49 protein-coding genes, 1 tRNA gene and 1 pseudogene (2 of these 51 cut by a window edge) are annotated in these 57,671 nt (G+C 63.5%); 33 read left to right on the top strand and 18 right to left on the bottom strand.

The features are described from left to right. Together C404_RS43890 and C404_RS43885 are read right to left on the bottom strand one after the other, a co-directional pair. On the bottom strand, positions 1–417 hold the 5' portion of the coding sequence (locus C404_RS43890; RefSeq protein WP_021195162.1) for a hypothetical protein. It extends 186 nt beyond the left edge of the window; only the first 417 of its 603 coding nucleotides appear in the window; the start codon lies at positions 415–417; its stop codon lies beyond the left edge, outside the window. Between the two features lie 90 nt (positions 418–507). Further along, positions 508–1,299, bottom strand: coding sequence for an IclR family transcriptional regulator (locus C404_RS43885; protein WP_021195161.1), 792 nt, complete (start codon positions 1,297–1,299; stop codon positions 508–510). A 323-nt stretch (positions 1,300–1,622) separates the two neighbouring features. Between C404_RS43885 and C404_RS43880 the strand changes: the two genes are divergently transcribed. The 10 genes from C404_RS43880 (at position 1,623) to C404_RS43835 (ending at position 10,242) form a co-directional block, all read left to right on the top strand. Continuing rightward, positions 1,623–2,312, top strand: a complete 690-nt coding sequence (locus C404_RS43880) for a 3-oxoacid CoA-transferase subunit A (protein WP_031329435.1) — start codon at positions 1,623–1,625, stop codon at positions 2,310–2,312. After that, positions 2,309–2,971, top strand: a complete 663-nt coding sequence (locus C404_RS43875) for a CoA transferase subunit B (RefSeq protein ID WP_021195159.1) — start codon at positions 2,309–2,311, stop codon at positions 2,969–2,971. The genes C404_RS43880 and C404_RS43875 overlap by 4 nt, the downstream gene beginning before the upstream one ends. A gap of 27 nt (positions 2,972–2,998) precedes the next feature. Beyond that, on the top strand, positions 2,999–4,201 hold the full coding sequence (gene pcaF, locus C404_RS43870) for a 3-oxoadipyl-CoA thiolase (protein WP_021195158.1): 1,203 nt from the start codon (positions 2,999–3,001) through the stop codon (positions 4,199–4,201). 7 nt (positions 4,202–4,208) lie between these two features. Further along, positions 4,209–5,570 (top strand): 3-carboxy-cis,cis-muconate cycloisomerase, encoded by a 1,362-nt coding sequence (locus C404_RS43865; RefSeq protein ID WP_021195157.1) that lies wholly within the window; start codon positions 4,209–4,211, stop codon positions 5,568–5,570. Between the two features lie 22 nt (positions 5,571–5,592). Next, positions 5,593–6,405 (top strand): 3-oxoadipate enol-lactonase, encoded by an 813-nt coding sequence (gene pcaD / locus C404_RS43860; RefSeq protein ID WP_031329434.1) that lies wholly within the window; start codon positions 5,593–5,595, stop codon positions 6,403–6,405. Then, complete coding sequence (pcaC, locus tag C404_RS43855; RefSeq protein ID WP_021195155.1) at positions 6,398–6,793, top strand: 4-carboxymuconolactone decarboxylase; 396 nt, start codon at positions 6,398–6,400, stop codon at positions 6,791–6,793. Before pcaD ends, pcaC begins: the two co-directional genes overlap by 8 nt. Positions 6,794–6,877: 84 nt before the next feature. Next, positions 6,878–7,747 (top strand): branched-chain amino acid ABC transporter permease, encoded by an 870-nt coding sequence (locus tag C404_RS43850; RefSeq protein ID WP_021195154.1) that lies wholly within the window; start codon positions 6,878–6,880, stop codon positions 7,745–7,747. Continuing rightward, complete coding sequence (locus tag C404_RS43845; protein ID WP_021195153.1) at positions 7,744–8,778, top strand: branched-chain amino acid ABC transporter permease; 1,035 nt, start codon at positions 7,744–7,746, stop codon at positions 8,776–8,778. The genes C404_RS43850 and C404_RS43845 overlap by 4 nt, the downstream gene beginning before the upstream one ends. Further along, complete coding sequence (locus C404_RS43840; protein WP_021195152.1) at positions 8,775–9,548, top strand: ABC transporter ATP-binding protein; 774 nt, start codon at positions 8,775–8,777, stop codon at positions 9,546–9,548. The genes C404_RS43845 and C404_RS43840 overlap by 4 nt, the downstream gene beginning before the upstream one ends. Continuing rightward, a complete protein-coding gene (locus C404_RS43835) occupies positions 9,541–10,242 on the top strand; it encodes an ABC transporter ATP-binding protein (RefSeq protein ID WP_021195151.1) in 702 nt (233 codons plus the stop codon). Before C404_RS43840 ends, C404_RS43835 begins: the two co-directional genes overlap by 8 nt. Positions 10,243–10,262: 20 nt before the next feature. Here C404_RS43835 and C404_RS43830 read toward each other — a convergent pair whose 3' ends face one another. Continuing rightward, a complete protein-coding gene (locus C404_RS43830; protein ID WP_021195150.1) occupies positions 10,263–11,432 on the bottom strand; it encodes an ABC transporter substrate-binding protein in 1,170 nt (389 codons plus the stop codon). Positions 11,433–11,572: 140 nt separating this feature from the next. After that, a complete protein-coding gene (locus C404_RS43825; RefSeq protein WP_021195149.1) occupies positions 11,573–12,550 on the bottom strand; it encodes a LysR family transcriptional regulator in 978 nt (325 codons plus the stop codon). A 119-nt stretch (positions 12,551–12,669) separates the two neighbouring features. On the opposite strand from C404_RS43825, the gene pobA reads away from it, so the two are divergent. Beyond that, entirely contained in the window at positions 12,670–13,911 is a 1,242-nt protein-coding gene (gene pobA / locus C404_RS43820) for a 4-hydroxybenzoate 3-monooxygenase (RefSeq protein ID WP_021195148.1), read from the top strand. Here pobA and C404_RS43815 read toward each other — a convergent pair. Then, a complete protein-coding gene (locus C404_RS43815) occupies positions 13,889–14,998 on the bottom strand; it encodes an endo alpha-1,4 polygalactosaminidase (RefSeq protein ID WP_031329432.1) in 1,110 nt (369 codons plus the stop codon). The genes pobA and C404_RS43815 overlap by 23 nt on opposite strands. Before the next feature lie 299 nt (positions 14,999–15,297). Here C404_RS43815 and C404_RS43810 point away from each other — a divergent pair, with 299 nt between their 5' ends. The 3 genes from C404_RS43810 to C404_RS43800 all read left to right on the top strand — a co-directional run bounded on the left by C404_RS43810 (position 15,298) and on the right by C404_RS43800 (position 17,636). After that, positions 15,298–15,591, top strand: coding sequence for a hypothetical protein (locus C404_RS43810; RefSeq protein WP_031329431.1), 294 nt, complete (start codon positions 15,298–15,300; stop codon positions 15,589–15,591). Between the two features lie 361 nt (positions 15,592–15,952). Then, complete coding sequence (infA, locus tag C404_RS43805) at positions 15,953–16,171, top strand: translation initiation factor IF-1 (protein WP_004631109.1); 219 nt, start codon at positions 15,953–15,955, stop codon at positions 16,169–16,171. 469 nt (positions 16,172–16,640) lie between these two features. Then, entirely contained in the window at positions 16,641–17,636 is a 996-nt protein-coding gene (locus tag C404_RS43800) for a hypothetical protein (RefSeq protein ID WP_021195145.1), read from the top strand. Between the two features lie 129 nt (positions 17,637–17,765). Here the strand turns inward: C404_RS43800 and galU are convergent, their stop codons facing one another. Together galU and C404_RS43790 are read right to left on the bottom strand one after the other, a co-directional pair. Then, positions 17,766–18,638 (bottom strand): UTP--glucose-1-phosphate uridylyltransferase GalU, encoded by an 873-nt coding sequence (gene galU, locus C404_RS43795; RefSeq protein ID WP_021195144.1) that lies wholly within the window; start codon positions 18,636–18,638, stop codon positions 17,766–17,768. A 39-nt stretch (positions 18,639–18,677) separates the two neighbouring features. Further along, positions 18,678–21,554 (bottom strand): valine--tRNA ligase, encoded by a 2,877-nt coding sequence (locus C404_RS43790; protein ID WP_021195143.1) that lies wholly within the window; start codon positions 21,552–21,554, stop codon positions 18,678–18,680. 154 nt (positions 21,555–21,708) lie between these two features. Between C404_RS43790 and C404_RS43785 the strand changes: the two genes are divergently transcribed. Then, complete coding sequence (locus C404_RS43785; protein WP_021195142.1) at positions 21,709–24,075, top strand: UvrD-helicase domain-containing protein; 2,367 nt, start codon at positions 21,709–21,711, stop codon at positions 24,073–24,075. 24 nt (positions 24,076–24,099) lie between these two features. On the opposite strand, the gene C404_RS43780 is transcribed toward C404_RS43785, so the two are convergent. The 4 genes from C404_RS43780 to C404_RS43765 all read right to left on the bottom strand — a co-directional run bounded on the left by C404_RS43780 (position 24,100) and on the right by C404_RS43765 (position 27,417). Beyond that, the gene (locus C404_RS43780) at positions 24,100–24,900 is read right to left on the bottom strand and encodes a BPSS1780 family membrane protein (protein ID WP_021195141.1); all 801 of its coding nucleotides are present in this window, start codon (positions 24,898–24,900) and stop codon (positions 24,100–24,102) included. Further along, positions 24,891–25,895: a homoserine kinase gene (locus C404_RS43775; protein ID WP_021195140.1), complete on the bottom strand. Its 1,005-nt coding sequence runs from the start codon at positions 25,893–25,895 to the stop codon at positions 24,891–24,893. The genes C404_RS43780 and C404_RS43775 overlap by 10 nt, the downstream gene beginning before the upstream one ends. A gap of 83 nt (positions 25,896–25,978) precedes the next feature. Next, positions 25,979–26,413 carry a hypothetical protein gene (locus C404_RS43770; RefSeq protein ID WP_031329430.1) on the bottom strand — a complete coding sequence of 145 codons (435 nt, stop codon included), beginning with the start codon at positions 26,411–26,413 and terminating at the stop codon, positions 25,979–25,981. Between the two features lie 95 nt (positions 26,414–26,508). Continuing rightward, complete coding sequence (locus C404_RS43765) at positions 26,509–27,417, bottom strand: TIGR00730 family Rossman fold protein (RefSeq protein ID WP_021195138.1); 909 nt, start codon at positions 27,415–27,417, stop codon at positions 26,509–26,511. Between the two features lie 4 nt (positions 27,418–27,421). Between C404_RS43765 and polA the strand changes: the two genes are divergently transcribed. From polA to C404_RS43745, 4 genes are all read left to right on the top strand, one after another. Next, a complete protein-coding gene (polA, locus tag C404_RS43760; RefSeq protein WP_031329429.1) occupies positions 27,422–30,238 on the top strand; it encodes a DNA polymerase I in 2,817 nt (938 codons plus the stop codon). Positions 30,239–30,433: 195 nt separating this feature from the next. After that, a complete protein-coding gene (locus C404_RS43755; protein ID WP_021195136.1) occupies positions 30,434–31,759 on the top strand; it encodes an NAD(P)/FAD-dependent oxidoreductase in 1,326 nt (441 codons plus the stop codon). 85 nt (positions 31,760–31,844) lie between these two features. Further along, positions 31,845–32,735 carry a dienelactone hydrolase family protein gene (locus C404_RS43750; RefSeq protein WP_021195135.1) on the top strand — a complete coding sequence of 297 codons (891 nt, stop codon included), beginning with the start codon at positions 31,845–31,847 and terminating at the stop codon, positions 32,733–32,735. A 166-nt stretch (positions 32,736–32,901) separates the two neighbouring features. After that, positions 32,902–33,708, top strand: coding sequence for a ZIP family metal transporter (locus C404_RS43745; RefSeq protein WP_021195134.1), 807 nt, complete (start codon positions 32,902–32,904; stop codon positions 33,706–33,708). A gap of 69 nt (positions 33,709–33,777) precedes the next feature. Here the strand turns inward: C404_RS43745 and C404_RS43740 are convergent, their stop codons facing one another. The 3 genes from C404_RS43740 to C404_RS43730 form a co-directional block, all read right to left on the bottom strand. Further along, positions 33,778–34,665 carry a sulfurtransferase gene (locus C404_RS43740; protein ID WP_021195133.1) on the bottom strand — a complete coding sequence of 296 codons (888 nt, stop codon included), beginning with the start codon at positions 34,663–34,665 and terminating at the stop codon, positions 33,778–33,780. Positions 34,666–34,694: 29 nt separating this feature from the next. Continuing rightward, positions 34,695–35,609: a DMT family transporter gene (locus C404_RS43735; RefSeq protein ID WP_169341596.1), complete on the bottom strand. Its 915-nt coding sequence runs from the start codon at positions 35,607–35,609 to the stop codon at positions 34,695–34,697. Between the two features lie 188 nt (positions 35,610–35,797). After that, on the bottom strand, positions 35,798–36,895 hold the full coding sequence (locus C404_RS43730; protein ID WP_021195131.1) for an aromatic ring-hydroxylating oxygenase subunit alpha: 1,098 nt from the start codon (positions 36,893–36,895) through the stop codon (positions 35,798–35,800). 423 nt (positions 36,896–37,318) lie between these two features. Here C404_RS43730 and C404_RS0129995 point away from each other — a divergent pair, with 423 nt between their 5' ends. The 4 genes from C404_RS0129995 (at position 37,319) to folE2 (ending at position 41,544) form a co-directional block, all read left to right on the top strand. After that, positions 37,319–37,606, top strand: coding sequence for an exodeoxyribonuclease VII small subunit (locus C404_RS0129995; RefSeq protein ID WP_031329428.1), 288 nt, complete (start codon positions 37,319–37,321; stop codon positions 37,604–37,606). Then, a complete protein-coding gene (locus C404_RS43725) occupies positions 37,603–38,517 on the top strand; it encodes a polyprenyl synthetase family protein (protein WP_021195129.1) in 915 nt (304 codons plus the stop codon). Before C404_RS0129995 ends, C404_RS43725 begins: the two co-directional genes overlap by 4 nt. A gap of 66 nt (positions 38,518–38,583) precedes the next feature. Further along, complete coding sequence (dxs, locus tag C404_RS43720) at positions 38,584–40,494, top strand: 1-deoxy-D-xylulose-5-phosphate synthase (protein ID WP_021195128.1); 1,911 nt, start codon at positions 38,584–38,586, stop codon at positions 40,492–40,494. A 243-nt stretch (positions 40,495–40,737) separates the two neighbouring features. Next, positions 40,738–41,544, top strand: a complete 807-nt coding sequence (gene folE2 / locus C404_RS43715; RefSeq protein ID WP_021195127.1) for a GTP cyclohydrolase FolE2 — start codon at positions 40,738–40,740, stop codon at positions 41,542–41,544. A 45-nt stretch (positions 41,545–41,589) separates the two neighbouring features. Here the strand turns inward: folE2 and tsaD are convergent, their stop codons facing one another. Continuing rightward, positions 41,590–42,633 carry a tRNA (adenosine(37)-N6)-threonylcarbamoyltransferase complex transferase subunit TsaD gene (gene tsaD / locus C404_RS43710; RefSeq protein ID WP_021195126.1) on the bottom strand — a complete coding sequence of 348 codons (1,044 nt, stop codon included), beginning with the start codon at positions 42,631–42,633 and terminating at the stop codon, positions 41,590–41,592. Between the two features lie 94 nt (positions 42,634–42,727). Between tsaD and C404_RS43705 the strand changes: the two genes are divergently transcribed. The 3 genes from C404_RS43705 (at position 42,728) to dnaG (ending at position 46,368) form a co-directional block, all read left to right on the top strand. Further along, a complete protein-coding gene (locus tag C404_RS43705) occupies positions 42,728–43,957 on the top strand; it encodes an NAD(P)/FAD-dependent oxidoreductase (RefSeq protein WP_031329427.1) in 1,230 nt (409 codons plus the stop codon). A 121-nt stretch (positions 43,958–44,078) separates the two neighbouring features. Then, complete coding sequence (locus C404_RS43700) at positions 44,079–44,528, top strand: GatB/YqeY domain-containing protein (RefSeq protein WP_021195124.1); 450 nt, start codon at positions 44,079–44,081, stop codon at positions 44,526–44,528. Between the two features lie 40 nt (positions 44,529–44,568). Next, positions 44,569–46,368: a DNA primase gene (gene dnaG / locus C404_RS43695; RefSeq protein WP_021195123.1), complete on the top strand. Its 1,800-nt coding sequence runs from the start codon at positions 44,569–44,571 to the stop codon at positions 46,366–46,368. 92 nt (positions 46,369–46,460) lie between these two features. Here dnaG and C404_RS60285 read toward each other — a convergent pair whose 3' ends face one another. Next, positions 46,461–46,607, bottom strand: a complete 147-nt coding sequence (locus C404_RS60285; protein ID WP_156667244.1) for a hypothetical protein — start codon at positions 46,605–46,607, stop codon at positions 46,461–46,463. A 79-nt stretch (positions 46,608–46,686) separates the two neighbouring features. On the opposite strand from C404_RS60285, the gene rpoD reads away from it, so the two are divergent. From rpoD to C404_RS43660, 7 genes and pseudogenes are all read left to right on the top strand, one after another. After that, positions 46,687–49,173: an RNA polymerase sigma factor RpoD gene (gene rpoD, locus C404_RS43690; RefSeq protein ID WP_021195122.1), complete on the top strand. Its 2,487-nt coding sequence runs from the start codon at positions 46,687–46,689 to the stop codon at positions 49,171–49,173. A gap of 133 nt (positions 49,174–49,306) precedes the next feature. Further along, positions 49,307–49,385, top strand: a tRNA-Ile gene (locus C404_RS43685). Positions 49,386–50,091: 706 nt separating this feature from the next. Continuing rightward, positions 50,092–51,687: a DUF2957 domain-containing protein gene (locus C404_RS43680; RefSeq protein WP_037011702.1), complete on the top strand. Its 1,596-nt coding sequence runs from the start codon at positions 50,092–50,094 to the stop codon at positions 51,685–51,687. Positions 51,688–51,772: 85 nt separating this feature from the next. Then, positions 51,773–53,032 (top strand): DUF2957 domain-containing protein, encoded by a 1,260-nt coding sequence (locus C404_RS43675; protein ID WP_031329424.1) that lies wholly within the window; start codon positions 51,773–51,775, stop codon positions 53,030–53,032. Between the two features lie 87 nt (positions 53,033–53,119). Beyond that, a complete protein-coding gene (locus tag C404_RS43670; protein ID WP_021195119.1) occupies positions 53,120–53,944 on the top strand; it encodes an OmpW/AlkL family protein in 825 nt (274 codons plus the stop codon). 112 nt (positions 53,945–54,056) lie between these two features. After that, positions 54,057–54,548, top strand: coding sequence for a hypothetical protein (locus tag C404_RS60280; RefSeq protein ID WP_021195118.1), 492 nt, complete (start codon positions 54,057–54,059; stop codon positions 54,546–54,548). Between the two features lie 279 nt (positions 54,549–54,827). Further along, positions 54,828–55,604: pseudogene (locus tag C404_RS43660) on the top strand (MBL fold metallo-hydrolase); the annotation flags it as partial. A 294-nt stretch (positions 55,605–55,898) separates the two neighbouring features. Here the strand turns inward: C404_RS43660 and C404_RS43655 are convergent. Both C404_RS43655 and C404_RS43650 read right to left on the bottom strand, forming a co-directional pair. Continuing rightward, positions 55,899–57,176, bottom strand: a complete 1,278-nt coding sequence (locus C404_RS43655) for a branched-chain amino acid ABC transporter substrate-binding protein (protein ID WP_021195116.1) — start codon at positions 57,174–57,176, stop codon at positions 55,899–55,901. Positions 57,177–57,214: 38 nt separating this feature from the next. Then, positions 57,215–57,671, bottom strand: the final stretch of a protein-coding gene (locus C404_RS43650; RefSeq protein WP_021195115.1) for a carboxyl transferase domain-containing protein. 2,861 nt of this gene lie beyond the right edge of the window; 457 of the gene's 3,318 nt are visible here — the last part of the coding sequence; the start codon falls outside the window, past its right edge; it ends in the stop codon at positions 57,215–57,217.

Here is a 57,671-nt window from a genome sequence, read left to right as displayed (position 1 = left end):
GGCTGCGTAGTTGGTCAGCGTGATGAGGAAGACGAGATTCTTCTTCTGCGCCAGCGTGCATTGCACAAGCGCGGTCTCCCGGTCGAGCGGGATGGGGGTGAAACGGTTGATTTCCGTGCAAGCCTGGGTGAGCGCCCGATCGGTATTGCGGGCGGGGCCGGTGAGGGCAGGCACGCCGGCTGCAGCGGTGCTGCGGCCGGTGGCGGCACCGACCAGCATGCGTGCCAGCGGAGTCAACTCCTGCAGGGCAGAAGCTCCGGCCGAGGACTGCGATTGTGCCCACAGGGGGCTGGCCAGCAACGGCAGGGCAATCGCCAGGGCGCGCGCAGCGCTTGCCCGACCACTCGTCTGACGGCAACGCAGGCGGCCTTTCACATCCAGACCGATCCGAATGGCGGCGTGTTGAGTCACAGACATCCTCTTTGCCCACGAAGCCACAATTTTATTGAAAAAAACGCCGGGATGCGAGGCGCCTAATGCACCCAATCGCACGCAACTTGCTTGCGATCAGGTCCGCACACGCACCATGGCCGAGATGCGCTCGGCCGCTGCCTGCAATGGTTCGAGAAACTGCTTGGTCATCTGCTTGGCTGACGTACGGTTGGCCTGCCCGCTGATGTTCATGGCGGCGATGATATCGCCCGCCCGATTGCGGATCGGCGCTGACAACGAGATCAGCCCTTCCTCCAACTCCTGGTCAACCAGCGCCCAGCCCTGCTGGCGCACGCCGGCAATGACCGCCTTCAAGGCATCGACTTCGGTGACGGTGCGCTGCGTGCGCGCGCGGCGGTCGGATTCGCGCAGCACGATGTCGAGCCGATCTTCCGACAGGCCGGACAGCAGCACGCGCCCCATCGACGTGCAGAAGGCCGGCAGGCGGCTGCCGACCGCCAGGTTCAACGCGATGATCTTCTGCGTGGGCACGCGCAGCACGTAGACGATTTCCGTGCCATCGAGCACCGAGGCGGAGCAGCTCTCATGCACCGTCTGCACCAGCTCTTCCATCACCGGCTCGGCGAGGTTCCAGAACGGCATCGAGGTGAGATAGGCGAAACCCAGGTCGAGAATCTTGGGCGTGAGCCGGAACAGGCGCCCTTCAAAGCTGACGTAGCCCAGGCTCACCAGCGTCAGCAGGATGCGGCGGGCGCCTGCGCGCGTGAGGCCGGTTGCTTCGGCAACTTCGGAGAGCGTCTGCTCGGGCCGCTCCGCATTGAAGGCGCGGATGACGGACAACCCGCGTGCGAAGGATTGCACGTAGGAATCGCTGGGTTTTTCGGCAGGAAGTTCGGCGGCGGACATGCAGAGAAGCGAAAGCGGAGTACTGACCTCAAGACTACTGATATTCCACAAGTTTCGCCACTCGAACGCCTGATCGCTATGCGTACGCCTTGACACGGCCGGGAGCCCGGGCGTAGATTAGTTCTTGGATCGAACGTGAGTTCGTATATCGAACAAAAGGAAGCGTGGGCCGGACAGCAAAGGCCTGTGTCGATCCAGTCATCAATCAGGAGACTCGCAGGCCGCGCCTTTGCGGCCCGGCCATTTGCGTGACTTGTGGCCCCGCGATGCTCCGAGCGGCGCCAGGCGATCAACATGCGTGGTGCCCCTGCCGGAGAATGCACGTGATCAACAAGATTTGTCCGTCTGTGGAGGCCGCGCTGGCCGATATCCCTGACGGTGCCACCATCATGATTGGCGGGTTCGGTACCGCTGGCATGCCCTCTGAGCTCATCGACGGGCTCATTGCCCACGGCGCGCGTGACCTCACCATCATCAACAACAACGCCGGCAACGGCGAGACGGGCCTTGCCGCGCTGCTCAAGGCACGCCGTGTGCGCAAGATCATCTGCTCGTTCCCGCGCCAGGCCGATTCCTACGTGTTCGACGCGCTTTACCGCGCCGGCGAGATCGAGCTGGAACTGGTGCCGCAAGGCAATCTGGCCGAGCGCATCCGCGCCGCGGGTGCCGGCATTGGCGGGTTCTTCTGCCCGACCGCGTACGGCACGCAATTGGCCGAAGGCAAGGAAACGCGCATCATCGACGGCAAACCGTACGTATTCGAGCTGCCGCTGACCGCCGACTACGCGCTCATCAAGGCCCTGCGGGCGGACCGCTGGGGCAACCTCGTCTACCGCAAGACCGCGCGCAACTTCGGCCCCGTGATGGCCATGGCGGCCAAATGCACCATTGCGCAAGTCAGCGAGACAGTGGAGCTGGGCGCGTTGGACCCGGAGCACATCGTCACGCCCGGCATTTTCGTCAAGCGTGTCGTCCAACTCGGCAGCGCTGCACAAGCCAAGGAGGCCGCATGAGCGCCGAAGCAACCACCCAATTCAAGCGCTGGACGCGCGACCAGATCGCCACCCGCGTGGCGCGCGATATTCCCGATGGCTCCATCGTCAACCTCGGTATCGGCCTGCCGACGCTGGTGGCCAACCAGTTGCCTGCCGATCGCGAGATCATCCTGCACACCGAAAACGGCTTGCTCGGCATGGGCCCGGCACCCGCACCCGGTGATGAGGATGAAGACCTCATCAATGCGGGTAAGCAGCCTGTCACCATCAAGCCAGGCGCGTCGTTCTTCCATCACGCCGATTCGTTTGCCATGATGCGAGGCGGCCATCTCGACTATTGCGTGCTCGGCGGCTTCCAGGTGTCGGCCACGGGTGATCTGGCCAACTGGCACACCGGTGCACCGGATGCGATTCCGGCCGTGGGTGGGGCAATGGATCTGGCCATCGGAGCCAAGCGGGTCTTTGTGATGATGGAGCACCAGACCAAGCAGGGCGACAGCAAGATCGTGCAGGCGTGCACGTACCCGCTGACGGGCGTCGGCTGTGTCGATACCATCTACACCGACCTTGCCGTGATCGACATCACGCCCGAGGGGCTGGTGGTGCGCGAGATGGCCGACGGCCTCGATTTCGATACGCTGCAGACGCTGACGGCCGCGCCGCTGCGTCGTTCATAACGCTTACATTGCTGGAGACAAACCATCATGACGCAAGCCTTTATCTGCGACGCCATTCGCACCCCCATCGGCCGCTACGGCGGCAGCCTGTCCGCCGTGCGCGCGGACGACCTGGGCGCGGTGCCCCTCAAGGCGCTGATGGCGCGCAATCCGCAGGTCGACTGGTCGGCCATCGACGACGTGATCTTCGGCTGCGCCAACCAGGCTGGTGAAGACAACCGCAATGTGGCGCGCATGTCGTCGCTGCTGGCCGGGTTGCCTGAGGGCGTGCCGGGTTCGACCATCAACCGGTTGTGTGGCTCAGGCATGGATGCCACCGGCACCGCCGCGCGCGCCATCCGTGCCGGTGAAACGTCGCTGATGATCGCCGGCGGTGTGGAGAGCATGAGCCGCGCGCCGTTCGTGATGGGCAAGGCCGCCAGCGCCTTCTCGCGCGACGCCGCCATCTATGACACGACGATCGGCTGGCGCTTCATCAACCCGCTGATGAAGGCGCAGTACGGCGTCGACTCGATGCCCGAAACCGCCGAGAACGTCGCCACCGACTACAACGTCAACCGCGAAGACCAGGACCGCTTTGCGCTGCGCAGCCAAGCCAACGCAGCGCGTGCGCAGGAAGACGGCACGCTCGCGCAGGAAATCACCGCGGTGACGATTCCGCAGAAGAAGGGCGATGCCATTGTCGTGAGCCGCGACGAGCATCCGCGCGCAACCACCATGGAAGCGCTGGCCAAGCTCAAGGGCGTGGTGCGCCCGGACGGCACCGTCACCGCCGGCAATGCCTCGGGTGTGAACGACGGCGCCTGCGCGTTGCTGCTCGCCAATGAGGAATCGGCAAAACGCTTTGGCCTGACGCCGCGTGCGCGCATTGTCGGCATGGCTACCGCTGGCGTGCCGCCGCGCGTGATGGGGATCGGCCCGGCGCCGGCCTCGCAGAAGCTGCTCAAGCAACTGGGCCTGACGATCGACCAGATGGACGTGATCGAGCTGAACGAGGCGTTTGCCGCGCAAGGCTTGGCGGTGACGCGCCAGCTCGGCTTGCGGGATGACGACCCGCGCGTCAACCCGAACGGCGGCGCCATCGCGCTGGGTCACCCGCTCGGCATGAGCGGTGCGCGCCTGGTGACGACGGCGATGTATCAACTGCATCGCACTGGCGGCCGTTATGCGCTGTGCACGATGTGCATTGGCGTAGGCCAGGGCATTGCGCTGGTGATCGAACGCGTTTGATGCGGCCATGACCAGCGGATTGCTCGATCGCGCCTTCTCCACGCCGGCCATGCTGGCGGTGTGGTCCGATACGGCCACCGTGCGTGCGATGCTCGACGTAGAGGCGGCGCTTGCGCAGGCCGAAGGTGCGGTCGGCGTGATTCCGGCGGAAGCCGTCGCGCCGATTCGCGCGGTATGCGCCAAAGCGACGCTCGATCTGGAGGCACTTGGCGATGCGGCTGCCAGTGCGGGCAATCTGGCCATTCCACTGGTCAAGCAACTAACTGCCGCCGTCGCGCTGCACGACGAACACGCTGCACGCTACGTGCATTGGGGCGCCACCAGCCAGGACATCATCGACACCGGCCTGATGCTGCAATGGAAGCAATCGGCCGCGTTGATCGAGGCGGATTTGCAGAAGCTGGCCGATGCGCTGGCCGCGTTGGCGCAGCGCCATCGCAACACGCCGATGGTGGCGCGCACATGGCTGCAGCAGGCCCTGCCGACAACGTTCGGCCGCAAGGTCGCAGGTTGGTTGGAGGCGGTGCACCGCGCGCAGGATCGCTTTGTCGCGCTGCGTGCGCATGTGCCGGCGCTGCAGTTTGGTGGTGCCGCAGGCACGCTCGCCAGCCTGGGTGAGCACGGCCGTGCGGTGGCGCAGGCGCTGGCGCATGAACTTGATCTGCCGCTGCCCACGCTGTCGTGGCATGGCGAGCAGGATCGTGTGGCCGACATCGGTACGACGCTCGCGCTGCTGACTGGCACGCTGGGACATTTCGCGCGTGATCTCTCGCTGATGATGCAGACCGAGGTGGGCGAAGTTGCCGAGCCATCGGGCGCCGGGAAGGGTGGCTCCTCCACTATGCCGCACAAGCGCAACCCGGTTGGCTGTGCGACGGTGCTGGCTGCGGCCACGCGCATGCCCGGACTGGCGAGCACGCTGTTGTCTGCGCTGCCGCAGGAGCACGAACGCGCGCTCGGCGGTTGGCAGGCGCAGTGGGCAACGCTGCGCGAGATGGCGTGCCTGACTGCTGGTGCACTCGATCGCATGCGCGAGGTCATCGAAGGCCTGCACGTCGATGTGGCACGCATGCGCGCCAATCTCGATCTCACGCACGGGCTGATCCTCGGTGAAGCCGTGATGCTGGCCCTCGGCGCAGACCTTGGCCGCCTACAAGCGCACCACGTGGTGGAAGCCGCCAGCCGCAAGGCCGTACAAGACAACCGAACGCTGCGCGACACGCTGGCCCAAGACGCTGACGTCCTGCGCATCTGGGGCAGCGCCACGCCGCAACGGCTCGACGCGCTGCTCGATCCCACACACTACCTTGGCGACGCGGGCGCCGCTGTCGATCGCGTGCTGGCCGAGCACGCTCGCCGCCACCCCTGAACAAGACATCTACGGAGACGCCATGCCCTGGCTCGAACACGACAACGTCCGCCTGTATCACGAATTTGACGACCCCCACGATACGAGCAAGCCGGTGCTGGTGCTGTCCAACTCGCTGGGCACCAACCTCGGCATGTGGGCGCCGCAGCTCGATGCATTGCGCAAGCATTTCCGTGTGCTGCGCTATGACCAACGGGGCCACGGCCAGACAAGCGTGCCGGAAGCGCCGTTCGGCGTGGCGCAGCTTGGCGGCGATGTGCTCGCGCTACTGGATCACTACGACATCGATCTCGCGCTGTTCTGCGGCCTGTCGATGGGCGGGTTGACCGGTCTGTGGCTGGCCGCGTATCACGGCGAGCGCTTCCCGCGCATGGTGGTGAGCAACACCGCGGCGCTGATCGGCACGCAGCAAAGCTGGAACACGCGCATCGCCCAGGTGGAGCAAGGCGGCATGGCCAGCGTGACCGAAACGGTGCTGGAGCGCTGGTTCACGCAGGGCTATCGCGACGCCGCGCCGGGCCGCGTCGACATCGTCAAGGCGATGCTGTTGTCCACGCCCGACGCTGGCTACAACGGCAACTGCGGTGCGATCCGCGATGCGGACCTGCGTGCGCAACTGCCGAACATTCGCGTGCCGATGCTGGTGATTGGCGGTACGCACGATATTTCCACGCCCGCCGCGCAGACCAAGCTCATTGCCGATGGCGTGCCGGGCGCGCAGTATGTGGAGCTTTCCGCCGGCCACCTCGCCAACTGGGAGCAGGCTGACGGCTATACCGAAGCACTGGTCAGCTTCCTCACAACGGGCGTTGCACACGAGGCTGCCCATGGATGATCGCGAACGCCATGCCGCCGGCATGCAGGTGCGCCGCGCCGTGTTGGGCGATGCCCATGTCGACCGTGCCAATGCCGCACAGACCGACCTCACCTCGCCGTTTCAGGACCTGATCACGCGCTATGCCTGGGGTGAGATCTGGACGCGCCCCGGCTTGCCGCGCCACACGCGCAGCCTGTTGACGATCGCGATGATGGTGGCGCTGGGCCGCGACGGCGAGCTACGTCTGCACCTGCGCGCCGCCTCCAATAACGGTGTCACACGCGACGAGATTCAGGAGACACTGTTGCAGACTGCTATCTATTGCGGTGTACCGGCCGCCAACCACGCCTTCCAACTCGCGCAGACCGTGTTTGCCGAGATGGACGCGGAGGCCGCCGGCAAGTAGGACAGTTCGTCTCGGGGGAGACGCCACGCAACACAGACCGGGCAAACTGGCCGCCGAGCCAGAACAGACCCAAGGAGGAGACCCATGCTCAGTGCATTGGGTGTGTTGTTTGACGGGCTGGCCTACGGCAGCCTGCTGTTCCTGATTAGCATCGGCCTGTCGGTCACGATGGGCCTGATGAACTTCATCAACCTCGCGCACGGCGCGTTTGCCATGGCGGGCGGCTACGTATGCGTGGTGTTGATGAACCGACTCGGCGTGCCGTTCCTGGCGACGCTGCCCATTGCTTCCCTCATCACCGCGGCCATCGGGTTTGTGCTGGAGCGCACGCTGTACCGGCGGCTCTATCGTGCAAGTCCGCTGGATCAGGTGCTGTTCTCCATTGCGCTCGTTTTCATGGCGATGGCAGGGGCGACCTATGTCTGGGGACCGGCGCAGCAGCCGGTTGAGTTGCCGGAGGTGCTGCGCGGGCAACTGAGCGTATTCGGCAGTGCGCTGGAGGTTGGGCGTTACCGGCTCTTCTTGATCGGCGTGGTGATCGCGCTGACGGTACTGTTGGCCTGGCTGATCGAGCGCACGCGCTTTGGTGCACAGGTGCGGGCGTCGGTGGACAACCAGCAGGCCTCCGCCGGGCTGGGCATCAACGTGAGCCTGGTGTTCTCTGTCACGTTTGCACTGGGTTCCGGGTTGGCGGGTTTGGGTGGCGGCTTGGGCATCGACGTGCTCGGGCTCGATCCGTCGTTCCCGATCAAGTACATGGTGTACTTCCTGCTCGTGGTTGCGGTGGGTGGTGCGGGCTCCATCAAGGGGACGTTGCTGGCGGCGCTGGTGCTGGGCGTGTTCGACGTGGCAGGTAAGTACTACGTGCCGGAGATCGGCGCGTTCGTCATCTACGGATTGATGGTGGTGCTGCTCGTGCTGTTTCCAAGCGGCCTGCTGGGGAGGCGCGCATGAGCATGCTGCAACAGTTGATGCGTGCCTCACAGCCCGCGGAGTCCACACGGGTGCACGGCTTGCCCGATGGGCGCTGGTCGGCGCTGGAGATGGCGTTCTGGTGCGTGCCGATCGCGGTGTTCTTCCTCTTTCCGGACTACCTGGTCTTCGGCAGCCAGGTGCTGATCGTGGGGCTGTTTGCACTGTCGCTCGACCTGGTGCTCGGCTACGCAGGCATTGTGTCGCTGGGGCATGCGGGCTTCTTCGGGCTGGGTGCCTACACGGCTGGGCTACTGGCGGCGCACGGTTGGGGGGAGCCGTTGACGGGGTTAGGCGCCGCCGCCATCGTCGCTGCGCTGGGGGGCTTCTGCGTGAGCTTCCTCGTCGTGCGCGGGCAGGATCTGACGCGGTTGATGGTCACGCTCGGTATCGGCCTGATGCTGTATGAGGCGGCCAACAAGATGGCGTTCCTGACAGGCGGCGTCGACGGGCTCTCAGGCGTGACCATGAACAACCTGCTCGGTGCCTTCGAGTTTGACCTGGCGGGGCGCACGGCCTACGTCTACAGCCTTGTCGTGCTGTTTGTTGTGTTTGTGCTGCTGCGCAGGCTGGTGCGCTCGCCGTTCGGGCTGTCGCTGCGCGGCATTCAGCAGGGGCCCAAACGGATGCCGGCGATTGGCGCCAACGTGCGCATGCGCCTAGTGGTTGCGTTCACGGTAAGCGCCGCGATTGCCGGTGTCGCCGGTGGGCTGCTCGCGCAGACTACGCAGTTTGTCGGGCTGGATTCGCTGGGCTTCTCGCGCTCGGCTGAGCTGCTGATCATGCTGGTGCTGGGCGGCGCGGGCCGGCTGTATGGCGCGCTGATCGGCGCGGCGGTGTTCATGGTCGCGCAGGACGTGCTGTCCGGTATCAACCCGGTCTACTGGCAGTTCTGGATCGGCTTGCTGCTGATGGTGATCGTGCTGTTTGCACGCGGTGGTCTGCTGGGTGGGCTGGAAGCGGCAGTCTCCGCCATCAAGGCTTGGCGTGCCCGCAAGGGAGGTGCCGCATGAACACACCGGCGATGCATCCCACGCCAATGCTTAGCACGCGCGGTTTGTCCAAGCGCTGGGGCGGCTTTCATGCCAACTCGGATATCTCGTTGTCATTCGCGCCGGGTGCGCGCCATGCGCTGATCGGCCCCAACGGCGCAGGCAAGACAACCTTCATCAATCTGTTGACCGGCGCGTTTGCGCCCACCTCTGGACAGGTGTTGCTGGGTGATGAAGACATCACGCGCCTGCCCGCGCATCGGCGCGTCAAGCGCGGCATCACGCGTACGTTCCAGATCAACACGTTGTTCCCGGGGCTGACGGTATTGGAATCCGTGATGCTCGCCATCTTCGAGCGCACGGGCGTTGCGTGGCAATGGCATCGTACGGTTGCCGCACACAAGGAGGCGTGCGACGAAGCCATGGCGCTGCTGTGCCGCCTGCAACTTGGCGCCGATGCGTTGGCACAAACGCATGCGTTGCCGTATGGCAAACAGCGCCTGGTGGAGATTGCGCTCGCGCTGGCCACGCAGCCGCGCATCTTGTTGCTTGACGAGCCCGCCGCCGGCATCCCGGCGGGGGAGAGCGCTGAACTGTTCGAGGTGATCGCCAGCCTGCCGCGCGACATCACCATCCTCTTCATCGAGCACGACATGAACCTCGTCTTCCGCTTTGCCGAGCGGATCAGCGTGCTGGTGGCCGGCCGCGTGCTGACCGAAGGCTCACCGCAGGAGATTGCCGCCGACCCACGCGTGCGCGAGGTCTACCTCGGGGAGGCTGAACATGCCTGAGTTGCTCGCGTTTGAAAATGTGACCGCCGGCTATGGCAACGCCATCGTGCTCGATGATGTGTCATTCACGCTGGAAGCGGGCGGCAGCCTTGCGCTGCTGGGCCGTAATGGCGTTGGCAAAACCACGCTGCTAAGCACGCTGATGGGCTTCACGCGTCTGCATGGTGGACGCATCCGCTGGCAAGGTACGGACATCGGCAAGGTGGCACCGCACCGCCGCGCGCGGGCAGGCCTCGGCTGGGTGCCGCAGGAGCGGTGGATGTTTCCGTCGCTGACGGTGGAAGAACATCTGACCGCCGTCGCACGGCCCGGCGCCTGGGATGTCGCGCGCGTGTACAAGACGTTCCCGCGCCTGCAGGAGCGGCGCCGCAATCTCGGCAACCAGCTCTCCGGTGGCGAGCAGCAGATGGTCGCCATCGCCCGCGCGTTGATGACGAATCCCGCACTGCTGTTGCTGGATGAGCCGATGGAAGGTCTCGCGCCGATCATCGTGCAGGAGTTGGGTCGCGCCATCCGCGCGCTGGTGGACGAGGGCGGCATGGCGGTGATTGTGGTGGAGCAGCATGCGCGCCTGGCGCTGGAGTTGACGCAGCGTGCACTGGTGCTCGATCGCGGGCGCATCGTCCACGCATCGAGCAGCGCCGATCTGCTTGCCGACAAGCCGCTTTTGCAGCGGCTTGTGGCAGTCGCCTGAGGCGGAAGACTGAATGCGGCTTACTTGCCCGGGTCCTTCACGTCGGAAAACTTGTCGAACTCGACGTTGTACAGCTCGTTGCCGACTTTCTCTACCTTGCGGATATAGACCGTCTGCACCACATCGCGGGTGGCGGGGTCGATGGTGATCGGTCCGCGTGGGCTGTCGATCTTCATGCCCTTGAAGGCGGCCATGGCCTTCTCCCCATCGATCTTGCCGCCGAGCTTGTTGATCACGTCATAGATCGCGCCGATGCCGTCGTACGCGGCCACCGCCATGAAGTTGGGGCGGCCCGCACCGGGGTTGGCCTCGGCAAAGGCCTTCAGGAACGTCTTGTTCTGCGGCGAGTCGTGCGCCGCCGAGTAGTGGAACGACGTGATCACGCCCAGCGTCGAGTCGCCCATTGCCGGCAGCACGTGGTCATCCGTCAGGTCACCCGTGGCGATGACCTTGATGCCGGCCTGCGCCAGCCCGCGTTCACGGAAGCCCTTCATGAACGCCACGCCTTGCTCGCCGGCCGGCAGGAAGACGAACACGGCCTGCGGTTTGGTGTCCTTCACGCGCTGGATGAACGGTGCGAACTCCGGATTGCGCAGCGGTACGCGCACGGCTTCCACCACCTGGCCGCCACCTGCGGTGAAGGTCTGCTTGAAGGCGTTTTCCGCGTCGATGCCGGGCGCGTAATCGGCCACCACGGTCGCCACCTGCTTGATGCCGTTCTTCAGTGCCCATGAGGCGATCGGCGCGGAGACTTGCGGCAGCGTCATCGACACGCGGGTCACGTAATCCGACTTGGTGGTGATGGACGACGACGCAGCGTTGAAGATCACCATTGGCTTCTTGGCCTGCTGCGCGATGGGCGTCACGGCCAGCGCTTCCGGCGTGAGGCCGAAGCCCGCAAGGAAGTCGACCTTGTCACGTACGACCAATTCCTGTGCGAGCCGCTTGGCGACATCCGGCACCGGGCCTGTCGTGTCCTTCATGATGATCTGCACCTGACGCCCACCGGCAGTGGTGCCATGCAGCTTCTGATACGCCTTGATGCCGTCTTCCATCTGCTTGCCATAGTCGGCGAAGGGGCCGGAGAAGGGCGCGATCAGGCCGATCTTGATTGGCTCATCCGCGAAGGCGGGCAACGCGGTCATCAACGCACCAGCAACGGCAGTCAGCAGCAGCACACGACGTTTCATGAAGGTCTCCAAAGGTTGATCGGCAAGCGTGGGCCGGAAACTCCGGGCAGTGGCGTCGCCTGCGCGTGGCGACGATCCTAAAGGCTTCGTGTTCGCATTGCAACCGAGTGTTCGTATAGTGAACACGCGTCGTAAGGTCGCTACTTGGTGTGCTTGCGCTTGGCCGGTGCATGACCGGGCTCGCGCCATTCGTCGGCCTCGTCGTTGAACAGCGATGCCACCAGCGCACGGAACCACTGGCTGCGCGCATCGTTGTGGAACTTGCGGTGCCAGTGCTGCTTGAGGTCGAAACTGGGCAACTCCAGCGGTGGCTCCATCACGCGGATGTTGGCGTGCGATTGCATGAACGACAGGCCCACCGCATGCGGCACCGTGGCAATCAAGTCCGTGCGCGCCAGGATGAACGGAATGCTCATGAAATGCGGCGTGAGTAGTGTCGGTGTCCGGCGGATGCGCTTGCGCTCCAGAAAGCGCTCGTACAACTCCTGGCTGCGTCCTTCCGCACGCACCACGGCATGGCCGTACGCCAGGAACTGCGCCATCGACAGCTTGGTGTTGCCGCCACGCGTGACCGGGTGGTCCGCTCGCACGATGCACGTGAAGTAGTGCGTGAACAGCCGCTGCTGAAAGAAGTTGTTCTTCTTCAGGTCAGGAAAGTAGCCGACGGCCAGATCGAGCGCGCCGGTCTCGAGCGCACGCTCGATCTGCGCCGGTGGAAGCGACACGGACTGCACCGACGCCCCTGGTGCCTCTCGCGCCACCGCCTCGATGATGCGGGGCAGGAACACCATCTCGCCCACGTCCGACAGGGCAATCGAAAACAGGTGCGTGGTGGTGGCCGGATCGAACGCGCTCGTCTCCAGAATGCCCTGCTGTACGCGGGCCAGCACATCCCGTGCGGCGGGAATGAGCGCCAGCGCACGCGGTGTTGGCTCCATGCCGCGCGAGGTGCGCACGAACAGCGGGTCATCGAACACCGTGCGCAGCTTGGCCAGCGCCGTGCTCACGCCAGGCTGGCTCATACCGAGCTGCTGTGCGGCCATGCTCACGCTGCGTGCGTCGTGCAGTGCCAGCAGGATCGGCAGCAGGTTCAGGTCAAAGTCGGGCAGCGTGGACATGGCACTCACACTATCGGAATGGGCGATAAAGTTTATCGCCGATATTGCATTGTGCGATATCAGGGTGCGGGCCAACAATGCTTGCCAGAACGATTTCAATCCGTCTGGAGACAACCACTATGCGCACCCAGGTCGCCATCATTGGCGCGGGCCCCGCGGGCCTGCTGCTCGGGCAGCTTCTGCATCGCAACGGCATCGATGCGGTCATCCTCGAAACCAGGAGCCGCACGTACGTGGAAGAGCGCATCCGTGCCGGCGTGCTGGAGCAGGGCACGGTCGACCTGCTCAACGAAGCCGGTGTGGGTGAGCGCATGGGACGCGAAGGGCTGGTGCACCACGGCATCGACCTGCTGTTTGGCGGCAAGCGGCATCGTGTGGACCTGACGACGATGTCAGGCGGGCGCTCCATCACCGTGTATGGGCAGCACGAGGTGGTGAAGGATCTGATTGCCGCACGCGTGGAGCAGGGCGCACCGCTGCTGTTCGATGTGAGCGATGTGTCGGTGCATGACATCGAGTCCGCCACACCCTCGGTGCGCTTCATGCACGAAGGTGTGCCGCAAACGCTGCAGTGTGATTACATCGCCGGCTGTGATGGCTTTCACGGCATCTGCCGGCCAGCGATCCCGGCGCAGCGGCAGGCCGTGTTCGAGCGCGTCTACCCGTTTGCGTGGCTGGGCATTCTGGCCGAGGCCGCGCCCGCAGCCGAAGAGCTGATCTACGCAAGCCATGACCGTGGCTTCGCGTTGTTCAGCATGCGTTCGCCCAAGATCACGCGGCTCTATCTGCAATGCAAGCCTGACGAGAACCTCGCCGAATGGTCCGACGCACGCATCTGGGATGAACTCCACACGCGCCTGGAAAACAACGACGGCTGGCATCTCAAGGAAGGCGCGATCCTGCAGAAGAGCGTGACCCCAATGCGCAGCTTTGTGTGCGAGACGATGCAGTACGGCCGCCTGTTCCTGGCGGGTGACGCAGCGCATATCGTGCCGCCCACCGGTGCCAAGGGCATGAACCTGGCCGTGGCCGACGTGCGCGTGCTGGCGCAGGCGCTCACGGCGCGTTACGGGCAAAACGATACGACACAGCTGGCCGGCTATTCAGAGCGTTGCCTGCAGCGCATCTGGCGTGCGGAGCATTTCTCGTGGTGGATGACGTCGATGCTGCATCGCTTTGATGACCACACGCCGTTCATGCAGCGGCTGCAGCGCGCCGAGCTGGAATACGTGACGACCTCGCCGGCTGCGGCGCGCGTGCTGGCCGAGAACTACGTCGGCCTGCCGTTTGCGTCATTGGCCGACGCGCCAGCGAGGGCGTTGAACGCAGAGGGTAACGTCAATAGCTCCATGGCGGCGTAGTCGTTGGCTTGGACAGTGCGATGCGTGACACCAGCGGACGGAAGCCCAGGTTGCGAGAGGCGGTGTAGACCTTCTGCGCGTTGGCGGTTTTCAGGGCGTAGTCGATCGTGAAGACCGGCAGGCCACCCGCACAGTGCTTCTGCAACTGTTCGATGGTCCACTTGGTGTCTGCGGCAGGTGGAGCTTGATCACCGCCGGCCGGGTCGCTCCAGGCCACACCCGCGTCGCCGCCCAACCACGTGTCTTCCTGCGAGATGGCATCGAGGTTGGGCAGCAGTTGTGCCGCGCCCACGGCATCGATGAGTTCCGGCGCGTTCTGCTGGATCACCGCAAACTGTGGGTTGATGGCGCGGCCCGCGGCACGGATCTTCGCAATGAAATCAACCATGGCCCTGGCCGGATTCACACCGGCTTTCTTTGCAGCGGCAACCACTGTCGCGTTGGTGTAGCCCTCCACCCAATCCAGGTAGACGCCGTCAAAGCCTTCGCGGGCGAGTTGCGCCACTGCACCGTTGGGGCCCAGCCACAGGTCTTGCCAACGCGGGTCCCAATAGGCCACCGGATAGTCGCCCGCCCAACCGTCCGGGTCGATGGTCAGGATGAAGTTGGGGACACCGGGGCCCGTGGAGGTCGGTGGCTCCCAGTCGGTGGTCCAGTAGGTGCGGAAGTCTTCCGCCTGCCCGATGTCGATGTAGGCGATGACCTTGCGCGGCGAGCCGTCGGCCTTGGTATGCAGTCGCGTCACCATGCCGGCAGTGTTGAATGCCTCTTGGCCCTTGACCGTGTTGCCGGCCTCGACAACGACCATGTCGTACGGCTGGGCATCAAGCGCGTTGATCTGCGCGTCGGTTTGGAGGTTCTGCAACTGATACATCCACGTTTGCACGCCCGCGAGCGGCGATACGCTGTTTGCGCCGCACAAGGCAATAGCCGTGGCGGATGCTGGCGGCTTGGCGGTGGTTGAGGTGGTTGTTGTCGCGGCCATGACGGATTGGAGGGGCAGAGAGGTGCCGCCATCATCGCCTCCGCAGGAAGAGAGCATGAGCACAGAGCAGGCGAGTGCGAGAGCGGGGTTAGACATGCGCATGATTGGTCTTGAGAGAGGGATGACCTAGTGAAATGCTGCGGTCCTGCATACGCGCTGCGGCAAGCGTGAAAGCTTTGCGAAGCGCACGGCCAGCACGCTAGCACAGGCCTCCCTACGAAAGAGGGGTGGCATCCTGAAAGTTCTTAAGACCGGGTTTCGATCTGCTTGCCTGAGCAGATCGGGCAGGCGTACAAGCCTCCGGCGGAGGTAGATCAAAGGTTGGCAGCGCTTTCATCGCCACGCAAAGTGCACGGGTGTATAGTCGGACAGCACTCGACCTTCAAGAAGGGGCATTTGCGATGGACACTTTGCCGGCGGGCCAATACAAAGGCTTCGACATCTATCCGTTGGCTTTCCAGCACGAGCGCACGGCACGCTGGCCCGAGGCCAGAGAGGACCGCAGCTACAACGCCGCCGTGATGATCTGCAGAGCAGGGGAGTCGCCCGAGCCAGGGCAGACCCAGGTATTCCGCCTGTCGGGGGAGCAACAGTTCAGCAATGTGGGGGATGCGCGCGTGGCTGCCTTGCGCTTTGCTGAAAGCATCATCGATGGCGACGTGCCGGACCTGTCGCTGGCCGTTGACAAGGTCTGAAGCGGAACAGCTCCTGTCCGTGATAGAATAGCAGGCGAATCCGGCTTGCCGCCGGGCCCGTTACGGCCCGTGCAGCCGAGTCCAGCACCGGGGTTCCCCCCGCGTCGAGCCGGGCGGCGCGCTCTCTGCGACCGCCACCCATTCCTCGCTTGCACTAAACGTACGAAACGAGGCGCGTGCCACTGGCGGGCGCAACCTGCGTTGGGTGCAACTCGGTACCCCCCAAGCCCGCTGTGCGGGCCGATGATCGCGGCGATGCCGCTGCATGCCCACTACACAAGGCGTGCGGCGTGGTTCGGGTGGGTCATCACACTTATTGCAACCATTGACGCAGCCGTGTGCTGCATACAAAGGAACGAGTTTGGCTAAGGAAGAACTGATTGAATTTGAAGGGGTGGTCTCCGAAGCACTGCCCGACAATCGTTTTCGCGTGCAACTGGAAAACGGCGTGGAAATCTGGGCATATGCGTCGGGCAAGATGCAGAAGCACCGCATCCGTATCCTGGCGGGTGACCGCGTAAAGCTGGAAATGTCGCCGTACGACCTCACCAAGGGTCGCATCAACTATCGACACAAGTAACGCAGCAACACAGCACTAAAGCGCCCAGCAAGACATATAAGAGACCGCGAGCACGCATGGCCCGCGGTTTTTTTCTTTCGCCAATCGTTAGCGATCGGTAATATTAATTGGCGTGTCACCTGGATGGGGTATGATCCCCATCGATCGCTGACGGGGGGAAACACAGTCAGCGATCAACTGAAGTGCAGGGCTTTTCATCTTGTCAAGCCGCGCCTCTCCCTCGAATTCCGGGTGAGCGCGCGCCAGCTGTACCAGTCCTCAAATAAGCGCACGGCCCGCCGATAACCTCGGCTGAGCTTCCAATCGCGCATTCAATTCGCCGACCGGGGCGTCATCTGACGCTCGCACCCGTTCGGTGCTCAGTGTGCCAACCGAGTCACACCACATCGAGATACCGCACAGGTAGGACGGCGCTTGTCCATCGAAATCTGGGCGTAACGTTTTTGCGTCCGAGGGAACAGAAATCACAATGTTGGAAACCACAAAAGCAGCACAGAGCGTGGCGCGCGCGAGCCGGCGCGTCATGGTGGGCCTGATGGCGGCAGCATCGCTGACGGGTCTGGGTATGCAAACCGCCTCGGCGCAGGCTACGCGCCCGAAGGCACCCATCTACGGCGTCACGCTGGACGACGTCAGCAACATCAACGCGATCGTGGCATCGCTCACGCATCTGCCGTACAAGCCGACCGTGCGTGTGGTGTTCGATCCGGGCACGACCGCTGCACAGTACTACCCGGCACTCGTCAAGCTCCATGCTGTTGCCTATGTGATGGGCGAGGTCATGGACTCGTACTACTTCCCGAGCGATCTGCAAACCTACACGGCACGTACCAACGAGCTGGTGGGCACGCTGAAGAACGTGGTGGACGTGTGGGAAATCGCCAACGAGATCAACGGCGAATGGCTGCGCAATGACTCGAACGGCCCGAATGCAGTGGCCGCTCAAGAGGAGCAGGACATTGGCAACATGGTGGCCGCAGCACACGACATCGTGAAGGCCAACGGTGGTCTGACCGCCGTGACGCTGTACTACAACGACGATCGCAAGGGCAACAACTGCTGGCAACTGCCGATGGATGCGTGGCAGACCTGGGCGCAGACCTATCTGCCGGCGCGCGTGCGTCAAGGTGCTGACTATGCGCTGTTCAGCTATTACCCGTACCAGGATTGCCCGGGCCTGAGCCCGAACTGGACTGCCGACTTCAAGCTGCTGGAATCCATCTTCCCGGTGGCGAAGGTGGGCTTTGGCGAGATCGGCACGTCGAGCACGTCGGCGCCGAAATCGGTGCAGCAGAGCCTGATCAAGTCGTACTACCCGATGGGTACCACCTCGATGGCGACCGACCCGCGCTTCATCGGTGGCTACTTCTGGTGGAACTACGCAGAACAGATGCTGCCGTACAGCAGCAGCTCGTACTGGAGCCTGCTGAACAACACCATCAAGCCGCTGGCAGCACCGCAATAAGACACAGAAGCTGAAACGCCTACATCAGAAGGGGGCGTACCTGGTGGCCGGCTGAGGCTTCGGCTTTCCGGCCAACAAAAAACCCGCGTCAGCTCGCGCTGCGCGGGTTTTTCTATGGGCCGATGAGACTTAGCCGCGCGCAGCGAGGTAGGCGCGGAATTCGTCCGCGACTTCCTTGTGCTTGAGCGCCAGTTCCACGGTGGCTTTCAGATAGCCCAGCTTGCTGCCGCAGTCGTAACGCACACCCTTGTAGCGGTAGGCCAGCACCTGCTCGGCCGACAGCAGCGATTGGATCGCGTCCGTCAGTTGCAGCTCACCGCCGGCACCCGGCTTCAGGTTGCGGATGTGATCGAAGATGCGCGGCGTAAGGATGTAGCGGCCGACCACGCCCAGGTTGGACGGCGCATTCTCCGGTGTTGGTTTTTCGATGATGCCCGACATCTTGATCACGCTGCCGTCTTCTTCCCACGGGCGGCCGTCAACCACACCGTACGAGCGGCTCTGCTCGCGGTCGATCTCTTCCACGCCGATCACCGAGCAGTTGTAGTGTTCGTACAGGTCGACCATCTGCTTCATGACGGGCGGGGTGCCATCCAGCAAGTCATCTGCCAGGATGACCGCGAAGGGCGCATCGCCGACCAGCTTTTCTGCGCATGCCACGGCATGGCCCAGGCCCAGCGCTTCGGGTTGGCGCACGTAAAAGCAATCCACATGCGACGGCTTGATCGAGCGTACGACTTCCAGCAGCGCAGTCTTTTGCTTGGCTTCGAGTTCAGCTTCCAGTTCGTAGGCCTTGTCGAAGTGGTCTTCGATGGCGCGCTTGCTGCGGCCCGTCACGAAGATCATCTCGGTGATGCCGGCAGCCATGGCTTCTTCCACGGCGTACTGGATCAGGGGCTTGTCCACCACCGGCAGCATTTCCTTCGGGCTGGCCTTGGTGGCCGGCAGAAAGCGGGTTCCCAGACCCGCGACCGGGAAGACGGCTTTGGTAACGCGTTGCATCGTGGTTTCCTTCGTTTCGATATGGGTTCGCAGGAGCGCTCAGGCCGTCTGCACCGGCAGGCGGGCGATCTGAGCTTCCAGCTTGGTGAGCGTGGCTTTGAAATCTGCCAGGCGCTTCTGTTCTTGTTCCACCACAGCAGCCGGGGCGCGGGCGACGAACGATTCGTTGCCGAGCTTGCCTTCGGCCTTGGCGATCTCGCCGCGCAGACGGTCGACTTCCTTGCCCAGGCGTGCGTGTTCAGCAGCCACGTCAATCTCGATCTTCAGCAGCAGCTTGTTCTCGCCGACGATGGCGACCGGAGCGCCGGCGCCATCGCGTTCCATGGCGGCAGCATCCGTGTAGACCTTCACTTCCGACAGCTTGCCCAGCGCTTGCACATACGGTGCAGCGGCTTGCAGGAATTCTGCTTCGCCGTTGGCGTACAGCGGTACGCGTTGCGCGGGGGAGATGTTCATCTCGCCGCGCAGGTTGCGACAGGAATCCACCAGGGCCTTGAGCTGCTGGACCCATTGTTCGGCCTGCTCGTCGATCTTGGTGAGCGCCGCACGCGGGTATTCCTGCAGCGCGAGGCTTTCAGTGCCGTCACCCTTGGCGCGGCCAGCCATCGGGGCGACCTTTTGCCAGAGTTCTTCGGTGATGAACGGGATGATCGGGTGGGCCAGGCGCAGGACGGTTTCCAGCACACGCAGCAGCGTGCGGCGCGTGGCGCGCTGCTGTGCCGGCGTGCCGGTCTGGATCTGCACCTTGGCGAGTTCCAAGTACCAGTCGCAGTATTCGTCCCAGACGAACTTGTAGATGGCGTTGGCGATGTTGTCGAAGCGATAGTCGGCAAAGCCTTTCTCCACTTCGGTTTCCACGCGCTGCAGCAGCGAGACGATCCAGCGGTCGGCCTGCGAGAAGTCCAGATAGCCTTCTGGGCCGCAATCGCCGACGCATTCCTGCATGCCGCAGTCCTGGCCTTCGGTGTTCATCAGCACGAAGCGCGTGGCGTTCCAGAGCTTGTTGCAGAAGTTGCGATAGCCTTCGCAGCGGCCCGGGTCGAAGTTGATGCTGCGGCCCAGCGTGGCGAGCGACGCGAAGGTGAAGCGCAGCGCGTCGGCGCCGAACGCCGGAATGCCTTCCGGGAATTCCTTGCGCGTGCGCTTTTCGACCTTGGGCGCATCCTTCGGGCGGCGCAGGCCGGTGGTGCGCTTGGCCAGCAGCGGCTCCAGCGCGATACCGTCGATTAGGTCCACCGGGTCCAGCGTGTTGCCCTCGGACTTGCTCATCTTCTTGCCTTCCGAATCGCGCACGAGGCCGTGCACGTAGACGGTGTGGAAGGGCACTTCGCCGGTGAAGTGCAGGGTCATCATGACCATGCGCGCCACCCAGAAGAAGATGATGTCGTAGCCCGTGACCAGTACGGTGGAGGGCAGGAAGTGCTTCAGCTCCGGCGTATCGGCCGGCCAGCCCAGCGAGGAGAACGGCACCAGCGCCGACGAGAACCACGTGTCGAGCACGTCGTCGTCACGCGTCAATGCGCCGGTATAGCCCTTGGCCGCAGCTTGCGCCTTGGCTTCCTCTTCGGTGCGGCCAACGTAGACATTGCCGGCTTCGTCGTACCACGCCGGAATCTGGTGCCCCCACCACAGTTGGCGCGAGATGCACCAGTCCTGGATGTTGTTCAGCCACTGGTTGTACGTGTTGACCCACTGCTCGGGCACCAGCTTGATCTTGCCGCTCTGCACAGCGTCCAGCGCCACTTCTGCGATGGAGCGGCCCGGGAAGCGCGTGCCTTCCGGCGCCGGTTTGCTCATGGCGACAAACCACTGGTCGGTCAGCATCGGCTCGATCACGACGCCGGTACGGTCGCCGCGCGGCACCATCAGCGTGTGCTTCTTCACCTCGGCCAGCAGGCCTTGCGCTTCGAGGTCCTCGACCATCTTCTTGCGCGCATCGAAGCGGTCCATGCCGGCATAGGCGGCCGGCGCATCGGCGACGATCTTCGCGTCGAGCGTCAGGATCGACAGCTGCGGCAGCTTGTGGCGCTGGCCCACCGCGTAGTCGTTGAAATCGTGGCCCGGGGTCACCTTGACCACGCCGGTGCCGAATTCACGGTCGACGTACTCGTCAGCAATCACGGGGATCTGGCGATCCGTCAGCGGCAGGTGAACGAACTTGCCGATCAGGTGGGCGTAGCGCTCGTCTTCCGGGTGCACCATCACGGCCGTGTCGCCGAGCATCGTTTCGGGGCGGGTGGTGGCCACCGTCAGATGCGTCAGGCCGCGCACCGCGTCCGGCTCGGCCAGCGGATAGCGGATGTGCCACAGCGAGCCTTCTTCCTCTTCGCTCACCACTTCCAGGTCGGACACGGCGGTGCCGAGCACCGGATCCCAGTTGACCAGGCGCTTGCCGCGGTAGATCAGGCCCTGCTCATACAGACGCACGAACACGTCGCTGACGGCACGCGACATCTTCGGGTCCATCGTGAAGTATTCGCGCTCCCAGTCGATCGAGGCGCCCATGCGGCGCACCTGGCGCGTGATGGTCGAGCCCGATTGCTCCTTCCACTCCCACACCTTTTCGACGAACTTCTCGCGGCCCATGTCGTGGCGCGAGACGCCTTGCGCATCCAGTTGGCGCTCCACGACGATCTGCGTGGCGATGCCGGCGTGGTCGGTGCCCGGCACCCACAGCGTGTTGGCGCCGGCCATGCGCGCGTGGCGCGTCAGGCCATCCATGATGGTCTGGTTGAACGCGTGACCCATGTGCAGCGTGCCCGTCACGTTCGGCGGCGGGAGCTGGATACAGAAGTCCGGCTTGCCGGCTTCAAGCGTCGCACGGGACACGCCCATTGCTTCCCACGCTGCGCTCCATTTCTGCTCAATGGTGGCGGGTTCGAAACTCTTGGCGAGGGACTGGTTTTGATCGGTCATGCTGACAGGGGGCGCAAATCCGCGCAAAAAGACGTTTGGCCCAAGAAAAATGCTGGGCGAAAGCTTGGAATTATACGACTTGTGCGTGTCCGCCAAGGGCGAGGCGGCTAAGGGGGCCGGTATAATTTCCGGATTCTGCTAAGGCTTCCCCCGCATGTCCGACCTGCTCGCCAATCTGAACCCCGAACAACGCGCTGCCATCACGCTTCCCGATGAATCGGCGCTGATCCTGGCGGGGGCGGGCAGCGGCAAGACGCGCGTGCTGACCACCCGCATCGCCTGGCTGATCCAGAGTGCGCGGGTGTCGCCGTCGGGTGTGCTGGCCGTCACGTTTACGAACAAGGCGGCCAAGGAAATGACGGCCCGCCTGCAGGCCATGCTGCCAATCAACACGCGCGCCATGTGGATCGGCACCTTCCACGGGTTGTGCAACCGCTTGCTGCGTGCGCACTACCGCGATGCCGGCCTGCCGCAGACCTTCCAAATCCTGGATACGCAAGACCAGCTTTCCGCCGTCAAGCGCCTGCTCAAGTCGCTCAATATCGACGACGAGAAATTCCCGCCCAAGAACGTCCAGTACTTCATCAATGGCGCCAAGGAGCAGGGCCTGCGCGCGGGTGATCTGGAAATCGCCAATGAATACGACCGCCGCATGGCCGACCTGTACGCCGCCTACGACGCGCAGTGCCAGCGCGAAGGCGTGGTCGACTTTGCTGAACTGCTGCTGCGCTGCTATGAACTGCTGCGCTACAACGATGCGATTCGCGCGCACTACCAGCGCCGCTTCAAGCACATCCTGGTCGACGAGTTTCAGGATACGAACAAGCTGCAGTACGCTTGGCTGAAGATTCTCGCCGGCCTGGGCGAGCCCGGTGTCACACCCAATGCCATCTTTGCCGTGGGTGATGATGACCAAAGCATCTACGCGTTTCGTGGCGCCAACGTCGGCAATATGGTCGACTTCGAGCGCGAATTCCGCGTCGAGCACCGGATCAAGCTGGAGCAGAACTACCGCTCGCACGGCAACATTCTGGATACGGCCAACCATCTCATCTCACACAACTCGCGCCGCCTGGGCAAGAACCTGCGCACGGATGCAGGCCACGGCGAACTGGTGCGCGTCTACCAAGCCGCCACGGATGGTCAGGAAGCGGGTTGGATCGTCGATGAGATCCGCGACCGCATCGCCTCGGGCATGTCGCGCTCGGAAATCGCCATCCTGTATCGCAGCAACGCGCAGTCGCGGGTGATCGAGCACGCGCTGTTCTCGGCGGGGATTCCATACAAGGTGTACGGTGGCCTGCGCTTCTTCGAGCGGGCGGAAATCAAGCACGCGCTGGCGTACATCCAGTTGCTGGAGAACCCGGACAACGATGCTGCGTTCGGCCGCGTAGTGAACTTCCCGGCGCGCGGCGTCGGGGCGCGCTCGCTCGAGTTGCTGCAGGATGCGGCCAAGCTGTATGGCATTTCGCTGGCGGCCTCGGTGCCATATCTGACGGGCGCTGCGGGCACCAAGCTCTCTGCGTTTGTGCGTCTGATTGAGCAGATGCGCGCCGATACGCGCCAGATGACGCTGCCCGAGATTGTTCAGCACGTCATTCACGCCAGCGGCCTGATCACGCATTACCAGGGCGAGAAAGAAGGCCAGGACCGCATCGAAAACTTGCAGGAATTGGTGACCGCCGCCCAGGCCTTCGTGGCCGAAGAGGGCTATGGCGTGGACGCCATCGCCACCGCATTGCCGGTGCGCCACGATGCGATGATCCGCATCGAAGGCGGCGAGACGGATACCGTCTCCGAACTCGTCACCGACGAGACGCCAGCAGAAATGACGCCGCTGGTCGCCTTCCTCACGCACGCCTCGCTGGAGGCCGGCGACAACCAGGCCCAGGCCGGTCAGGACGCCGTGCAGATGATGACTGTGCACGCAGCCAAGGGGCTGGAGTTCCACGTCGTCTTCATCACCGGGCTGGAAGAAGGGCTGTTCCCGCATGAAAACAGCCAGATGGAGAAGGATGGCCTGGAAGAAGAGCGCCGCCTGATGTACGTGGCCATCACGCGGGCGCGCGAGCGGCTGTACCTGTCGTTCGCGCAAAGCCGTGTGCTGCACGGCCAGATCCGCTATCACATCCGCTCACGCTTCTTTGATGAGTTGCCCGAGGAAACGCTGAAATGGCTCACGCCGCAGCACTCGGGCTATCAATCGACACGCCGTGTGCAAGGCGAAAGCGGCGCCTGGGGTAAAGATTGGTTCAAGCGCCCCGAGCGCGGCGACGAAGACGCCTACACCGGCACGCGCCCCACCGGCGGCATGGACACCGGCAAAAACTACGCCGATGCCAAGCGTGCGGAGGCAACCGGCTTCCGCGTTGGCCAATCGGTGTTCCACAACAAGTTCGGGGAAGGCGTCATTACGACGCTGGAAGGCGAGGGCGCCGAGGCGCGCGCCCAGATCAAGTTCAACCGCCACGGGGTGAAGACGCTGGCGCTTGGCATCGCCAAGCTGGACCCGATCAACTGAGCGTCGATCGGGTCGGCGTGAAGGTCAGGCCGTCGTGTCGGTAGTGGTCTGGCCGGCGGCTTGCGTCACGTTGAAGCAGCCGCGGTAGGTGGCGTAGAACGAGCAGTACAGCACCGCCATCACCAGGATCCGGTACGGCGTAGCGATGATTGGGGCGATGTTGTTGGCGTCGCTTGAGGCAAACGCCGCATCGATAAACAGCGGTATGGCAATCAGCAGGATTCCGACCAGTGCGCCATACAGGATGAACGCCGCACGATTGCGCCAGACGGCCATCCAGCTGAAGAACAGCGCCTTGCCGACCGGAACGCCGTGCCAGGCCACCAGCAGCGGTGCAAACCAGAACAGCACCGCCACCGGGATATACAGTACCGCGCCCATCACCATCGTCAGGTAGAGTTCGCGGATGGCTTCGGTGGTGGGCGGTTTGTCGCTGAACACCGCCATGAGCGTGTCGGTATCCACCATTGTCATCAGGATGCCGCTGACCACCAGCACCAGCACACCGTAGATGCCGCCGAGTTTCAGCAGACCGCGCATCGCATCCTTGCCGTACGACCGGAAGCCTGCAATAAGCGAAGTTGGCCCGACACGCTTGCCCGCTACCGTATCGCGGCAGGCTGACATGAAGCCCACGAAGATGGCCGGATTGACCAGCAGGATGGCGAATACGCCAATGGGTGCCGCCACGAGCATCAGCAGGTTGACGGCAAACAGATAGATAAATAGCAGCAGCAAAAACCCGATCGGGTTCTTGCGGAACAGCCACGCACCTTGGCGCAGCCAGACGTAGCCTTGCTTGCCGGAGACTTCGATCAGTTGCATTGTTCGGGAATGTCCAGAGTCAGCCCAGGTGCGTGCACGCGCTCGCGCAGCACGCGTTCGAAGTGGGTCGGGTCGTGCGGCTTGAGCAGTTCGGCATCACGCGGCAGATAGAAATCCCACAGGCGTGATACCCAGAAACGATAGGCGGCGGCGCGCAGCATGTCTTGCCAGTGCCGCGCTTCAGCATCGGTGAAAGGACGCACGGCGTGATACGCATGCAGCATGGCGCGCGCGCGCTCGGTATCCAGCACACCAGTGGCCAGATCAATGCACCAGTCGTTGACGGTCACCGCCACATCGAACAGCCATTTGTCGACGCCGGCGAAGTAGAAATCGAAGAAGCCGCCGAGGCGCTCCGGGTGGCCATCGGCTGCCGGCTCGAATAGCACGTTGTCGCGGAACAGGTCGCAATGGCAGGGGCCTTCGGGCAGCGCTGCGTAGTCGGCGCTGGCGAAGAAGCGTTGCTGGTGGGCAAGTTCGGTCTCCAGCAATGCACGCGTGTCGCCGTGCACGAAGGGCACCACGTCGGGCACCACTTCGTTCCACCACGGCAGGCTGCGCAGGTTGGGCTGGTGGCGCGGGTAGTCACGCCCGGCCAGGTGCATGCGCGCGAGCATGTCGCCCACGATGGCGCATTCAGACACGGTTGGGGCCAGGTTTGAGCGACCGCCCAGGCGCGTCACGATGGTGGCCGGTTTGCCGTTGAGCGTGCGCAGGATCTCGCCGTCGCGCCCGGGAATCGGTGCCGGCACGCTGATGCTGTGCTGCGCGAGATGCTGCATCAGATACAGGTAGAACGGCAGTTGCTCGAACGTGAGGCGCTCGAACAGCGTGACCACGAATTCGTGCGTTTGCCCGTCTTTCTCCGTGGTCAGAAAGAAGTTGGAGTTTTCGATCCCGGAGGGGATGCCGCGAAATGCGCGCACGGCGCCCACATCGTATTGATCCAGCCAGAGAGCGATCTCGGCGTCGGAGACCGGGGTGAAAACAGCCATGCTTCAGAAATGGGAAACGGGTGAAAGGAGGCGGCGCGGCAAATGGGTGGCGCCGCGCCGGTACGCCTGGTGGGCGCTGGAGGTCAGAACTTCAGGACGTTGACCGAGGGCACACGGTCAATGTCGCCGCGCTCACGGATGCGCGGCGAGCTGTCTTCGGGCTTGCTCAGGTTGTAGGACGTACCCATGCCGGATTTGACATGGATGTCCGGTGCCTGGCCTTTCTGGAAGCGGTATTCCTCGACCTGCGTGCCATCATTGTCGCGGTACTCGAAACTCGGCTTGACGGTTTCGTTGTGAATCGCACCGTGGGTCGGCTTGGACAGCGGCTGGTTGTTGATCGCCTTGACGTCCGGCAAGTCAAGGCCGGCGCTGTCCTGCGTCACTTCAGCGTGCACGGGCAGGGCCAGGCAGAGGGCGGCACCTACGGCCAGCCCCACATGTTGCACCGAGCGGCGCATCAGGCGCGCAGCGGCGGCAAAACGGCGGGCGGCAGGCGGGTGAAACAGCGAATCCATGATGGACTCCAGCGAGTGATCCGAGACCTTACATTCTAGCAGTCCGGCCATCTCACCAGCGTCCATCCGGATGGCGCTGAATGTCACACCTGAGGTCACAGGTAGAACATCTCTTCCTTGGGCGGAATCGGCGAGGTGCCTTCGCGCTTTTCGTAGAACTCGTAGACGGCGTCGAGCGCGTCTTTCGGTTCGTCGACGATGCGCATGAGGTCCATGTCATGTTCCCCAATCAGGCCCATCGGCTGCAGGGTGAATTGGAACCAATCCAGCAGCCCCTTCCAGAAGTGGCTGCCGAACAAGACCACCGGTACGCTGCGCGATTTGCCGGTCTGCACGAGCGTCAGCACCTCGGCCAGTTCATCGAGCGTGCCGAAACCGCCCGGCATGACGATGAACGCATCCGAGTTCTTCACGAAGGTGACCTTGCGCGTGAAGAAATGGCGAAACCGCATCGAGATGTCCTGATACGGATTGCCTTGCTGCTCGTGCGGCAATTCGATGTTCAGGCCCACGCTGGCCGACTTGCCCGCGTGCGCGCCCTTGTTGGCCGCTTCCATGATGCCGGGGCCGCCGCCGGAGATGACGGCGAAGCCCGCATCCGAGAACAGTCGGGCGATTTCGATGGTGCGTTTGTAGTACGGCGAATCCTCGCGCAGGCGTGCGCTGCCGTAGATTGAGACAGCCGGGCGGATCTCCGAGAGGTACTCCGTCGCCTCGATGAACTCTGCCATAATCGTGAACATCTGCCAGGAGGCGCGCGCTTTCTTTGCGGTAGCGCGTTCCTCGTCGGCGAGAGCCCGCAGGCTGGGGATCATCTTGCGGTCGGTGCGGCCTTGTGCAGCGTCGGATTTGGTGGAAGCAATCTCCACCGTGCGGTCCGCACCCACCGTCACGTTGACGTCCATGTCCGCTGCGGATGCACCAGCAGCCTGCTTCACGTCGCCATGAGCGGCGTCGCCATTGTTGGAAGCGCCTTCGGGCGTTCCAGTCACATTAGAGTCCATGGGAATGTCGGAAAGTCAAGAAACGCTGTTGCTCGTCGATGGCTCGAGTTATCTGTACCGTGCTTATCACGCACTGCCCGACTTGCGCAACGGAGAAGGGTTTCCTACGGGAGCCATCTACGGCATCGTGAACATGCTGCGCAAACTGCGCAGCGACTACCCGGCCAAGTATAGCGCTTGCATTTTCGACGCTAAAGGCAAGACCTTTCGCGACGACCTGTATCCCGCCTATAAAGAGCATCGCGCGCCCATGCCGGACGACCTGCGTGCGCAGATCGAACCCATCCACGAAGCCGTGCGCGCGCTGGGCTGGCCGATCCTGGTGATTGAGGGCGTAGAGGCTGATGACGTGATCGGCACCCTGGCCGAACGGGCGACGCGGGAAGGCGTTCGAACTATCGTCTCCACCGGCGACAAGGATCTTGCGCAACTGGTGAACGATCACGTCACGCTGGTCAACACGATGACCAACGAGACGCTCGATCCGCCGGGCGTGCAAGCGAAATTTGGCGTGCCGCCTGAGCGTATCGTCGACTATCTCTCGCTGATTGGCGACACGGTCGACAACGTGCCGGGCGTGCCCAAGGTGGGCCCAAAGACGGCGGTGAAGTGGTTGACCGAATTCGGCACGCTCGACAACGTCATGGCCCGCGCGGGCGAGATCAAGGGCGTGGTCGGCGAGAACCTGCGCAACACGCTCGAATGGTTGCCCAAGGGCCGCGAACTGCTGACGGTGAAACTCGATTGCGATCTGTCCAAAGAGGTGCCGAACTTCGACGCGCTGCTTGACGGCGGTGAAGACAAGAGTGCGCTGGTGGACTTCTTCTCGCGCTACGGCTTCAAGACCTGGCTGCGCGAGGCTTCCGGCGAGGCACTGCCTGATACACGCAGCGTGGGTGCTGCCCGCAAAGCGGCCACCCCCACCAAGAACTACGCTGGCGAGGCGATTGCCCAGCAACAGGCCCAGGCCAGCTTGTTCGACGTCGAGGCGGCGCCCCAGGAGGTGAAGTACGAGACCGTCACTACTGAGGCGCAACTCGAATCGTGGATGCAGTTGCTGGATGAGGCGGACCTGGTCTGCATCGACACCGAAACAACGTCGCTCGATCCGATGCTGGCGCAACTGGTGGGGATCTCGTTGTCGGTCACGCCGGGCCAGGCGTGCTACATCCCGGTTGCGCATCGTGGCCCGGATGTGGCGGGGCTGGATGCCGCCGCCCAGCTTTCGCGCGAGTTCGTGCTCGCGCGCATGAAGATTTGGCTGGAGGACGACGCGTCCAAGAAGGTCGGCCAGCATCTGAAGTACGACGCACACGTGTTTGCCAACCATGGCATTGCGCTGCGAGGCATCCAGCACGACACGATGCTGCAGTCGTACGTGCTTGAGTCCCACCGCAATCACGGTATGGATGCGCTGGCAGACCGCGTGCTGCAACTGAAGACCATCACCTACGAAGAGGTGTGTGGCAAGGGAGCCTCGCAGATCGGCTTTGACGAAGTGCCACTCGACCGCGCGACCGAATACGCCGCCGAGGATGCCGACATCACGCTGCGCCTGCACCGCGCACTGTTCCCGAAGGTGGCGGCTGACGACAAGCTGGACTACGTCTACGAGCAGATCGAAATGCCGACCTCCATCGTGCTGCAGCAGATGGAGCGCAACGGCGTGCTGATCGACGGCGAGCGCCTCGCCAGGCAGAGCACCGAAATCGGCCAGCGTTTGCTGGAGCTTGAGACCGAGGCCCATGCGCTTGCTGGCCAACCGTTCAACCTGAGCTCTCCCAAGCAGATCGGCGAGATTTTCTTCAACCAGATGAAGTTGCCGATCATCAAGAAGACCGCCAGCGGCGCGCCCTCGACCGATGAAGAGGTGCTGCAGAAGCTGGCCGAGGACTACCCGCTGCCGAAGCTGCTGCTCGATTACCGGGGCCTGGCGAAGCTCAAATCCACCTACACCGACAAGCTGCCGAAGATGGTGAACCCGAACACTGGCCGGGTTCACACCACGTACGGCCAAGCCACGGCGGTCACGGGGCGTCTGGCTTCAACCGATCCGAACCTGCAGAACATTCCGGTGCGCACGGAAGAGGGGCGCCGCATCCGCGAGGCCTTCATCGCGCCGGAAGGCAGCGTGATCGTCTCGGCCGACTACTCGCAGATCGAGTTGCGCATCATGGCGCATCTGTCGCAGGACGAGGGTTTGGTGCGCGCGTTCCAGGAAGGGCAGGACGTGCACCGCGCCACGGCTGCCGAGGTGTTCAGCGTGACGCCGTTGGAGGTGACCGCTGACCAGCGTCGCGTGGCCAAGGTCATCAACTTCGGCCTCATCTACGGCATGAGCGCGTTCGGGCTGGCCAGCAACCTGGGCATCGGCCGCGATGCCGCCAAGCTCTACATCGACCGCTACTTCGCCCGCTACCCGGGCGCCGCGCGTTACATGGACGAGACGCGCCAGACCGCGCGCGAACGCGGCTACGTGGAAACCGTCTTCGGTCGCCGCCTGTGGCTGCCGGACATCAACGGTGGCAATGGCCCGCGCCGCCAGGCTGCGGAACGCGCCGCCATCAACGCGCCCATGCAGGGGACGGCGGCAGACCTCATCAAGCTGTCCATGCTGGCCGTGCAAGGCTGGCTGGAAGCCGAGGCCATGCGCTCGCGCCTGGTCATGCAAGTGCACGATGAACTGGTGCTTGAGGTGCCGCAGGCCGAACTGGCCGTGGTGCGCGAGCGCCTGCCTGAACTGATGTGCGGCGTTGCGTCGCTGCGCGTGCCGCTGGTGGCCGAAGTGGGGGTGGGCGCCAACTGGGAAGAAGCGCATTGATGCCGTGACTGCCTGGCCGCGCCATCAGGTGTGGCGCGGCTTTCCTTGCCAAGGCAGGCTGCGGATGGCCGTAGCATGCGCATTTAATGATCTGTCATATCTGCCTGCCTGGGGTTGCGGCGGGTTTTGCAATGCAGCAGACTGCATCTGAACGATGATGTGATCGCAAAGATTCAAAGGCTTCAGGAGAACGATATGGCAGGGCAGACGGATGGCGCAGGCGGACCGCGCATCGTAGTGGTCGGTGGCGGTGCTGGCGGATTGGAACTGGCAACGCGCCTGGGCGACAAGCTTGGCAAGCGCGGTGGTGCGCAAGTCGTGCTGGTGGATCGCAACCCCACCCATATCTGGAAGCCGCTGCTGCATGAAGTCGCTGCAGGCAGCATGGACCCAAACACCCACCAGCTCGAATACGCCGCGCAGGCACGCTGGCACGGCTTCGAGTTTCAGCAGGGCGAACTGAAGGGGCTCGACCGCACGGCCAAGACCATCACCGTTTCCGGCTTTGTCGATGCCGACGGCACTGAGGTGCTGCCAGAGCGCGCCATTGCCTATGACGTGCTCGTGTTGTCCATCGGCAGCGTGACGCACTTCTTTGGTGTGCCGGGCACGGCCGAGCACGCCATCGCGCTCGATACCGCATGGCAGGCTGAACGCTTTCGCCGCAAGCTCATTTCCGCATGCATGCGCGCGCAGAACGGCGTGGGGGATGCCCGGCCGCAGGTGGATATCGCCATCGTCGGTGCGGGAGCAACGGGCGTTGAGCTGTCGGCTGAGCTGCGCAACACGGCGCACGTGCTGGCCGCCTACGGCTTGCACAAGATGGATCCACGCCACGACATCCGCATCCACCTGATCGAGGGCGGGCCGCGTATTCTGCCGGTGCTCAAGGAGCGCATTTCCGCCGCGACCACCGGACTGCTGCGCAAGCTCGACGTCGACGTCATCACCAGCGAGCGCGTGACCGAGGTGACGGCCAATGCGGTCAACACCGCGAGCGGTAAGTCTATTCCAGCCGATCTGACCGTGTGGGCGGCGGGCATCCGCGCGCCGTCGGTGCTGGGTGACCTTGGATTGCCGGTCAACAAGCTGGGGCAGGTGGTCGTGTCGCGCACGCTGCAAGTGGAAGGCGAAGATTCGATCTACGCCTTTGGTGATTGCGCAAGCTGCCCGTGGCCCGAGGCGTCGACGAGCGTGCCGCCGCGTGCGCAGGCTGCGCACCAGCAGGCAACGTATCTGTTCAACGCGCTGCGCAGCCGCCTGGACGGCAAGCCGGTCGGGCCGTTTGCGTTCAAGGACCTTGGCTCGCTGGTGTCGCTCGGCCACTTCAGTGCGGTCGGCAGCCTGATGGGCGGGTTGATCGGCGGCTCGATGTTCATCGAAGGCCTGATGGCGCGGCTGATGTACACGTCGCTGTACCGCATGCATGTGCTGGCGCTGCACGGCTGGGTACGTATGGCGCTCGATACGGTCACGCACTGGCTGCGCAGCAAGACCAATCCGCGCGTCAAGCTGCACTGATCACCGCGCTCGGCGCCGATGGGTTTGCTTCGGTAGACTAGCTGCTTCGTTCACCGTCACCGCCTTCGGGCGCTAGGAGAGTGCGATGCAGCTGGATGCAGAAGTGGAAAGTCTGGTGCCGGGCCGCAACTTTGACCGCCGCGGCTTCATGAAGACGGCGCTGGGTTCGGCGTTTGCGGCGGCGGTGCTGCCCGTGTCGGCGCAGGCCATCAAGACGGACTTCAACGGTCTGACGGCGGGCGAGGTGACCGTGCCCGTCGGCGATTTCAAGATGCCGGCGTATTGTGCGCGACCCGGTGCCCAGCCCGAGGGCAAGACCAAGCTGCCGGTGGTGATCGTCGTCAGCGAAATCTTTGGCGTGCATGAGTACATCGCCGACATCTGCCGGCGGTTTGCCAAGCTCGGCTATCTGGCCATTGCCCCCGAGCTGTTCATACGCCAGGGCGATCCGCAGTCGATTGCGACGATCAGCGAGCTGCAGGAGAAGATCATCTCCAAGGTGCCCGACGCGCAGGTCAGTGGTGATCTGGATGCAACGGTTGCTTGGGTCAAACAGAACGGCGGCGATCCGGCGCGCATTGGCATTACCGGGTTCTGCTGGGGCGGGCGCCAAACCTGGCTGTTTGCCGAACACAGCGCTGACATTCGCGCCGCAGTGGTGTGGTATGGCCAGCCAAGGGGCAATCCGACATCGCTGCAGCCCATGTTCCCGATCGACAAGGTGGACGAACTCAAGGCACCCGTACTTGGCATGTACGGTGCCAAGGACACGGGTATCACGCAGGATTCGGTCAACGCCCTGAAGACAGCGTTGGAGACATCCAAGAACCCCAAGGCGCATGCGTCGCGCATCATCGTCTATCCGAATTCGGGACACGCATTTCATGCCGACTACCGGCCCAGCTATGTGAAGGCCGATGCGGAAGACGGCTGGAAGAAGTGCATTGCCTGGTTCAAGGACCACGGCGTCGAGTAAGCCGTCGAGTCAGCGCTTCGTCCTTCCAGCAAGAAAGGCCCCACGTGGGCCTTCTCTTTTGGGCTGTGCTGGCAAAGGTTCACAAAGGGGCATACAATGCGCCTCTTCTTGCAACTCTGTTGCGTTTGTTGGCGCGGATAGCGTCACCTGCTGCGCCACCTCCGGCATGACCCTCGATACCACTCTGTTAGGCATTCTTCTGGCGACTGCGCTGTCCGGCATCGGCAGCATGGCGGGCGCTGCTGTGCTGTCGCTCACCGTGCTGTCGCGGGTGGTCGACCGCATGGTCAGTTTCTCCGTCGGGGTGCTGCTGGCGACGTCGCTATTGCACTCGTTGCCCGAGGCTTTTGAGGCACACAACGGCATCGAGCCAAACACGCATGCGCTGTTCGCCACGCTGCTGGCCGGGCTGCTGGGCTTCTTCCTGCTGGAAAAAGTCTCACTGCTTCGTCACTCGCATCATCACGAGGGTGACGGGCATGGCCATCACCACGGGCATGATCGCCAGGAAGCCGGCCGCAGCGGCATGATGATCCTGGTGGGCGACGGCCTGCACAACTTCTCCGATGGCATCGTCATTGCCGCCGCGTTCCTCGCCGACACCAAAGTGGGTATCGTGACCGCGCTGGCGATTGCGGCGCACGAAATTCCGCAGGAGATCGGTGACTTCATGGTGCTGCTCAACGCCGGTTTCTCGAAGACGCGCGCCTTTGTCTACAACCTGCTCTGCAGCGTCTGCGCGCTGGTGGGTGCGGTGCTCGGCTACTACCTGCTCGACCGCCTGACCTCGTGGATTCCATACGTGCTGGTGGTGGCCTCGAGCAGCTTCATCTACATCGCCGTCTGCGATCTGATGCCGCAAATGAAGCGCCGGCCGCGCAAGCAGGAATCGGCGATCCAGGTTGCGCTGATCGCAGCAGGTGTCGCGATGATTTTCCTGCTGACCAATGGCCTGCACGGCCATGCGCATTGAGGCATCGCTTTCGTCCAACAAAAAAGCCCGGTTGATGCCGGGCTTTTTGCTGCGTGCGAGAGGTGCCGATTATGGGTTCGGCCCTGTTGCCACTGGGCGTGCCGGATCGCTGCACCATTCGCTCCACGAGCCGGCGTAGAGGGCGGCGCCGGTCAGACCGGCGATCTCCATGGCCAGCGCGTTATGGCAGGCAGTTACGCCCGAGCCGCATTGCAGCATCGTATCGGCGGGCTTGGCGCCGGCCAGCACGGCAGCAAAGTCAGCACGCAGCTGTTCGGCCGGCTTGAAGGTGCCGTCGGCTTGCAGGTTGTCGCGGAAGAAGCGGTTGCGCGCACCGGGGATGTGGCCGCCGACCGGGTCCAGCGTTTCGTTCTCGCCGCGATAGCGGTCGGGGGCGCGGGCGTCGATGACGGGCTTGTCGGCATGCCCAAGGTACTTCTGCACGATGTCGGCATTGACCAACGCCACGAGCGACGGCTTGCGCGTCAGGTTGCCGGGCGTGGCGTTGAGCTGCGGTTCGTCGGGCACGATCTTGTCGACGGGGTAGTGCGCGGCTTCCCACGCTTGCAGGCCGCCATCCAGCACGGCCACATCGGCGTGGCCGACCCAGCGCAGCAGCCACCAAAGGCGCGCGGCGTACATGCTGCCCTGCCGGTCGTAGGCGACAACCTGTGTGTCGTCGTTCACGCCCAGTGCCCGCAGGCGCGCAACCAGCGCATCAGCGTCGGGCAGCGGGTGGCGGCCGTTGGTGCCGGTCTTGGGGCCGGACAGTTCGTTGTCCAGGTGCAGGTAGAACGCACCGGGAATATGGCTGGCGTGGTACGCATCGCGCCCGGCCGCCGGGTTGGCGAGGTCAAAGCTGCAATCGACGATGACCAAGCTGTCCGGCGCGCTTTGCTGCAGCGCGGCCAGTTGCGGCGCGGTCATCAGGGTGGCGTAGCGAGCGCGTTCGCTCATATCAGCAATCTCCAGGGGGCGACTAGCAATCAAACTTCCGGATGAACCTCGGCTTCCGGCCCGGACACGGCGGTCTGCGGGGTCGGATGCTCGGCGCCCGACTGGCGGGCGCGCATGACCGTGGTGACAATGCCACTGCCGATGATGAGGGCCATGCCCAGCCACGACAGCGCGTTCAGGTGATCATTCCACAGCAACATACCCCAGCCGCTCGCAAAGACGATGCCGGTGTATTGCAGGTTCGCAGTCAATAGCGTGTTGCCGCGCTTATAAGCGCGTGTCATCGATGTCTGGCCGAGGGTGGCCAGAAGGCCCACCGCCAGCAGCAGACCGGCGCCCGACCACGTGTGCGGTTGCGCGCCCCCGATGAGCATCCATACACCACCGGCAATGGCGCTCAACAACGAGAAATAGAACACGATGCGCGCTTCGTTCTCACCCAGGTCACCGAGTTGGCGCACCTCCACATACGCCAGCGCCGTAAACACCCCAGAGACGAGACCGATCATGCCGCCGGCCAGCGCAAGCTGCGACCCGCCCATGTTCGGTTGCAGCAGGCAGACCACCCCCACGAATGACATGACGATGGCCACTACCATGCGCCGATCTGCCCCGCCCGGTTTACCTGCCAACGCCGCACCCGCGCCGATGATGAGCGCAATCCACACCGGCGACATGTAATTCAGCGTCATGGCGGTGGCCAGCGGCAGCAGGCTGATGGAGGTGAACCACAGCAGCAGCGAGGTCACCCCAAACACGCTGCGCTTGATATGCGAAAGGAAATACGGCGTGCGTACGCCTTGCCCTGAGCGTTGCAGGATCGCGCCCATCAGCACGACGCCGATGATGCTGCGGTAGAAGACGATCTCGCCCGTGCTGTAGTGCGCCGAGGCGAGCTTCACGCACACGCCCATCGCCGAGAAGGCAAATGCCGCAAGAATCATCCACAACGATTGGCGAGCGGAGTTGTCGGCCGTTTGGGCAGCCGTGTGGTGGACTTCGGTGGTGGTATCGGCAGACATGGCGAGGGAGTGCTGCGAACAACGGGGCGAAAAAAACGGTGCAGACCACGCGGGCTGCACCGTTCGTATTGTGACGCGGAAGGCGGCGGATGCCTACGGTCGGCCAGCCGTTAGTAGCGCATCACGCGCCGATACCACTCGTGGAAGTGCTGCATGCCGTCTTCCATGGGCGACTGATACGGACCGACTTCGCTCACGCCGCGCTTCATCAGCGCTGCGCGGCCGGCGTCCATGCGCTCGGCAATCTCGTCGTCCTCGATGCAGGTTTCCATGTAGGCGGCACGCTCCGCTTCGACGAATTCGCGTTCGAACAGGACGATCTCTTCCGGGTAATAGAACTCGACCACGTTGCGTGTCTTGTTCGGGCCCATCGGATGCAGCGTCGAGACCACCAGCACGTTCGGGTACCACTCGACCATCACGTTCGGGTAGTACGTCAGCCACACCGCGCCGTACTTGGGCATCTCGCCGTTGTTGAAGCGCAGCACGGCGTCATGCCACTTCTGGTACGTGGGCGTGCCCGGTTTGCGCAAACCGGCATGGAGACCGACCGTCTGCACGCTGTGCCACTCGCCGAACTCCCACTCCAGATCGTCACACGAGACGAACTGGCCGAGGCCCGGATGGAAGGGCACGACGTGGTAGTCCTCGAGGTACACCTCGATGAAGGTCTTCCAGTTGTAGTTGCACTCGTGCACCTCAACGTGGTCGAGCATGTAGCCCGAGAAGTCGAGATCGCGCGCCACGCCCAGGCGGGCGAGGTCTTCGCGCACGTCGCGCTTGCCCTCGAACAGCAGCCCGTTCCAGTTCTGCAGCGGCGAGCGCGACAGGTGCACGCACGGTTGCTGCTCGAAGTGCGGCGCGCCCAGTAGGTCGCCTTTCAGGTCATACGTCCAGCGGTGCAGCGGACACACGATGTTCTGGGCATTGCCGCGCCCATTGAGCATGATTGCCTGGCGATGCCGGCACACGTTGGAGAGCAGTTCGACGCCGTTCGGATTGCGTACCAGCACACGGCCTTCGGCCTCGGCGGCAAGCGTGTGATAGTCGCCAACTTCCGGGACCATCAACTCATGGCCGACGTAACCGGGGCCATGCTTGAACAGACGTTCGATTTCAGTTTGATACAGCGCCTCGTCAAAGTAGGCAGAGACGGGCAACTGGGTTTCAGACGGCACCAGGTTCAGTGCGGCGCTGAGATTGGACATTATCCCCACTCCCAATAACGGTGAAAGTAGTGAACAACCCAACCATCGAAAAATTCGATGAAAAATTCGATTTGGGAAAGGACGCCATCGGCGGGTCGCCGGGGTCTGTTGAAATAGGAAACGAGCGCTGTCGGCCCCCGCTTGGGCCAACGACCATACGTTTGATGGGCCAACAGACCCAAACCACCATACGGAACGGCATGTGCCGGCCCGGCCTTTGGAGGAAGGGGGCGATTGTACCCCAGGGGATTTGATAAGTCCCTGATTTTCGACATCTTTCGGCTGTTGGTCAGACGGTTGTCAGCCAGGTGAGCACGCTACGGGTGGCCACCAGTCACTGTCCGGTGCCTTGCGCGATGTGCGCAGAACGCCCGTGGAATTGCCGTAAAATGCCAGACTGTCCTTTTCTGATTCGCAACTGGCATGCCCCGTGCCCCAAGCGTTGCCTCGAGCGACGCGTCCGCCTCCCCACCCGCCACGCCGGCTTCCTATGAAGCGGCCATGGCCGAACTCGAAACCCTTGTTGCCAGCATGGAATCGGGCGAACTGCCGCTGGAGGCCTCGCTTGCGGCGTATCGCCGCGGGGCCGAGCTGGTCAAGTATTGCCAGCAGGTGCTGGAGCGCGTCGAGCAGCAGGTCCGTGTGCTCGACGGCGATGCCCTGAAGCCGCTGGCTGACGACAGCAACACGAACGAACAGGGCGGCGCATGAGCGCGCAGGTCCAATCCGAATTCGCCCAATGGATGACGTCCGTGGTCGCACGGACGGAAACCGCGCTGGAGCGCGCTTTGCCGGCCGAGACCGTGGTGCCGCAACGCCTGCACGCCGCCATGCGCTACGCCACGCTGGGGGCCGGCAAGCGCGTGCGCCCGCTGCTGGCGCATGCTGCCGGTGCGCTGGGTGAGGCATCGCCCGAAGCACTCGATGGCGTGAGCTGTGCGGTGGAGATGATCCACGCCTATTCGCTGGTCCACGATGACATGCCTTGCATGGACGACGACGACCTGCGCCGCGGCCGCCCAACCGTGCATCGCGCCTATGATGAAGCGACGGCTTTGCTGGTGGGGGACGCGCTGCAGACCCAGGCCTTTATCGTGCTGGCTGAGCTGGGTGCAGTGAACCCGGCGACCCGCGCGGTACTGGTGGGCGAGTTGGCGCGTGCGTCGGGTTCGCTGGGGATGGCGGGCGGCCAGGCAATCGATCTGCAGAGCGTCGGCATTGCGCTTTCACAGGAAGCACTGGAGGCGATGCACCGCATGAAGACCGGCGCACTGCTGCGCGCGAGCCTGCGCATGGGTGCGCTGTGTGCTGGCGTGAATGCCCCTGCGCTGGAACAGGTGGATGCCTACGCGGGTGCCGTCGGCCTGGCGTTCCAGGTGGTCGACGACATCCTCGACGTGACGGCCGATACCGCCACGCTGGGCAAGACCGCCGGCAAGGACGAGGCCAATGACAAGCCGACCTATGTGTCCATCCTTGGGTTGGACAAGGCTCGGGCGCTGGCCGATGCGCTGCATGCCGCTGCGGGTGCGGCGGTTGCACAGCTCGCCCGTGAATTGGGCGAAGCCCGCACCGTCCGATTGGCCGAGATGGCCGACCTGATCGTGCGGCGTGGCCACTGAACAACATTGCAGAGACAGTAGACGTCTTTGCCCAAAAACGTTTGAGCGCCTGAGCGGCGGCCCCACATGACGTACGAACTTCTCAACACCATCGACGATCCGGCCGACTTGCGCCGACTGGACCGCCGCCAGCTCGGCCCCCTGGCCAGTGAGCTGCGAGCCTTTGTGCTCGATTCCGTCTCGCAGACGGGCGGCCACCTGTCGTCGAACCTGGGCACGGTCGAGCTGACCATCGCGCTGCACTACGTCTTCAACACGCCGGAAGACCGCATCGTGTGGGATGTCGGCCACCAGAGCTATCCGCACAAGATCCTCACCGGCCGCCGCGAGCAGATGGGGTCATTGCGCCAGCTGGATGGCATTTCCGGCTTCCCGCGCCGCAGCGAGAGCCCGTACGACACGTTCGGCACGGCGCACTCGTCCACGTCGATCTCTGCTGCGCTGGGCATGGCCCTGGGCGCCAAGACCAACGGTGAGGACCGCGTCGCCATTGCCGTGATCGGCGATGGTGCGATGACGGCTGGCATGGCCTTCGAGGCCATGAACAACGCCGGCATCTACAAGAATCTGCCGTTGGTCGTGGTGCTCAACGACAACGACATGTCGATCTCGCCGCCAGTGGGGGCGCTCAACCGCTACCTTGCGCGCCTCATGAGCGGCCAGTTCTACGCGGCCACCAAGAAGGGCGTGGAGAAGCTGCTGTCGGTGGCGCCGCCGGTGCTTGAATTCGCCAAGCGTTTCGAGGAACACACCAAGGGCATGTTCGTGCCGGCTACGATGTTCGAGGAGTTCGGCTTCAACTACATCGGTCCGATCGACGGGCACGATCTCGAGTCGCTCGTGCCGACGCTGCAGAACATCCGCAAGCGCGCGCTGGAAGGCGGCGGACCGCAGTTCTTGCACGTGGTCACCAAGAAGGGCCAGGGCTACAAGCTGGCGGAGGCCGACCCGATCCTTTATCACGGCCCGGGCAAGTTCAACCCGCAAGAGGGCATCAAGCCCGCCACGCGGCCGGCCAAGTTGACGTACACGCAGGTGTTCGGCAACTGGCTGTGCGACATGGCTGCGGCTGACAAGCGCCTGGTCGGCATCACGCCCGCCATGCGTGAGGGCTCCGGCATGGTGGAGTTTGAGCGACGCTTTCCTGATCGCTACTACGACGTTGGCATTGCCGAGCAGCATGCCGTGACGTTTGCCGGTGGCCTCGCGTGCGAGGGCCTGAAGCCTGTCGTCGCCATCTATTCGACGTTCCTGCAGCGCGGCTATGACCAGTTGATCCATGACGTGGCGCTGCAGAATCTGCCGGTCGTGTTTGCGCTGGATCGCGCCGGCCTGGTCGGCGCGGATGGCGCCACGCATGCCGGTGCCTACGACATCGCCTTCCTGCGTTGCATCCCCAACATGATGGTGATGACGCCGGCGGACGAGAACGAATGCCGCCAACTGCTGAGCACAGCGTTTGCGCAGGATTGCCCAACGGCGGTGCGCTATCCGCGCGGTGCCGGCGCGGGTGTCGCAGTGCAGCCGACGCTCGAACCGCTGCCGCTGGGCAAGGCCGAGGTGCGCCGTGCATCGACGGCTCCGGCGGGGCAGCGCGTCGCGATCCTGGCATTCGGCTCGATGGTCGCGCCGGCTTCGGCGGCGGCCGAGCGCCTGGATGCAAGCATCGTCAACATGCGCTTCGTCAAACCGCTCGATGTGGCCTGCGTGCTGGACATGGCACGCACGCACGATTACGTCGTCACGGTGGAAGAGGGCTGCGTGATGGGCGGTGCCGGCAGCGCCTGCGTGGAAGCCCTGGCTGCCGCCGGTGTCGCAACGCCCGTGCTGCAACTGGGCCTGCCCGACCGCTTTGTCGATCACGGAGACCACGCCGCGCTGCTGGCGCAATGTGGGTTGGATGCCAACGGCATCCTCGCTTCCATCCGCGAGCGCTTTGACGTGCCGCCGCGCGCAGCGGCGCCGCGTGTCGCCTGAGTCACCTTGCGCGATAGGCAGATTCAATCACCCGCATAGCGCTTGCGGGTTTGAGTAGTTGACTGCAGAGGTAGGAAATTTCCCTTACACTCCGCCAGTCCAATTTGTAAATTGTGTGCGCAGTCGCGGGATGGGTTGATCAGATCACTTGAGGAGTGATCACCATCAGCCAGGTTCCGCGGTTTCACACTCGTTGCGTACCGGCCGACTGCGATGGCCGGGCGACCGTAAAGGAAACCGATCATGAACGATATGAACCCAGCCTTCGTGATGCCGGATGTGCAGTCCAGCCACGACACCCGCCAGATCCCGATTCAACGCGTGGGCGTGCGTGGCGTGCGTTACCCGATGTCGCTGCAGACCCCGTCGGGCGTGCAGAACACCGTCGGTACGTACAACCTGGATGTGCACCTGCCCGCCGATCAGAAGGGCACGCACATGTCGCGCTTCGTCGCGCTGCTCGAAGAAGAGCGCGAGCCGCTGAACCTGGCGCAATTCCAGCTGCTGCTGGAAAAGATGCTGGAGAAGCTCGAAGCCGACGCTGGCCGCATCGAAGTCCACTTCCCGTATTTCGTCAGCAAGACGGCCCCGGTGTCGGGCGTGCAGTCGCTGATGGACTATGAAGTGACGATGATCGGCGAAGTGCGCGACGGCCACACCAAGGTGCGCGTCAAGGCGCTGGTGCCGGTGACGAGCCTGTGCCCGTGCTCGAAGAAGATCTCGCAGTACGGTGCGCACAACCAGCGCTCGCACATCACGATCGACGCCGAGCTGGCCGCCGATACGCCGGTCGAATCGCTGATCCGCATGGCCGAAGAAGAGGCGTCGTGCGAGCTGTGGGGCCTGCTCAAGCGTCCGGACGAGAAGTTCGTGACCGAGCGCGCGTACGAGAACCCGAAGTTCGTGGAAGACCTGGTGCGCGACATCGCCATGCGCCTGAACCAGGACGATCGCATCGTCGCCTACACGCTGGAAGCCGAGAACTTCGAGTCGATCCACAATCACAGCGCCTATGCGCTGATCGAGCGCGATAAGCGTCTCGACAAGTAATCGACATCGCAGTAACGAAAAAGCCGCTCAACCGAGCGGCTTTTTTCATGCTTGCTGGATGCGGATGTCTTCGAGATCCCAGCGTGGTGTGACGCCGTAGCCGTAGCCGTCCTGCACTTGCGTGGGATCAGCTTGAAGCCGCATCGCGCCGGCAAAGGCAATCATCGCGCCGTTATCGGTGCAGAACTGCAGGTCAGGGTAGTAGACGCGCAGACCGCGCTTCTTGCCCTCGGTGTTCAGGCCTTCGCGCAACTGGCGGTTGGCACCCACACCACCGGCCACGACGATGCGCTTGAGGCCATGCTCTCGCGCGGCGCGCAGCGTCTTCTTGACGAGTACCTCGACGATGGCATCGACAAACGCACGGGCCAGGTCGGCACGCGGCTGGTGACACGTTTCGCTGTCGGTCAGATTCAGCTTGCGCACCTGCGTGAGTACCGCTGTCTTCAAGCCTGCGAACGAGAAATCGAAATTGCCTGAGTGCAGCATCGGCCGGGGCAGGTCGAACACGCCCGGGTTGCCGAATTCGGCGAGGCGCGAGACGGCTGGGCCGCCGGGGTAGCCGAGGCCGAGGAGCTTGGCGGTCTTGTCAAAGGCCTCGCCGGCAGCATCGTCCAGCGTCTCGCCGAGCAACGTGTACTGGCCGACGGCATCCACGCGCATCAGCTGCGTGTGGCCGCCAGAGACGAGCAGCGCCAGGAACGGAAACTCGGGTCGATCCGCCTCCAGCAGCGGCGAGAGCAGATGCCCCTCCAAGTGGTGCACACCCACCAGCGGCTTGCCTAGTGCAAACGCCAGCGCATTCGCCACGGAGGCGCCGACCAGCAGCGCGCCAGCCAGCCCAGGGCCTTTGGTATAGGCGATGGCGTCGACGTCCGCGCGCGTGGCGCCAGCCTTGCCGAGCACCTCTTCCAGCAGCGGAATCACGCGGCGGATGTGGTCGCGCGAGGCCAGTTCGGGCACGACGCCGCCGTATTCGCGGTGCATGGCGATCTGCGAATACAGCGCATGCGCGCGCAGGCCGTCAGCCGTGTCGTACAGCGCGACGCCGGTTTCGTCACAGGAAGATTCGATGCCGAGGACCAGCATGGCGAGTGAAGGAAGAAATCCGTAGGAAGGCGCCGAAGATAGCACAAGCTAAAATGCGCGGTTTTCAAGCATAGACAGAGGCGGCGCGACGATCATGATGCGGTGCGATGTAGCAGTGATTGGCGCAGGCGCGGCCGGGATGATGTGTGCGGCCGTGGCCGGGCAGCGCGGCGCGCGCGTGGTGCTCATCGACCACACGACGAAGCTGGCCGAGAAGATCCGTATCTCGGGCGGCGGGCGCTGCAATTTCACCAATATCAACGCGGGGCCGGCCAACTACCTGTCGAACAATCCGCATTTCTGCCGCTCGGCGCTGGCACGGTACACGGTGCAGGATTTCGTCAGCCTCGTCTCCAGCTATCGCATCCCCTATCACGAGAAGCACAAGGGCCAGCTCTTCTGCGACGACAGCGCGGAAGACATCATCCGCATGCTCGAAGCCGAGTGCGAGAAGGGCAATGTCATCTGGCGCACGGGCTGCTCGATCGCCGAAGTGGGCAAGGACGGTGATGCCTATCGCCTGTCGACCAGCGCGGGCGAGATCGTCGCCAACAAGCTGGTGATCGCTACGGGCGGTTTGTCCATCCCGAAAATTGGCGCGACGGATTTCGGCTACCGCATTGCCCGCCAGTTCGGGCTGAAGATTGTCGAGACGCACCCGGCGCTGGTGCCGCTCACCTTCAACGCCGAGCATTGGGCACCGTTCTCTGCGCTCTCCGGCGTGTCGATGGAGGTGGATGTGACGGTCGCGCAGCCTGCAGCCGCCGGCAAGGGTGGGAGGAAGGGCGGTGCCACGACGTTCCGCGAAGATTTGCTGCTCACGCACCGTGGCTTGTCTGGCCCGGCAGTGCTGCAAATCTCAAGCTTCTGGAACTCTGGCCAACCGCTTGCCATCGATCTGCTGCCGGAAGTCGACGCCGCGCAGTGGCTGTGCGACGAGAAATCCGGCTCGCGCAAGCAGCTCGGGACGGTGCTGGCGCAGCGCCTGCCGGAGCGCGTTGCGCAGGCTTGGTGCGCCACGCATGGCGCTAACCCGCACGCGCAAATTGCCGACTTGCCCGACAAGCTGCTGCGTACGCTTGGCGGCGCGCTCAACGGCTGGAAGCTGACGCCGTCCGGCAGTGAGGGCTACCGCAAGGCCGAGGTCACACGTGGTGGCGTCGATACGCGTGCGTTGTCGTCCGCCACGATGGAGGCGCAATCTGTCCCCGGCCTGTACTTTATCGGTGAGGTGGTCGACGTGACGGGCTGGCTTGGCGGCTATAACTTCCAGTGGGCCTGGGCCTCCGCTGTTGCGGCAGGGGAGGCCGCCTCCGCCCGCTGACCCCACCGATCGGTCCTAGAACTGTCGTGGTTCTGTGCTACGATCAGTGATCCACTTTTCTCAGTTTGCAACCCGCTGGGCCGCTGCCCAAGCGGGTTTTGCCGTTTATCGGAGTTTTTGAATGTCCCTGAAGGCACAGATCACGGAAGACATGAAGGCCGCCATGCGCGCCAAGGAAATGGATCGTCTGGGCACGATCCGCCTGCTGCAGGCCGCCATCAAGCAGCGCGAGGTGGATGAGCGCATCGAGTTGGATGACGCCGCCGTGCTGGCCGTGGTCGACAAGATGATCAAGCAGCGCAAGGACTCTATCACCGCGTTCCAGCAAGCCAGCCGCGAAGATCTGGCCGCCAAGGAAGCTGCTGAAATCACCGTGCTGCAGGTCTACATGCCGGCGCAACTGTCGGAAGCCGAAGTCGACGCCGCTGTGCGTGACGCCGTGGCCAAGGCCGGTGCCGCCGGCCCGCAGGACATGGGCAAGGTCATGGGCATCCTCAAGCCGGCCCTGGCTGGCCGTGCCGACATGACGCAAGTCTCGGCGCGCGTGAAGGCCGCGCTGACCGGCACCTGATTCCCTTCCGCAATCGCAATACCCAAGGGGCGCACTCCGCGTGATCCCGCAGCCGTTCATTGACGACCTGCTCAACCGCGTCGATATCGTCGACGTGGTGGGCCGCTACGTGCAATTGAAGAAGGGCGGCGCCAATTTCATGGGGCTGTGCCCGTTCCATAACGAGAAGTCGCCGTCGTTCTCGGTGTCGCCCACCAAGCAGTTCTATCACTGCTTCGGCTGCGGCGCGCACGGTTCGGCCATCGGCTTCCTGATGGAGTTTTCCGGGCTGTCGTATGTGGAGGCCATCAAGGACCTCGCGCAGTCCGTCGGCATGGTGGTGCCGGAAGAGCGCGGTGGCTTGCCGCCGGCCGCACGCGCCGAGCAGCAAGCCAAGACCGTCGCACTCGGCGACATCATGGCGCGCGCCTGCGAGCACTACCGCAAGCAACTGCGCAGCGCCCCCAACGCCATCCAATACCTCAAGGGTCGCGGTCTGACCGGCGAGATCGCCGCACACTTCGGCCTCGGCTATGCGCCGGACGACTGGCAATCGCTCGAGGCTGTGTTCGGCCCGTACCGCGAAGACGCCACCGCCGCGCCCCTCATCGAAGCCGGCCTCGTCATCGAAAGCGAGAAGACCAGCGCCGACGGCTCGCACCGCCGCTACGATCGCTTCCGCGATCGCATCATGTTCCCCATCCGCAATACCAAGGGCGTGGTGATCGGCTTTGGCGGCCGGGTGCTGGGGCAGGGCGAGCCGAAATACCTCAACTCCCCCGAGACGCCGCTTTTCAGCAAGGGCACCGAGCTGTACGGCCTGTTCGAGGCGCGCAACGCCATCCGCGAGTTGGACTACGTGCTGGTCGTGGAAGGCTACATGGACGTCGTCGCGCTGGCGCAGCTTGGGTTTGCCAATGCCGTCGCCACGCTGGGCACGGCTTGCACGCCGATCCACGTGCAGAAGCTGTTGCGACAGGTCGATACCGTCATCTTCTCGTTTGACGGGGATTCCGCTGGGCGCCGCGCCGCGCGCCGGGCCCTGGAAGCATGTCTGCCGCACGCCACCGACAACAAAACGATCAAGTTCCTGTTCCTGCCGTCGGAACACGACCCGGACAGTTTCGTCCGTGAAGAGGGCACCGAAGCCTTCGCCCGCGAAGTGCACAACGCCATGCCGCTGTCGCGCTTCCTGCTGCAGGCCGTGACGGAAGACCTCGACCTACGCCAGCCAGAAGGCCGCGCCCGCGCCCAGTACGAAGCCAAGCCGCTGCTGACCGCGATGCCGTCCGGCGGCTTGCGCCTGCAGATCGTCCGCGGCCTGGCCGACATGACCGGCACCACACCCGCCGACATCGAGGCGCTATGTGGCCTGCGCAGCGACCCCGCCCAGGCCGGCCGCATGACGCAGAAGCGTCCGCGTGTGGCGCGTACCGCACCAACCGCGCTGGAGCAAAAACTGCTGCGCCTGCTGATGCGCTATCCCGCCCTGGCTGCTCGGCTCGATGCGAATGCGCGCGCCCAGTTGACAGCGCCGGAATTGCCCCAAGGTGAGGTATTGGCAGGGCTGCTGGCCGAATGCGATGCCGCGAGCCCCGAAATGCACTTTGGCGCCTTTGTCGAGCGCCTTGGCCAGACGCCGTATGCCGAAGCCTTCGCCGGACTGCGCGTGACTGTCCTCGAGGACGATATCGAGCTGGAGCCGGCCACCATGGAGTTCGATAGCGCTGTGCAAAAGATGCTTCTTGCGTCGCACAAGCGCGAGCTTGAGATGTTGCTGCGCAAGGTAGAAAGCGGTCACGCCAGCGATGACGATAGAGAGCGTATGCGTTGGCTGTTAAGCGAGACCAGTCGCCGGTAGCTTGAGTAGTGCGCACGTCCCGGCACAAACCTAACTGGGGCGGGCGATTGCGGGTAGCCCCTTGATTTTTCAGGCGAAAACCCGATTTTCACTTAGACCGGCTGGTCTGGCGTGCTAGAATAGCCGGTTCGGATTGCAATATCTTTTTCCCATTTTGGGGGAGTGAGCGTGCCCATGGTGAAGGTGAAGACCTCCGCGAAGACCGGTTCCAAGGCCAGTCCTGCTTCTGTTTCTGCCACGCGATCCTCATCGGCGCACGGCGCCGGAGGAGGAAAGACCCCAGCGGGAACGGCGAAAGTCGCGAATGGTCGGAGCCATATGGGGCAGGCGGTAACAAAGGCGACTGTGCCGGCAAAGACGGGGAAAGCCCAGCCGCGCCAGACCGCCGAGATCACCGTCGCCGCCAAGCCCGTCAAGGCAGCAGCGCGCGCAAAAAGCGCAATCCAGTCTTCAACTGCAGACAAGGTCTCGACGTCGATCAGCACGAGCGCCAGACCTGGCGGCAAAACAGCCGCTTCAGTCGCACTCAAGGGCAAGACAACCACCGTGGCGAAATCGAAAGCTACCGAAGTCGAGAGCAAGCAGACCCCTGCCAGCGCAAGCGCAACCAAAACGGGTACCGCTCGTACCAGCACCGCAGCCAAGCCAGTCAAGGCAACCGCGGAAGACACCAAGCGCACCGCCCAGGCAGAGGCCACCCCCACAACTCCTCCTGCGCCTCGCGCCGAAGCAGCAGCCGAGCCCAAAAAGCGCGGCCGCAAGCCCAAGGCAGAAACGCAGGCAGACGATGACAGCAGCACGGACGTGACTGAAGAATTTGACACCCCCGCCGCTCCGGCACCGAAAACCGAAAAGCTGAAGGCCCGTGACCGCAAGGCCAAGGAAAAAGCCCTGCTCAAGGAATTTGCTGCTTCGCAGCAAGGCGGTTCGGAAGAAGAGCTCGAGGCTCGCCGCCAGAAGCTCAAGGCGTTGATCAAGCTGGGCAAATCGCGCGGCTACCTGACCTACGCCGAAATCAACGACCACCTCCCCGACGACATGGTCGACGTGGAGTCGCTGGAAACGTTGGTCGCCACGCTCAACGACATCGGCGTTGCCGTGTACGAGCAGGCTCCGGACGCCGAAACGCTGCTCCTGAACGACAACGCGCCTTCCGTCACCACGGAAGAAGAGGCGGAAGAAGAAGCCGAAGCCGCGCTGTCGACGGTTGACTCCGAGTTCGGCCGCACGACCGACCCGGTGCGTATGTACATGCGCGAAATGGGCACGGTCGAACTGCTGACGCGCGAAGGCGAAATCGTCATCGCCAAGCGCATCGAAGCCGGCCTGAAGGACATGGTCATGGCCATCTCGGCCTGCCCGGTCACCATTTCGGAAATCCTCGCCATGGGCGAGCGCGTCGCCAACGACGAAGCCAAGATCGACGAGTACATCGACGGCTTGATCGACCCGAACGCTGAAGCCGACGCTGCCGCTGCAGCCGAGGAAGAAGAGGACTTCGAGGAAGAAGAAGCCGAAGAGGAAGCCGACGAAGAGGAAGACGAGGACGACGAAGGTGCTGGCGCTGCCGCCGCTTCGGCCCGTCAACTCGAAGAGCTCAAGCAGGCTGCGCTGGTCAAGTTTGGCGTGATCGCCGACCAGTTCGACAAGATGCGCCGTGCCTTCGAGAAGGAAGGCTACAAGTCCAAGTCGTACGTGAAGGCGCAGGAGGCTATCCAGGCCGAACTGATGTGCATCCGCTTTACCGCACGTAACGTCGAGCGTCTGTGCGACACGCTGCGCGGTCAGGTGGACGAAGTCCGCAAGCTGGAACGTGCCATCCTGAACATCGTGGTCGACAAGTGCGGCATGCCGCGCGGTGAGTTCGTTTCGCGCTTCCCGGGCAACGAGACCAACCTCAAGTGGATCGACACCGTGGTGGCCGACGGCAAGCCGTACAGCACCATCGTCGAGCGTAACGTGCCGGCCGTGCATGAGCTGCAGCAGAAACTGATCGACCTGCAGGCGCGCGTGGTGCTGCCGTTGTCGGAGCTGAAGGACGTCAACCGCAAGATGTCGGAAGGCGAGCGCCGTGCGCGCGAAGCCAAGCGCGAGATGACCGAGGCCAACCTGCGTCTGGTGATCTCGATTGCCAAGAAGTACACGAACCGCGGTCTGCAGTTCCTCGACCTGATCCAGGAAGGCAACATCGGCCTGATGAAGGCGGTGGACAAGTTCGAATACCGTCGCGGCTACAAGTTCTCGACGTACGCCACGTGGTGGATCCGTCAGGCCATTACGCGTTCGATCGCCGACCAGGCGCGCACCATCCGGATTCCGGTGCACATGATCGAGACGATCAACAAGATGAACCGCATCTCGCGTCAGATCCTGCAGGAAACCGGCAACGAGCCGGATCCGGCAACGCTGGCCGAGAAGATGGAGATGCCGGAAGACAAGATCCGCAAGATCATGAAGATCGCGAAGGAACCGATCTCCATGGAAACGCCGATCGGTGACGACGACGACTCCCATCTGGGCGACTTCATCGAGGATACGAACACGCTGGCCCCGGCCGAAGCGGCGCTGCATGGCTCCATGCGCGGCGTGGTGAAGGACGTGCTCGACTCGCTGACGCCGCGCGAAGCCAAGGTGCTGCGCATGCGTTTCGGTATCGAGATGAGCACCGACCACACGCTCGAAGAAGTCGGCAAGCAGTTCGACGTGACGCGTGAGCGTATCCGCCAGATCGAAGCGAAGGCGCTGCGCAAGCTGCGCCACCCGAGCCGTTCGGACAAGCTGAAGAGCTTCCTCGAGGGCAGCTAATCAGTAGCGGATTGATGCTCGGAGGTGGGTTTCTGCCCACTTTCGAGTAAAATCGCACACATGGCCCGGCCTAACCCGCCGGGTCAATTTTTTGTCGGTTGTCCTCAGTTGTTCATTCGGGACGCCGCTCTTTGGGCCTCTAGCTCATGCTTGGTTAGAGCAGCGGACTCATAATCCGTTGGTGCCGGGTTCGACTCCCGGGGGGCCCACCATTCTTTCTCCCGGTCTACCTCCCCATTTGCGCAAATCTTTCTGTCGAATGGCTTTCTGCTATTCCGTGCGGAGCTGTATCGGGACTGATTTTTGCTGGCGCATATATCTCGCGAAATATATCCGTTTCGACATAATTCGGTTATGTCGCGCCGCACGATATTCCCCCGCGAGTGAGGGGGAGGAGTTTAAAACACTTCAAACGAAACGAATTCATTCCTTTGTTTGAAATGTCGCCAAATGGCGCCGCACCTACTTGCGCGAGGCATTGCGGGCAATGTTTTGAATGAAATCTCTATTTACTTCATAGTCTGTGCAGACCATAGTGGCACGCATAACGACAAGTAAATAGCCAGTAGCGTACCTTCGGAGACACAGGATGTTACGCATTCAAAACGGGCCTTTCCAGCACTCCGCTTCTGCGCGTGCCCACGCGCGTCACCGCCATCGTCATCATCGCAGCGAGCCGGGTTTCTCGCGTTAGCTGCAACACACCCCGACTGGTTTTGGCATCGGCACCCAACCGATTAGCGCGTTACACGAGTTAACGCGCGCGACAAAACACGTCCGTCGTTTCTGTTGATTTGCAGGACTGATCTGCCGTCAGGGCAGATCGTGCGCTGTCGGCTGTCGTACGCCGACGGGCGGGGTATTGGCCGGCATTTCCCGGCAAAAACACAACAAGTTTTAGAACGTGAGGAGACAACCATGGGTAGTCGACGTCATCTTTTTGTTGTCATGGCAACCAGTTGCATGGTCGCGATGCCGTTCATCGGCGGGTGCGGCGGTGCAGACGATCCGGGCTCGTCGAACGTTGCGCAGTGCTCGGGTAGTTCTTGTCCGCCGAGCGGGCCAAACACGACGCCAACCACGCCGACGAGCCTGTGCCCGGCTGCGCTGGACTACACCACCACCTACACCGGTGGTTCGGGCAGTGGCGAGTACATCAAGGTCAAGTTCGATACGAGCAAGAACACGTATCAGATGCAGTTCATCGAGTCGTCGGTGCCGACCTCGGCGGGGCAGGTGAACAACACGCGCAAGGGGCTGACCATCAACGGCACGTTCGTGCATCCGACCAACCTGCCGACGCCTGAGCAGAACCGCTGCGCCTTCGTACTCCAGTCGGGCAAGACGGCGGACAACAGCTACGCGATCACCGTCAATCCGCAAGACCCGCCGACGCTGTTTGTGGGTCAGGGCATCGTGGGTGGCGGCATTCCGGGGGCGACGATCCAGTTCAACGGTATCCAGCCGCTCCCGGGGCTGGTCATTGGCGCGGTGCCTTCGCGCTCGTTTGATTTCTATCCGTTCCTGGGCTTCTCAGAGACGGTGACCGACTTCACGCAAGTGGCCGGGCACTACAACGAAGTGGGCGTACATGTCACGCCCACTGGGTCTGGCAATCAGACAACGGGGCCGCAAGGCTGGGAGCCCGATGCCGTCAACTGGACACAAACGTTGAATGCTGACGGTACATGTACAGCCGAGGGCATCGACTACTCATGCCACACGACGGGCACGCCGTGGACGCGGCGCTTGAACGCGGATGGTTCGCAGGACAACGTGTTCGTGAGCAATCCCACGGCTGCCAACGTGCCTTATGCGTATGTCGGCCAGGTCTCGCCGCTGGTTCTGCCTCTTGCTTCAAACCAGGCCAAGGGGATTCTGATCGCGGGCAAGCTCAACGGTCAGGTGGTACCGGTGGTGATCCGTGTCGGCTATGTGCATGTCGATTCCAACCTGCTGGCGACCTCGGCGGATGACCAGATCGGCATTTCGATTCTGACGCCCGTAGCGACCATTCCCGCCAATGCACTTGCGGGCGGCTACATCGGCGCAACCAGTGCATCGGCATGCGGGTTGGTGACCTCCAATGGCCCGAGCGGATTCCCTGCCAGCCTCAACGGTCTGGGTTCAGCTGTCGACCATCCTGAACTGTCCGGCAGCTTTACTGGTGGCACCTTCCACACCTGGGTGGGCAACTGCACCGACGGCACTGCCGTCTCCACGCTGGCCGCCAACTACACGTCAACGCTGTTTCAGAACGGCACCGCGGCCTTCATCAACCCGTTCAACTCGCGGGTGACGGCGCAGTTCACGCTCGACTACACGCAAACCTCGCCGGGCAAGTTGCTCGTTACCGCGCAGAACGACTTCAACGCGCAGGGCGCCAGCGGCAACGTCGCGCTGTTCAAGGCGGGCGACAAGGGCGTCGCGGTCAGGGTGGGCAACGTGTACGCAATGCTCATGAACAACAACAAGTTCAACCCGTTCTTCACGGTCGGCGCGTTCGTCCAGTGAGGCACGCAGCAACGAAACCACATGCGGCGGCGCGTGCGAAGTGCGTGTGCCGCCGCAGTTGAACAACAACATGGAGGAGACGCAAATGCAATGGCGTAAATGGCTGGTCGTGTTGGCGTGCGCACCGATGGTGACCGCATGTGGCGGTGGCGGAGATGATCCGCCGGCTCCGGTGATCCAGCGCCTGTGTCCGCAGGTGATCGACTACAACACCGTCTTTACGGGCGGCTCAGGTTCGGGCGAACTGGTGAAGGTGCAGCTCGATACCACCAAGATGACGTACCAGATCACGTATCTGGCGTCGCCGATTCCGGTGACGACGGGCACGGTGGCGCCCACACGTGACACCGCTCCCAACAACGTGCAGACCGGCACGCTGACGCAGGAAACCGCACTGCCGACCGAGAAGCTCAATCAATGCGCGTTCCGCCTGAACAACGCGAGCCTCGATGCAAGCCGGCCGGCGCGTTTCTTCCTGGGGCAAGGTGTGCTGGGTGGCACGATTCCGGGGGCGACGATCCAGTTCGACGGCATCGTCGGCGTGGGCAAGATCCCGAAGACCACGTTCCCGTACTACCCGTTCATCAGCTTCTCGAGCACCGAGACGGATCTGACCAAGATCGCGGGCAACTACAACCAGCTGGGCTACCACCAGGTGCCGTCGCAGAACTTCTCGCAACAGGCAGTCGATGCGCGTTTCACCATCAACGCGGACGGCACCTACACCGAGTGCGACAACCTGGGCGTGAAGAACGGCGGCGCGTGCCTGACATCGAGCGCGACGGTCAACCAGAAGCTCACGCTGCGTGCCGACTCCTCGGCCTTCACCACGGCGAATTATCAGCCGCAGGTGCCGGCCACGTTGTCGTCGCTCGATCCGAGCAAGGCCGGCAAGGGCGTACTGATCGTGGGCAAGCTGTACAACCAGCTGGTGCCGATCTTCATCCGGGTGGGGGCGGCCAACTCGAATCTGACTGCTGGCCCGCCGGTGGCAGACGACGAGTCCGGCATCTCGTTCCTGGCGCCGACCACCAACATTGCGCAGGGTTCGCAAGACGGCGAGTACACGGGCGTGGACAGCACGTTCAACTACCGCGCCACTGCGCTGGTGGGTGCACAGGCCACGATGCTCGATCCGTTCAATGCGTCGCAGGTCGCGCTCACGCGTCCGCTGAATCTGGATTTCACGCAGACCGTACCCGGCGTGATCCGCACCACGCAGACGAGCGCACCGGCTGGCTCGGCCCCGACCGGCAAGCTGATCTTCACCGGCAAGACCTTCGGCTTCCTGGATATGAGCGATACGAAGAACCCGTACTTCACCGTGGGCGCCTTCGTGCAGTGACGTTTCCGGAATCACACGCCACGAGGTGCGGTAGCCATGACGCAACGTCGGTCCGCACCTCGCTCATAACAACAGGAGGGAAGCATCATGAAGAAACTGACTGTCGCATTGGTGGCGGCCTGCGCATCCGCAGGTGCCATGGCGCAGCAGGCGGGTGACAACGTGGCCACGGTGGGGTGGTTCCACATCATGCCGCAGGACTCGAGCAACAACCTGACCACCAGCGTGATCAACGCGCCGATCAATGATCCGCTGCGCTTGCCTGGTAGCTTCACGTCGCCCAACAGCGGGCTGCGTGTAAGCAACGCCAACACGCTGGGCCTCACCCTCACGCACTTCTTTACCGACAACATCGCGCTGACCACCATTGCCGGCGTGCCGCCCGAGTTCAAGCTGACCGGGCACGGCGTGATTCGCGCGCCTGGGCCGGCGGGTGCACTTGGCCACGTCGATCTGGATGACCCGTCCAACCAGCCCGCGGTGCGCAAGGCGCGGCAGTGGAGCCCCGGGGTCATCCTGCAGTGGTACTTCGGGCACGCGCAGTCGAAGTTCCGCCCGTTCGTGGGCGTGGGGGTGGTCTACAGCTTCTTCACCAATATCGAGCTGAACCCGAACTTCTCGGCAGCGGTGAACCGTGAGCTGGGCGGCGTGCTGGCGGCGGGGGCCGGCAAGCCCGGGCCGACGTATGTGGAGGGGAAATCGTCTGCATCGTGGTCGGCCATCTTCAACCTGGGCGCGAGCTATGCCATCACCGATCGCTGGGCATTGACGGCCACGGTGTCATACCTGCCGCTCAAGACGGAAGCCGCCACCGTGATCAAGGCAGCGGACGGCTCTACGCTGGCCACCACCAAAACCACGCTCAAGGCCAACCCGATCATCACGTTCGTTGGGGTGTCGTACAAGTTTTAGTCGGGTGTCGGCTGTCTGTGCCTGGCTAATTGGCGCGGCGTGAATTGAGCGGGAACCGGTTTGCGCTGCATTCTTAAGACGGTTTCAACCGTCAGTTCTAGTGAGGCAATAAATGAGCACACGTAAAGTCGTATCTCTTGCAGTTGCACTCGCACTTGCCACCGTAGCAGCCGCACCCGCATTTGCCGTGACCGTTTCGCGTGTCGATGGTCAGCCGATGAACCCGAGCGGCGAGCCGTTCTCGGTCACCGGCTCGACCAACCTTACCAAGGGCTCGACCGCCGCGCAGTGCCAGGCCACCTTTACCGGCACGATCACGCCCACCGGCGTCGTCAACATCACGTCGACGTCGTTCACGGGCGGTACGCTCTGCGGGTTCATCAGCGGTGCCACGCCCTGGACGGGGCAGGCTGACTCCACCACGCAGCTGACGATCAACAACGCTGGTGTCAACGTGTTCCTGCTGGGCAGCTGCGGCCCCAGCAAGGTTGTGACGGCCTGGAACGACAAGGAATCGTCGTTGACGTTCAGCAATGCCACGTTGACGCCGGACTGTACGGTGGACGGCAAGGTGGTGTCGACGCCGGCGTTCCACGTGCAATAAGCCCGTACCCGGTTGACCTGCGGTTGCGCAGCCGCGGTTGATCGGCATGACGCAAAGGCCCGGCATGTCGGGCCTTTTCTTTTTCATTCTTCCGGATTTCTCTAGACCATGAACAACATGCGAATGGTTGTAACGACGGCGCTCACGTTGATGCTGTCGATGGTGGGTGCCACGCCGGCGTTGGGGTTGATCGTTCAGTAGCGCCTGTGGTTCGGGCGTGGCTCGACCATTTTGCGTTTCGAAGTGGAGCAATACCCCCGTCGCCAATAGCGACAACGCATGTGTACTAGAGGTGGCATGATCCGGGCTCCCACCGCTGCAACGGGGCAGCGGTTTCTCCTCCGGAGCCAAGACATGCGTTTGCTCACCTCTGCCGCAGTGGCCATCACATTGGCCACGTCTATCGGATTCGCCCACGCCCAGACTGCGGCCCCCACGCCTACCGCCACGCAACAACGCGCTCAAGTGCCCGGCTACTACCGCATGGCCCTTGGCGATGACGTTGTCACCGCACTCTACGACGGCTACATCGATCTGCCAGCCAAGACGCTGGTAGGCATGAGTGCGCAATCGGTGCAGAGCCTGCTGGCGCGGATGTTCGTGTCGAGCACGCCGGGCATGCAGACGGCGGTGAACGGCTATCTGATTGACACGGGCAGCCAGCGCATCCTGGTCGATACCGGGTCGGGCACGTGCTTTGGCCCGACCATGGGTGGCTTGGCCGGCAACGTGCGCGCGTCGGGCTATCAGCCCGAGCAGATCGACGCCGTGCTGCTGACCCATCTGCACCCGGATCACGCCTGTGGTTTGTTGACGCCGCAAGGGCAGCCGGCCTTCCCGAATGCGCAGGTGTATGTGGCCGCACCAGAAGCCGATTTCTGGCTGAGTGAGGCGGTTGCTGCCGCCAAGCCAAGGACATGCAACCGTTCTTCAAGATGGCGCGCGATTCCGTGGCGCCGTATGCGGCGGCTGGCAAGCTCAAGCAGTTCAAGCCGGGCGATGAGGTTATCTCGGGCGTGCGCTCCGTACTCGCTAATGGCCACACGCCGGGGCACAGCGGCTACCTCTTTGCATCGAAGGGGAAGAGTCTGCTGGTGTGGGGGGACATCGTACACAGCCACGCCGTGCAGTTCTTGCATCCAGAGGTTGCGTTTGAATACGACGTCGACCAGAAGCAGGCTGTGGCATCGCGTCGCAAGCTGTTTGCCGAGGCGGCGCAGGACAAGCTCTGGGTGGCCGGTGCACACCTGCCGTTCCCGGGTCTGGGCCACGTGCGCCGCGACGGCAAGGCGTTTGCATGGGTGCCGATCGAGTACGGCCCGCTGCGCTCCGACCGCGCGGACTGACTCGTCATACGCCTGCCGGCCGCTTCATCTTGCAGGTGGTCGGCAGGTCCAGGTCTTTGGCGGCGGTCGTGCTTTCGGTCTTGTGGCCCCACTGCGTGCCGTCGTAGCCGACCTTGACGGCCTTGCCGTCCACCGGCGCGATGGTCGAGACCACCTGCGGCAGCAGCAACTGGTGGTCGCTCTTGCGCATCGTGACGTCGCCCAGGAAGCTCTGCTTCTGCATGCCCTCCAGAGCCAGCGCAATCTTGAGCGGGTCGGTGGAGTTGGCCTTGCGGATGGCATCCGTCACCAGCTCGACGGAGAGCACGGTGCGCGGGGCGAAGTGCTCGCCGGCGGGCGTCTGGCGCACGCGTGCATCCATCTGCATGAGTTGCGCGTTACCGTTGCCGGGCGTCCATTCGGACACCCACGTCACCTTGCCGATCTTGGCCTGCGACACCGCCAGCACAGTGCCCGGCGCACCCGCACCGCTGTGGTTGAGATAGCGCACGTCGTAGCCCATGTCGCCGTCAGCCTTGACGAGCAGGTTCAGATCCTGCCCCCAGTTGCCGGTGAGCAGCGTGTCCGCGCCGGTCGCCTTGGCCTTCGAGACGTAGGGCGCGAAGTCCTTCACCTTGCCGATTGGGTGCAGTGTCTCTCCGGTGAACTGCACGTCGGGCCGCGCAGCAGAGATCATCTGCTTGCCCAGTGACGCCCACAACCGACCGTGCGCGTAGTCCTGGTTCAGTGAATAGACCTTGCGGATGTCGGGTTGCGTCTTCACGAAGTCGGCCAGCGCCCGCATCTTCATGGCCGTATTGGCCTCGGTGGCGAAATGCCAGAAGCTGCAGTGCGCGCCGGTCAGGTCCGGGTCGATCGAGGCGTAGTTGATGATCAGCACGCGCTTGTCCGGGTTGCGCTCGTTGTGCTTGGTGGCGGCGTCCACCATGGCCGCCACCACGGACGAGCCCGACCCGCCGGTGAAGATGATCTTCGTGCCGGCATCGATGGCGCTTTGCAGTGCCGACAGGCTGTCCTGCGCCGATAGCTTGTTGTCGTAGGTCGTCAACTCGTAGCGGGCGCCATTCAACACGCCTTGCGGCTGCGCGTTGGCATCATCGATGCCGAGTTTCAGGTTGGCGAGGAACTGTTCGCCCACATTCGACAGCGGCCCGCTCAGCTGGTCGATGAATGCCACCTTGATCGGCGCCGGGTCTGCAGCATGTGCCAGCGGTGCACAGAGCAACGTGGCCGCGCTGGCCAGCGCGGACAGCGGACGGGCAAAGCGGGTCAATGCGGACATGTCTCCTCCTTGTTGTGTGGGGCGTTCTGTCTTCTCGTCTACCAGGTGTCGATGAAGCGGCGCGACGCTGGGTCGCGCGCGTGGCGCGGTTGCGCAGGCGGTGTCGATTGCAACCCACGCAGCAGCCAGCGGCGCGTATCGGCTGGGTCGATCACGGCGTCGATCTCCAGATAGCTGGCGATGTTGAGCGCGCGGCCTTCCTCGTAAGCCGCATCGACCATCTTGCGGAACAGCGCCTCGCGCTCCACGGGGTCTTCCACCGCTTCCAGCTCCTTGCGGTAGCCGAGGCGGATAGCGCCTTCGATGCCCATGCCGCCAAATTCGCCGCTCGGCCACGACGCCGTGAAGAACGGGGCGTGGAAGCCGCCGGCCGCCATTGCCATCGCCCCCAGGCCGTAGCCCTTGCGCAGCACGACAGTAAAGAAGGGCACGCGCAGATTGCCGGCGGTGACGAACATGCGGCTCACGTGCCGTACGGTGGCCGTCTTCTCCGCT

It is taken from the genome of Ralstonia sp. AU12-08 (assembly GCF_000442475.1).
Taxonomy (GTDB): domain Bacteria; phylum Pseudomonadota; class Gammaproteobacteria; order Burkholderiales; family Burkholderiaceae; genus Ralstonia; species Ralstonia insidiosa.
The sequence above is the reverse complement of the archived record's forward strand: the minus strand, read 5'-3'. Positions and strand labels throughout refer to the sequence as shown.

What these genes read in the sequence shown, in the direction of transcription:
- C404_RS43755 (WP_021195136.1), top strand. Translation starts at nt 30,434, where the DNA reads ATGGCAGGGCAGACGGATGGCGCAGGCGGACCGCGCATCGTAGTGGTC.
- C404_RS43800 (WP_021195145.1), top strand. Translation starts at nt 16,641, where the DNA reads ATGTTGGAAACCACAAAAGCAGCACAGAGCGTGGCGCGCGCGAGCCGG.
- rpoD (WP_021195122.1), top strand. Translation starts at nt 46,687, where the DNA reads ATGGGGCAGGCGGTAACAAAGGCGACTGTGCCGGCAAAGACGGGGAAA.
- C404_RS43815 (WP_031329432.1), bottom strand. Translation starts at nt 14,998, where the DNA reads ATGCGCATGTCTAACCCCGCTCTCGCACTCGCCTGCTCTGTGCTCATG.
- C404_RS43680 (WP_037011702.1), top strand. Translation starts at nt 50,092, where the DNA reads ATGGGTAGTCGACGTCATCTTTTTGTTGTCATGGCAACCAGTTGCATG.
- C404_RS43830 (WP_021195150.1), bottom strand. Translation starts at nt 11,432, where the DNA reads ATGAAACGTCGTGTGCTGCTGCTGACTGCCGTTGCTGGTGCGTTGATG.
- C404_RS43885 (WP_021195161.1), bottom strand. Translation starts at nt 1,299, where the DNA reads ATGTCCGCCGCCGAACTTCCTGCCGAAAAACCCAGCGATTCCTACGTG.
- pcaF (WP_021195158.1), top strand. Translation starts at nt 2,999, where the DNA reads ATGACGCAAGCCTTTATCTGCGACGCCATTCGCACCCCCATCGGCCGC.
- C404_RS43655 (WP_021195116.1), bottom strand. Translation starts at nt 57,176, where the DNA reads ATGTCCGCATTGACCCGCTTTGCCCGTCCGCTGTCCGCGCTGGCCAGC.
- C404_RS43765 (WP_021195138.1), bottom strand. Translation starts at nt 27,417, where the DNA reads ATGGACTCTAATGTGACTGGAACGCCCGAAGGCGCTTCCAACAATGGC.
- polA (WP_031329429.1), top strand. Translation starts at nt 27,422, where the DNA reads ATGTCGGAAAGTCAAGAAACGCTGTTGCTCGTCGATGGCTCGAGTTAT.
- C404_RS43845 (WP_021195153.1), top strand. Translation starts at nt 7,744, where the DNA reads ATGAGCATGCTGCAACAGTTGATGCGTGCCTCACAGCCCGCGGAGTCC.
- C404_RS0129995 (WP_031329428.1), top strand. Translation starts at nt 37,319, where the DNA reads ATGCCCCGTGCCCCAAGCGTTGCCTCGAGCGACGCGTCCGCCTCCCCA.
- C404_RS43770 (WP_031329430.1), bottom strand. Translation starts at nt 26,413, where the DNA reads ATGGATTCGCTGTTTCACCCGCCTGCCGCCCGCCGTTTTGCCGCCGCT.
- C404_RS43810 (WP_031329431.1), top strand. Translation starts at nt 15,298, where the DNA reads ATGGACACTTTGCCGGCGGGCCAATACAAAGGCTTCGACATCTATCCG.
- pcaC (WP_021195155.1), top strand. Translation starts at nt 6,398, where the DNA reads ATGGATGATCGCGAACGCCATGCCGCCGGCATGCAGGTGCGCCGCGCC.
- C404_RS43740 (WP_021195133.1), bottom strand. Translation starts at nt 34,665, where the DNA reads ATGAGCGAACGCGCTCGCTACGCCACCCTGATGACCGCGCCGCAACTG.
- folE2 (WP_021195127.1), top strand. Translation starts at nt 40,738, where the DNA reads ATGAACGATATGAACCCAGCCTTCGTGATGCCGGATGTGCAGTCCAGC.
- C404_RS43725 (WP_021195129.1), top strand. Translation starts at nt 37,603, where the DNA reads ATGAGCGCGCAGGTCCAATCCGAATTCGCCCAATGGATGACGTCCGTG.
- tsaD (WP_021195126.1), bottom strand. Translation starts at nt 42,633, where the DNA reads ATGCTGGTCCTCGGCATCGAATCTTCCTGTGACGAAACCGGCGTCGCG.
- pobA (WP_021195148.1), top strand. Translation starts at nt 12,670, where the DNA reads ATGCGCACCCAGGTCGCCATCATTGGCGCGGGCCCCGCGGGCCTGCTG.
- C404_RS43675 (WP_031329424.1), top strand. Translation starts at nt 51,773, where the DNA reads ATGCAATGGCGTAAATGGCTGGTCGTGTTGGCGTGCGCACCGATGGTG.
- C404_RS43775 (WP_021195140.1), bottom strand. Translation starts at nt 25,895, where the DNA reads ATGGCTGTTTTCACCCCGGTCTCCGACGCCGAGATCGCTCTCTGGCTG.
- C404_RS43730 (WP_021195131.1), bottom strand. Translation starts at nt 36,895, where the DNA reads ATGTCCAATCTCAGCGCCGCACTGAACCTGGTGCCGTCTGAAACCCAG.
- pcaD (WP_031329434.1), top strand. Translation starts at nt 5,593, where the DNA reads ATGCCCTGGCTCGAACACGACAACGTCCGCCTGTATCACGAATTTGAC.
- C404_RS43825 (WP_021195149.1), bottom strand. Translation starts at nt 12,550, where the DNA reads ATGTCCACGCTGCCCGACTTTGACCTGAACCTGCTGCCGATCCTGCTG.
- C404_RS43745 (WP_021195134.1), top strand. Translation starts at nt 32,902, where the DNA reads ATGACCCTCGATACCACTCTGTTAGGCATTCTTCTGGCGACTGCGCTG.
- C404_RS60280 (WP_021195118.1), top strand. Translation starts at nt 54,057, where the DNA reads ATGAGCACACGTAAAGTCGTATCTCTTGCAGTTGCACTCGCACTTGCC.
- C404_RS43705 (WP_031329427.1), top strand. Translation starts at nt 42,728, where the DNA reads ATGATGCGGTGCGATGTAGCAGTGATTGGCGCAGGCGCGGCCGGGATG.
- C404_RS43670 (WP_021195119.1), top strand. Translation starts at nt 53,120, where the DNA reads ATGAAGAAACTGACTGTCGCATTGGTGGCGGCCTGCGCATCCGCAGGT.
- C404_RS43785 (WP_021195142.1), top strand. Translation starts at nt 21,709, where the DNA reads ATGTCCGACCTGCTCGCCAATCTGAACCCCGAACAACGCGCTGCCATC.
- C404_RS43840 (WP_021195152.1), top strand. Translation starts at nt 8,775, where the DNA reads ATGAACACACCGGCGATGCATCCCACGCCAATGCTTAGCACGCGCGGT.
- C404_RS43735 (WP_169341596.1), bottom strand. Translation starts at nt 35,609, where the DNA reads ATGATTCTTGCGGCATTTGCCTTCTCGGCGATGGGCGTGTGCGTGAAG.
- C404_RS43750 (WP_021195135.1), top strand. Translation starts at nt 31,845, where the DNA reads ATGCAGCTGGATGCAGAAGTGGAAAGTCTGGTGCCGGGCCGCAACTTT.
- galU (WP_021195144.1), bottom strand. Translation starts at nt 18,638, where the DNA reads ATGCAACGCGTTACCAAAGCCGTCTTCCCGGTCGCGGGTCTGGGAACC.
- C404_RS43780 (WP_021195141.1), bottom strand. Translation starts at nt 24,900, where the DNA reads ATGCAACTGATCGAAGTCTCCGGCAAGCAAGGCTACGTCTGGCTGCGC.
- C404_RS43700 (WP_021195124.1), top strand. Translation starts at nt 44,079, where the DNA reads ATGTCCCTGAAGGCACAGATCACGGAAGACATGAAGGCCGCCATGCGC.
- C404_RS43850 (WP_021195154.1), top strand. Translation starts at nt 6,878, where the DNA reads ATGCTCAGTGCATTGGGTGTGTTGTTTGACGGGCTGGCCTACGGCAGC.
- C404_RS43865 (WP_021195157.1), top strand. Translation starts at nt 4,209, where the DNA reads ATGACCAGCGGATTGCTCGATCGCGCCTTCTCCACGCCGGCCATGCTG.
- C404_RS43835 (WP_021195151.1), top strand. Translation starts at nt 9,541, where the DNA reads ATGCCTGAGTTGCTCGCGTTTGAAAATGTGACCGCCGGCTATGGCAAC.
- C404_RS43790 (WP_021195143.1), bottom strand. Translation starts at nt 21,554, where the DNA reads ATGACCGATCAAAACCAGTCCCTCGCCAAGAGTTTCGAACCCGCCACC.
- dxs (WP_021195128.1), top strand. Translation starts at nt 38,584, where the DNA reads ATGACGTACGAACTTCTCAACACCATCGACGATCCGGCCGACTTGCGC.
- C404_RS43875 (WP_021195159.1), top strand. Translation starts at nt 2,309, where the DNA reads ATGAGCGCCGAAGCAACCACCCAATTCAAGCGCTGGACGCGCGACCAG.